We start from the raw sequence: 57671 nt of genomic DNA on the forward strand, positions 1-57671 counted from the left end.
TCTTATTTGAATTTTTATTTGACTATCTTTGGTTTGGTATATTAGGATATTTGAGTTAACTTTCATAGTTTCTCTTTTATAAGTATCATTTTTTCCCAAAATTTATATTTCATTTTCTATATTTTAAATTTAAAAAACTAAGTTTCTCATATTGTATGTTTTTATTTATATGACAATAATAAGCTTGATAAAATTCAAAATCATCTCTATTATTTTCTTTACATTTTTGCTGTATTATATTGACTATTTTTATTTTATCTTGCATAGAAGTTTTTATGCCAAAGATTAAACCTTTTAGATTTTGAAAATCATATTGTAATTTTCTATATTCTCTATCAATTTTCCCATCTATACCACTATTTAAAATTAAACGAAATTCTTTTTCATATTGCCAGTCTTTTGTTTTTGTTAGATTATTTTTTTGAAATGTATCCCAATATTTTTTTTTCCATATATCTTGATTATCTAATACTTCATGCTTGATATCACTAAAATTATTATCTTTATCATAATACCACTTTATTAAATTAGAAGTAGTTAATCTTCCTAGGCTTCTAAAAAAGTCTATTTCTACAAAACTGTCAGAATAATCAATTTGATAAAAATTTATATCTTCTTTACCTAAAATTACACCATTTGAACCATAACCTATTTTTGCATTTGAAAAAGATAAGGTTTCATTTTCATTTGATTCAAATATTAAGCATACACCTTGATGACTATCTCCATAATGTCCCCATACAGAAGAGTTATGTGTTGCTTCTTTTGCAGAAAAACAAGCAATATACGAAGATGGAAAAGTTAATTTTTCGATACTCTTTAAATACTCATTTACAAAATTTTCAACAATAAAATATCTGTTCGGAGTGCTCTTATATAGTTTGTTGTTTATTGCATTTACCAATTTCATCTCATTTTGAATCTCCCTTTGAATCATTATAAGTGAATCTAGTTTATCTAAAGTATCTTTCTCCTCTTTAATTAGTTTCTCAATAGCATCTATTAGTTTTGCTATTGGATCTAAATGCAGTCTATCTATTTTTGGTCTTTTTTTATCTCCTTGAATAAAATTACTTTTTTCATAATGTTTTTGAATAATTTGCAAAGCAATAAAATGCACACTATTTAAATAAATACTCAGTTCATCTTTTCGTATAGCTGTTGTTCGTGTAGCAATCTTTTTTATAAGTTCACCACAACTATCAAAAAAATCTTTTGCTATTTTTTCAAACAATTCTCTATATATAGGTGTAGGAAAATCGTTAAAACTATTATAGATAGGGATATCATCTATAGTTATTTTGTGATGAGCTTCTCCTGTGATAAGGTATAAAGAATTAACTCTTTCTATGCACATCAAATAATGTCTAAAAAAATTTTTCCAAACTATCTCATCACCATTAAAAACAAAATCATAAAATCCTTCCATTGGATCATTTAAGTTTTCATAAGCAGCAAAATAGATTTCTGAATTTTCTAGCTCTTTATCATTAAAAAGACGATCAAGACTTCTAAAACGATAAAAAACTCTACTCATACCTTCACCCTCACTTCCCCACTCATCAATTTAGGTAAAAGTGTATCTCTCATATTTTCAAGAGTTTTGATTTGTTGCTGGTTTGCAAATATTTTATTAAATTGTGGTTCAACTAAATTATGAAAATCATTTAATATATCTTCATCAGGTTTTAAAACTTCCATTTTTTTAAAATCTCCAGTATTTAGATTTAGTGTTGCTGTTCCTCCACTCGCCATAGCTTGTAATAAATCATAAGATGATTTCATAAATAAATATAAAAAATATCTATAGTTTTCTTGTTTTGGAATTATTGAATTTATTTGTTGATTTGTTTGACTTTCAATTATATTCATCGAAACCAATCCAACAGTTGCAATACAACTTACACATATTGATTTTGCAGGTAATAGCTTATTTTTTTGAGAACTACTACCTTCTTCTGTTAATGTATCCGTTGTATTAAAAATAAATGTGTTACCGTGCATATCAGGAATTTTTATAAATGGTACAGTCCCATTATAATATTCTGCTTTTTTCTTAGATGGTGTTTTACCACAAATTACATCTCCAAACTCACTTAGTGGTTTTTCTTCCCACTCATCCCCAGCCTCTTCAATAAACCACTGTCTAAAAAGTGTTTGTGCTAACGCTTCAAGGGTTTTATTTTGGCGGTGGAGTAGGTCTATCTTGTCATCAAGACTACTTAGCACCTCTGCTATTGCTTTTTGTTCTTTATATAAAGGCATTACAATAGGCATTTCTTTAAGAACGGAAGCCTTAATACCAAATACTGTTGTTCCTGAAGCTCTTGAATCTAACCGATATTGTCCTTCTTCTGATTGTAGAAAATATTTCAAATAGCCATTATCTAATATATTTTCTTTCCCTCGAAGTAAAATTATTCTTTGGGCAAGAGCTACACTATCATCTTTTAGTAAAGCTACCTCTCCTAGTGGTGCTTCGGTCGTTAATACTACATCATTTACTTTTGGAAACCCTCTTGTCATAAAACTATCATAAGTTTCTCGTGTAACAAATTCATTTGGCTGTAAAATCCTTCCATACTTAACAATTTTAGCTGTTACTAGAGGAATTCCACTTGTAGATTTTTGAGGTGTTTTCCCTCTATAGTCAATAAATTTTTCTACTACATCTTGTAGAACTACTTCTCTCCACTCACTCATCATAAAATTGCACCACCTATAGTGGTATGTGCAAAAATGGAACACACCACTTTTCCAAACTCCACATTTCTATTTTCATAAATTACAATATCACTCATAAACAACCTTTGCCAAGTTCTCACTAATTCTCTGATTAAGTGCCTGCTCCTCTTCCATCTGCATTTTTAACTCTTTTTGAAGCTCAGTAAACCTCTCTTTAAAGTCAAACTCATCATCTACCTCTTCAAGCCCAACATATCGCCCAGGAGTGAGTACATAGTTTAGCTTTCTTACTTCATCCAAAGAAGCAGATTTGCAGAACCCTTTTATATCCTCATAGGACGGGACTGAAGTCCCGTTTCCAGTTGGAGGTGGGACTTCAGTCCCACAGTGAATTGCTTTCCAACTATGATACACACTTGCTATATAGTCAGTATCATTAGAACTGAACTCTTTGGTTCGTCTGTTGATGAGTTCACCCATATTTCTGGCATCGATGAACAAAATATCTTTGGTCGTTCTGCCGCGTTTCATAAACCATATAGAAGCAGGGATCTGTGTATTGAGGAAGAGCTTGGCAGGCAGGTTGACAATGCAGTCTACCCGATTGGCTTCTATAAGTGCTTTTCTTATCTCACCCTCATTTGAAGTGTTAGAAGTGAGGCTTCCTTTTGCCAGTACAAACCCCGCTGTTCCTGTAGGTGCCAAGTGGTAAAGAAAGTGCTGTATCCAGGCATAGTTGGCATTTCCCTCCGGAGGAGTTCCATACTTCCATCTTCCGTCATTTCGTAGTAAATCACCACTCCAGTCGCTCACATTAAAAGGTGGATTGGCGATGATGAAGTCAGCTTTGAGGTCTTTATGGGCATCATTTAAAAATGAGCCTTCATTGTTCCATTTTACCTGTGAGCTGTCTATCCCACGGATGGCAAGGTTCATCTTTGCCAGTCGCCATGTGGTTTGGTTTGACTCTTGACCATAGATAGAGATATCGTTTATTTTTCCTTGGTGTTCTGTCACAAACTTTTCAGACTGCACAAACATACCACCAGACCCACAACAAGGGTCAAAGACTCTGCCTTTGTATGGCTCTAACATCTTTACAAGAAGTTCAACGACACTTTTAGGCGTATAAAACTGCCCGCCCTGTTTCCCCTCGGCAAGTGCAAACTCACCTAAAAAGTATTCAAACACATGACCAAGTACATCAGCACTTCTAGCTTTCGCATCTCCAAAGGCTATGTTTCCTATGAGGTCTATCAACCCGCCAAGAGATTTACTGTCAAGGTTATCTCGTGCAAAGACTTTTGGAAGCACACCTTTAAGCGAATTGTTCTCTTTCTCTATGGCATCCATAGCCTCATCAACGATCTTCCCGATGTTTGGAAGTTTGGCATTGGAAAGCAGAAACGACCATCTGGCAGTAGGAGGCACAAAAAAGACATTCTCAGCTTTATACTCATCTCTATCTTCAGGATCAGCCCCCACATACTCACCCTCACCAGCTTTGAGCTTGTTATACAGCTCCTCAAAACTGTCAGAGATATACTTCAAAAACACAAGCCCCATCACCACATGTTTATACTCCGCGGCATCAATGTTTTTTCGTAATTTATCTGCGGCTTTCCATAATTGCTTCTCTATCGACTCTTCCTGTTTCTTTTGCTTTGCCATCTCTATACTGTCCCAAATTTATAATGGATATATTTTAGCGTAAGTTTATAAGGAGTAACTTCTTTTACTAACTGATGTTACGTAGTAAAAGATAATCTATTATTAAATCACACAGAGTGTGCATTGTCGTTATGAACGACCTTGTAAGCGAAGCGATTCGAGAATAACGACGCTTTTTTGACAAACCTGAAAAATAATATTTTCTTAAGAAATCTTGCACTATAATTTAATTGACCGACGGTCAGTCATAAAAAGGAACGGTATGGCAATTATTGTAAATAAAGAAGAAAAACGAAGAAATATCGCACTTTCATGCAGAGAACTGCTTTTGGAACACGGCATAGACAATCTGACCATTTCCCAGATAGCACGGACAGCCGGGGTAGGGAAAGGGACGATCTATGAGTATTTTGAGAACAAAGAAGATATTGTCTTTGAGATCATCACGACATTCATTTCCGAACATGAGAAGAGACTCGAAGAGATCAGCCGGGCAGAGATACCGACCAGAGAAAAACTCTTCCATTTCTTTTACCTGCTCTTTGAAAATGAAACAGCAAAAAGACACCTGAACATCTATAAGGAATTTCTTGCTATTTCACTGACCCATGAAGCAAAAGAGATGCTGGAATTCAGTGAACAGTGCAGAGAAAAGTTCATCATGGTCCTGAACTGGATACTGGAAACAGGTATAACATCAGGAGAGCTGGACAGACAGATGCATATCTCTGCAAGTTCCCTGGTCCTGTTCGGAACAGGTCTGGTAGTAGATTCCCGCTTAAGTACCTGTGATGTAGAAAAAGAGATAGAGCTTTTCTTAAATATACTGTTTGGAACAAAGGAGAAGAGATGAGGATTTTACTGTTAATGATCCCGTTATTTGTATGTGCAGGGGAGTATGGCCTGCGTACACTGATCGACCATGCCGGCAGTCATAATGCCCTGATAGAAGCCAGATCCATGAATATTAAAGCCAAAGCGGAAGAGATGGATGCCGCAAAGCGTGCGTACTGGCCTACACTGGATATGGGTGTGAGCCACAGTGTACTCAGTCCGAAGTATCTTGTTAGCCCTGGGCAGGTGAGTTCTGCCTTTGCCCAGGTGAGTATGGAACTTTATGACGGAGGAAGAAAAAGATCACTTTTACAGGCAAAGACCTTTGAGCATGAAGCCTCTCTTTTTGAGAAAAAAGCCTTTGAAAAAAGTGTTACACTTGAGATCGTGAACCATTATTATACGATCATGAAACTCAGATCGACCCTTCATGCACTGGGGGAGCAGGATAAAGAGCTTAAAGCACAGATACACAGAGTCAAAAAATTCCTCCAGTCAGGACTGGCAACATCCGAAGAGGTAGCTAAACTGCAGGCAGTGTACGAAAACAACCGTTATATGATAGAAAATGCCAGACTGGCTTTGCAGAACAGTGAAGAGAACCTGCAGCTGCGCAGCGGTCTTAAAGTGGAACATTTGAGATACAGCCGTTTCAGGGAGCCGGACCATATACGTTTTGAACCTTTTGAAACAGTGAAGATACTGGCTGCAAATGCCAAAGTCATGCATGAAAACACCAATGCGGTCAACTCAGGCTACAAACCGCAGGTCATTCTTTCCGATACGTACAGCAGGACCCATTATGATGATATGTTTCCGGCAGGTCCCGGTTTTGACCCGGGTTCATTTTTGATCGACCATCAGAACAATCTGACACTTTCGGTCAGTATGCGGCTTTTTGACAACGGAAAAATGAAAAAAGAGGCTGAAGCACTCAAATACCGGAGACTTGCTCTGCTTTCTGAGAGCAGTTACCGCCTTAAAGAACAGAAAATGAACTTCTCCCTGGCAAAAAAAACCCTTAAAACTGTGCGGGCCAAACGCCGAAGTGCAGCCAGTGAACTCAAAGCGGCAAAGAGTACTTACCACTCGGTCAGGAAGAAATTTGAAGCAGGGGTAGCAGACAATATTGCCTATCTGGATGCCTTGACTCAAATGACCCTGGCGGAATCACAGTACAAAGAGACACTTTATGACTATGAGATCGCCAAATCGATCTACTATTATTATGCAGGGAAAGATCCCAAGGAGTTTATAAAATGAAGAAATTAGTTTTTTTTGTGCTGTTCCTGTTCACAGGACTGCAAGCTGGGGAAGTATATGCCACATTTAATGTTGAAGCGGAGAAAAGTGCCGATCTGGCATTCAGCAGCAGCGGTATAGTGGACAGGGTTCTTGTGGATGTAGGAAGTGAAGTCAAAAAAGGTGATATCCTGGCAACCTTGCAGAATGATGATCTTAAAGCCATGCTTCATGTGGCACAGACCGCTTTGAAATATGCAAAAAAAGAGTATGAGAGACAAGAGAAGGTCAAAAATATCATAGACAGATCAAAATTCGACCAATATGCCTTTAAATATGAAAATGCAAAAGCACAATTGCAATATCAACAGGCACTTCTGGATAAAACCGTCCTGAAAGCACCGTTCGACGGTGTGGTCTTTGCCAAAAGTGTAGAAGAAGGTGATGTTGTCAGCAGTGCGATGATACGCACTATTATCAGGATGCAAAGTCTGCATCAGAGAAAACTGGTTCTGGAATTTGACCAGAAGTACTGGAATGATGTCAGAGTGGGTGACCGCTTCACCTATAAGATCGACGGAAGCAGCAAAGTACATCAGGGAACTATTTCCAAGATCTATCCTTCTGTAGACAGCAGCAAGCGAAAGATGAAAGCTGAGGTGGTAACGGAAGATGTGATCGTCGGACTTTTCGGTGACGGTACCATAGTCACTACAGATACAAAGTAGGCGAGAGATGTATAAACTAGCTATAAACAGACCCATCACGACACTGATGTATGTGATCACACTGGTGATATTCGGATTTCTGAGTTTCAGATCCATGCCTTCGGCACTCTATCCGAATATTGATTTTCCTATTGTAACGATCGAGACTATCTATCCCGGAGCAGAGGCAAGTACGGTCGAATCACAGGTCACCGACAAGATAGAAGAAGCCATCTCCAGGATCGGCGGTGTGGACAGTATCATCTCTACGAGCAGTGAGGGAGCCAGTGTCGTGACCGTGAAATTTTTTCTGGAGAGAGATATCAATGAAGCCACCAATGATGTCAGAGACAAGGTAGCCGCTGTCCTTTTACCCATGAATGCCAAAACACCGCTGGTGAGCAAGCTGGACATTGGCGGGGCTTCGGTGATCAATGTCTTTTTGACGGCAGAGCATGATACGGTTCAGAACCTGATGGTGTTCGCCGACGAAAAAGTAAAACCGAAACTGCAAAAGATCAATGGTGTAGGTGCCATCAATATCATAGGATACAAAGAGCGGGAGATCAAGATCTATCCGGATATCAGGCTTTTGAACAAATACGGTATCAGTGTCAGAGAGCTGAATGATATTGTTGCAGATGAGAATGTGAAGATCGGCGGTGGAAAACTGATCACTTCTACCGAAGAATTCACCCTGAAGACCAGAGCGGATGCACTGGATGTGGAAGAGCTTGAGAATATCATGGTGAAAGACAATATACGGCTTAAAGATATCGCAAAGGTGAAAGATACACTCAGTGATGCTGACAGTTATGCTTCGTTCAACGGGACAGAAGGGGTCATGCTGGAAGTCCAAAAGATATCAGGTACCAACACTGTCGATATCATAGACCGTGTCAAAGCGGTTATTCCGGAACTCCAGACCCTTGCAGGTGACAAATACGGTGTACAAACCCTTCAGGATACTTCGCCTTTCATACTGCATTCACTGGAAGATGTGGAATTTGACCTTATTTACGGTGCCTTCCTTGCCGTGATCATCATCTTCGGATTTTTGAGAAATATAACGATCACCGCAGTGTCCGCATTGTCCATTCCTATCTCGATTCTGGGGACCATTGCTCTGATGGACTACATGGGCTACAATCTCAATAAAATGACACTGATCGGGCTGACACTTTCCATCGGTATCATCATCGATGATGCCATTGTAGTACTGGAGAACATCTATAAGAAGATGGAGGAAGGAATGGGGAAATTCGAGGCGGCAGTGGAAGGGACAAAAGAGATGGCATTTGCCATTCTGGCTATTTCGGCTATGCTTCTTGCCGTATTTGTACCTGTAGCGAATATGAGCGGGATCGTCGGGAAATTCTTTGAATCTTTTGCAATGACGGTCGGTTTTGCCGTGGTTATCTCTTTCACCGTTGTCATGACCTTTATACCGAGCCTCAGTGCAAGGGTCCTGCAGAAGGGGCAGAGTTGGTTCTATGATATGACTGAACCGTTCTTCAGGTTCATGGAGAAGATCTATGATATTACCCTGAAGTCCGTTCTTCGTTTCAAGGTGATCACTCTGATCCTTGTGTTTGCAGGATTTGTCGGTTCTCTGACACTTTTCCCGAAGATCGGTATGGATTTCATTCCCAAAGAGGATAAATCCGAATTTGAGATCAAGATGAGGGCACATGCCGGTATCTCACTTGAAGAGATGATCAGAGAGTCAAAGCAGATTGAAGATCTGGTACGAAAAAATAAAAATGTAAAGTTCACTACCTTGAGTGTGGGATATAACAATGTCAAAGAGAAGAACAAGGCATTGATCTATGTGAAACTGGTAGAAAAGGATCAGAGGGATATCGGACAGGAACAGATCATACAGAACTTCAGAGATGCACTCAAACCCTATCAGAAAAAAATGTTCATTACTGCAGCTGCGATCCCTGCTATCAAAGGGGCAGGGGTGAGTGTGCCGTATCAGATCGTTCTGAAGTCCGATTCTTTTGAAGATCTGCAGATCGCCGAGAAGAAACTGACCGAATATCTGGCAAAGAAAAAGGGTTTTGTGGATATCGATACGAATCTGGATGAGGGAAAACCACAGATCGATATTAATATCCTGAGAGAAAATGCCAACAGGTTCGGTATTTCTGCGTCACAGATATCAGAAGCGATCGCCACAGCATTTTCAAGTGATCTTGAGATCTCCTATTTTGAAGAAAAAGGGAAACAGTACAATATTACGTTACGGTTCGATGATGCACACAGAGCAAGCATAGAGGAGATCAAAAAGATCCAGCTTAGAGCCAAAAACGGTGAATTGGTCTACCTTGATGGTCTGGTTACCTTCAGCAAAACAAAATCTCTGGCTTCCATTTACCACTATGACAGACAGAGACAGGTCAGCATTTATGCCGATCTGTTCGGGCTGGATCTCGGAGGTGCAGTGAATTATACCAAAGAGGGTATTGATGCACTGCTTCCCGAAAGTGTGAGCTACAAATTTACAGGATTTGCAGAAGAGATGGTCAAAACAGGCAAAGCGTTTGCTGCGGCTATCGGACTTTCTGTGATCCTGATGTTCATCATTCTGGCTATTTTGTATGAGTCACTTATTCAGCCTGTGATCATCATGATGGCATTACCTTTAAGTATTATCGGTGTGATGGTGGCTCTCTATTTAACAGGATTGCAGTTCAGCCTTTTTGTGATGATCGGATTTATGCTTCTTATGGGAATGGTCGGTAAGAATGCCGTTTTGCTGGTTGATTTTGCCAACGAAGCCATTGCGCACGGCAAAAATGCCGATGATGCTTTGCTGGAGGCTGGAGAGAAGCGTTTACGGCCTATTTTAATGACTACGATCGCAATGATCTTTGCCATGCTGCCTCTGGCGCTCAGTACAGGTCTGGGAAGTGAGACCAAAGCACCGATGGCGATCTCTATCATCGGTGGTCTGCTCAGTTCCATGGTCCTGACGCTTCTGGTCGTTCCTGTCATTTACAGAATGATCAGTCCTCTGGACAGATGGATGCGTAAATGGTATGAAGGAAAAGTGAGTGGGTAGGAAGGTTCAGTATGTTCGTGACGATAGCAGCCATCATAGGATCTGTTGCCTCTATGGTATTGGTTCCGTGGATCATTGTACAGATACCGTCAGACTATTTTAGCCATCCGAAACGCCAACATTATTTATGGGAAGAGCAGCCACCGATTATTCGATGGATATTTATATTTTTGAAAAATATACTTGGGATGCTTTTTATCATAGCCGGGATCGTGATGCTGTTTTTGCCGGGGCAGGGTATACTGACGATCATCGTAGGATTAATGCTTACAGACTTTCCGTACAAGTATAAGATAGAGATCTGGATCATCAGGCATCCGTCGATATTGAGATCCATCAATTGGCTGCGAAAAAAAGCAAAACGGGATCCGTTGAAAATATGATAGAATAAAACCATGATTATGTCATAAAGATTACCAATATTCTGCAAGTTCTTGCAGAATATTTAGAAAATCTGCCGCGTAATTCGGGTTAAAAAAGAATGAGGAGCTGGAATGCAGATCATAAAAAAATATTGGCTCGGGTCAATGATGATTATTTTGGTATTGACAGCAGGGATGATGATCTATGTTAAACTGCATCCCAAGCATCTTCCCGAAAATCTGGTGCAGGGGACGGGACGTATAGACGGTGATCTTATCAACCTCAATACCAAATATCCCGGCAGAATACTTGAGATCACTGTTGATGACGGTATCTTGGTAAAAAGAGGAATGACCGTTGCACAGCTTGACAGCAGAGAGCAGGAAGCCCGAAAAGTGCAAATCGAGGCAGAGATCGAAGCAGAGAGAAAAATGCTCAAAGCCAGAAAAATCGAAGCAGAGATAACAGAGGTGACCCTTCCTCTGGCAGTAAAAAAGGCAGAGGCACAACTCAGTTCCGTACAGGCCATGATCCAGGCGTTGAAAAAAAGTATCAGTGCACAAAAAAGTCTGTTTGAACAGGCAGAGAGAGACTATGAACGTTCACATTTTCTTTTTGAGAATAAATCGATAGATAAACAGACACTGGAACTTTCCAAACTGAAGAAAGATATGGAAGGTGATAAACTGGATATGCTCAAGGCACAGCTTTCTGAAGCCAATGAGAAGATCAAGATCGTACAGGCAGAATTGAAAGAGGCAGAGATATCACAAAAAAAACTTCTTTCTGTCCAGGCGGAGATCGCCGGGTTTGAAGCAGGGATCAAAGCACTGGAAGCCTCCAAAGTACAGGTGGAAGAAATGCTCAGGGAATTGACTATCAGATCGCCTATTGACGGCTATACTGTAGAAAAGATTGCCAATAAGGGCGAGGTGGTCAGTGCAGGGATGTCAGTGGCAACATTGATGGATCCGCACTCTCTCTATTTGAAGATCTTTGTAGATACGATGCAGAACGGCAAGATCAAACTGGGAGACAAAGCAGTGATCTTTCTGGATGCCTATCCTGACAGACCGATGGAAGCCAGAGTCGTCAGTATCGCACAAAAAGCGGAGTTCACCCCTAAAGAAGTAAGTGTCAGAAGTGACCGTATACAGCGTGTTTATGCCGTACATCTCAAACCGATGAAGGTAGATCCCCTGCTAAAGCTGGGTATTCCTGCGATCGGTGTTATTTCTATGGATGGAAAAGATCTGCCTAATACATTGAATGCGTTGCCTGTGTTATGAAAAGTACCGAAAACAATACACTAACAGTAGAACAGGCAGACTTTTTTACCGATAATGCCCAATCCTTTACTGTATTAGATGAAATCATAGAACCTTTATGGCTTGTATTTACAGTATTTGGAATGAAGAGAAAAAAAGATGTCCGGTCTTGAACTTAAAGATGTCACTGTACGATACAAAGATCTGACTGCTATCAGGGATGCTTCCCTAAAAGCAAAGTATGGTGAGATCATCGGTTTTATCGGTGCTGACGGTGCAGGAAAAAGTTCACTGATGCATGCTATTGCCGGTGTCGGATGTTTTGAAGGTGAGATCATTTATGAAGGAACAGACTATCACTCCCCCAAAGAGGCTGAAAAGCTTAAAGAAAATATCGGTCTGATGCCCCAGGGAATAGGACTGGTACTTTATGAAACACTTACAGTAGGTGAACATCTCGATTTTTTTGCAGCCATTCGAAACCTTGAGAAGAATGATGATTTTCTCAGCTACAGAAAGAAGCTGCTGCATATGGCAGGGCTTTCACATTTTGTAGACCGTGAAGCAGGTAAGCTCAGTGGAGGGATGATGCAGAAACTTTCACTTATATGTACACTTCTGCACCGTCCCAAACTCTTGATCCTGGATGAGCCGACTACGGGTGTTGACCCGCTCAGCCGCCAGGAGCTCTGGGAGATCCTCGATGATATTCGCAGCAGTGAAGGTACGATCATTCTGGTAAGTACGGCATATATGCAGGAGGCGGCAAAGATGGACCGGATCCTCCTTTTTGATGAGGGGGAGATCATTGCGGCAGGGAGCAGTTCAGAGCTGATTGATTCTGTGAGAAAGTATACTTATGAAGAGGTCTCCTGTGAGGATGACAAAGCATGTTTTTCCTTTGACAGACGGAGTTATGCTTTGCATCCTCTTTCTTCAGTATCTGCCGAACCGACACTGGAAGCACTTTTCTTTGTCAATGCACTTCAAAAAAAGCAGACTTTTTCTACTATGGAAATAGGGGAGCGCCAGAGCCCTGTTACGATCCCAAAAGTTGTGATGGAGGCAAAAGCACTGACCAAACAGTTTGGTGAATTTGTTGCCAATGACCACATTGATATGCAGCTCCACAGCGCCCAGATCGTAGGTTTATTGGGTGCGAACGGAGCAGGGAAGACGACTTTCATCAAAATGCTGTTGGGACTCTACCCCATTGATGAGGGAGAGCTCTATCTTCTTGGAAAACCGATCCTCAGCGGAAATGACAGGCGTGAACTCAAAGCACAGATAGGCTATGTCAGTCAGCATTTTGCACTTTACAAAGAGATGACGGTGCGGGAAAACCTGCTCTATTTTGCACGTATGCATGCGATAAGGACAGACACAGCACTCAGGCGTATTGAAAAATATGCTTCTGCATTGGGGTACCTCCAATATATGGATGCTCTTCCCGGAGAATTGCCTTTGGGAATTAATCAGCGTTTTTCCATTACTGCTGCACTGCTGCATGAACCTGTCATTCTTTTCCTGGATGAACCTACCTCCGGGGTTGATACAATAGCTAGAGCCCAATTCTGGCAGATACTGGAGATGCTGAAAGTGAAATGGGGGATATCCATTCTGATCACCACACATTACATGAGCGAAGCAGAGTACTGTGACAGGGTCGTACTGCTGAAAGAAGGAGTGAAAGTAGCAGATGAATATATAGATGAGCTTTATAGACAGCATCCCCATGCAAAGAATTTTGAAGAGATATTTTTGGAGTATTACCAATGAGAGCAGGAGTGATCAAAGCGTATATACTCAAAGAGCTTACAGAACTTTTCCGTACCCGTCTCATTATCATGGTCTATCTTATGCCTTCAATGATACTTCTGCTTTTCGGTTATGGTATCCGTATGGAAGTTTCACATGCAAGAATCGTTATTCTGGACTATGACCAGAGTCATTACTCACAGATACTGACTTCCAAATTTGAGGACTCCAAATATTTTGATCCGATGATGGTACAGATGGAAGAGTCCGAAGCAATGCACCTGATCAAACAGGCTGAAGCTGATATGATCCTTATCATTCCTTCCTCCTTTGAAAAAAGACTGATACATGGCCAAAAGACTGAGATCGGGCTCTTTGTGGATGCAGCATTCCCGACACGGGCTACGACAATGGAGAGTTATGTCCAAGGTGTTATTTTACAGGCTTCAACCGAGGTGGGAGAAGGAAAAGTGCCTAAAGGAATGATCACACTCAACAGCCGAAATCTTTTCAATCAGGCGATGCGGGATGAGAATGCAATGGTACCCGGACTTATCGGACTGGTACTTTTGGTTGCACCGGCAATCCTTTCTGCTCTGCTGATTGTGAAAGAGAAGGAGAAAGGAACGATCTTTAATTTCTATGCCTCCCCGATCAGGAAACATGAGTTCATCCTTGCAAAGCTGACACCGGCCTTTCTTCTGCATTCTCTGAATATCTTTATTCTTTTTCTATGGGCGACTTATCTGTTCGAGGTACCTTTTCGGGGAAGTTTTGCACTCTATTGGTTTGCCGGAGAGCTTTATATACTGATCAGTCTGGGGATCGGGATGCTTATTTCCATCATTACCCGCTCACAGATCGCTGCAGTAGTACTGACTGTTATTGTTACGTTGTTGCCCGGATTTCTCTATTCCGGGATCATCCTTCCTATCTCTGCAATGGACCATGAGTCCTATATTATGGCACATCTGTTCCCTGTGATGTACTATAACCACATTCTTTATGATACCTTTCTCATAGGTGAAGGGCTGGATTCTGCGACCAATCAGCTCTATTTGGGAATACTTCTCCTCTATGCGTTCATATTGTTGATGCTGGGAACACTCTTTTTGAAAAAGGAGCTGGGATGATGCGTGTTTTCTGGACGATCGTTGCCAAAGAACTTATCAGTTTTTTACGCTCCTGGGGACTGCTTGCAGTGGTACTTTACGCCCTTACTCTGGATGTCTACATTGCCGGTGCGGGAATGCAGATCAAACCGCGTAATGTGGCTATAGGGTATGTGGATCATACAGGGGGAGGGATCAGCCGGAAGATCCTTTCACGCTTGCATGGTCCCGAGTTCGTCCCTCCGCAGCGTTTTCTTTCCCAAAAAGCATTGAGTGATGCGATCTTCAATAAAAAGATCCTGGTGGGAATACTTTTTGATGAAGATTTTGAAAAGGACTACAGACAGGGCAATACTGCTGTAATGAATGTGTTGCTTGATGCGACAGCAGCAAGTCAGAGTTTCACAACACTGGGGTATTTGCAGAGTATCATTATGGATTTCAGCAAGATCGATTTCCCTGTTACGGTTAAATCACACAAACTTTTTAATGAAAATGCAGACAACCATACCTTTATGGCACTGAGTGAAATGCTCTCGGTCATCACGATGCTTTCGATCCTGCTTCCGGCGATGGTCTTTGTCAAAGAGAAGGAGGAGGGGACCTGGGATATCATGCTTCTGATGCCTATTGATGCCAAACTGACCATTCTTGCCAAGAGTTTCTCTCAGGTGATCATCATCATGGTCGGGACGATCATTTGTGTGGGATTTGTACTCTTTGGAAGTTTTGATATACCGATGAATGGTTCCTTCTGGGCATTTGTACTACTGACATTCTTTTATATTTTCACAACGGCGGGTATAGGACTTTTTGTGGCAGCGGTCTCCAAGAGTATTTTGCAGGTGGCACAGCTCTCTATGATCATCATGATGCCGCTTATTTTTCTCAGTGGTGCCTGGACACCGGTCTATGCAATGCATCCGGTACTGGAAAAACTTTCTTTGATCTCACCGCTTCGCTATTATATAGAAGGATGTGAGAGTATCTTTTACCGGGGTACGGCATTTGTCGATCTTTGGCCCTATTTTGCCGGAGTGCTTGTATTGGGAAGTCTACTCTACTGGTATGGGTTCAGGAAGATCGGAAAGTTGTTCTGATCCTTATCTATGATAAAGATAAATACGTAAAGGAGAGAGAAGATGAAGCAAAATAAAAAAAGTATTTCATTGGTACTTGGCAGCGGAGGTGCAAGAGGGTATGCACATATCGGTGTCATTGAAGAACTTGAGGAACAAGGCTATGAGATCGTTTCTATCAGCGGTGCTTCCATGGGAGCATTGGTAGGCGGATTGTATGCCTGCGGTAAGCTTCAAATGTACAAGGAATGGGTATTGGGGCTTAGTGCACTAGATGTTGCTTCCTTGCTTGATCTCTCCTGGGACAAAAGAGGGTTTGTGAAAGGGGTAAAGATCTTTGGAAAGCTTGCGGAAATGATCGGTGATATAAAGATCGAAGCTTTACCCATACGCTATACGGCAGTGGCAACAGACCTTAAACGCAATAAGGAAGTATGGTTTCAGGAAGGCAGTCTTTTGGAAGCGATCAGAGCCTCCATTTCCATTCCGAGTTTTTTTACACCGGTTGAGAAAGAGGGGATGCTTCTTGTAGATGGCGGAGTACTTAATCCGTTACCTGTGGCACCGACTATGTCAGATCATTCAGAGATGACCATTGCAGTTAATCTCTATGGTGATACCCGTCTGCCGCAGATCGCAGTACCGGAGGTACAGTTGCAAAGAGAATTAAGTATCCAAACTGTATTCGGAGAGATCGTAAGTAAAGCAGAAGATTGGCTGAGTAGGGACAATGACCATTCCTACCATCTGTTTGATGTGGTAGATATGACACTTGATTCCATGCAGAAGACACTTATAGGATATCGCCTGGGAGGATATCCTCCTGATGTGATGATAGATATCCCTGCTGAGGTATGCGGAACATATGATTTTCATAAAGCTTACCTGAGTATAGAAACCGGCCGTATGGCGGTAAAAACACAACTTAAATTATGAGGTGTGTTATAATAAAATATGAAAAGTATAGATAAAAATGTGCTAATGTTGGGGTGGGTAAGTTTTTTTACCGATATGGCATCGGCCATGATCAACCCGATCCTTCCCCTTTTTATTGTCATAGTACTGCATGAGGGAATGGATAAACTGGGAATCATTGTAGCGATCGCTACCTTTGTCTCTTATGCTTTGCGTCTGTTCTCCGGTTATATTGCCGATCATTACGGCTTGGTCAAACCGATGGTGGTGGGCGGATATGCTTTTTCTGCACTGAGCAAGCCTTTGATAGGTTTTACACAGGGGTATGAAAGTGTTGCTGCTCTGAAAGCTGCAGAACGTCTCGGTAAAGGATTGCGGTCAGCTCCCAAGGATCTTATGATAGCCCGATACAGTAAGGAAAATGAATCAGGCAAGACTTTCGGATTTCATAAAACATTGGATATTGCAGGGGAATTGAGTGGTACGCTGATCCTTTTTGGCCTATTGTGGATTTTTGGCCAGAGTGAAACAGTGATGAGAAATATCTTTTATGCAACTCTGATCCCAGGGATCATCGGTTTGATGATTGCGGCTTTTTTTGTATATGATATTCCCCGTCCGAAATATTCTCCAAATACTTCATTTGCCTTGACGGCACGAGATAAAAAGGTGGTCAGATCACTTTTTTTCTATTTTCTTTTCATACTTTTCCTTTTTAATGATGCTTTCTTTACAATGCAGGCAAAAGGAGTAGGTATTGCAACAGCATTGATACCGCTGCTTTTTATGGTCTCTGCTGGAATGCAGACATTGACAAGTTATCTTCTGGGATCCCTGACCGATAAGATCGGAGTGAAACGTATTATGGTATTTGCATACTTCTGTGCAGTGACGGCGCAGGCACTTTTATATATGAAAAGTCCACTCTATACCTGGTTTGCATATGCCTTTTTAGGCCTTTTTACAGTTGCCTCTCTCAATGCAAATCGTGCTTTTATCGCCCAGAAAGCAGATAACAGAGGATCGGTATACGGCATTTTTTATGCCGGTGTGGCGCTTTTTGGTGCGGCAGGTGCCTATATTTCCGGATTGATCTGGGAATCTTTCGGTATGAAAATTGCTTTGGAATTCTCTCTGGGAGGAACAGTACTGCTGTTCATTGTTTTTGTACTTACAAGGTTCGGACATGAAAAATAGAGTGATCCGGTTTATCAAAAAGCATCCTTTACTTATTATGTTCAATATATTAGGTCTTTATCTTTTTGCTAAAATGGCGGAAGATGTGATGGACAAAGAGTTCATTATTACTGTGGACCAATGGATCAGTATCCATATCAATGTGGTAAGAACACCGCTGTTAAATGAAGTGATGATATTTATTACCAACTTGAATGGCGGTATGGGTATCCTTCTTTTTTCACTGGTAGTTATGGTGGTTTTAGCCTATCTGAAATGGTATAAGGATCTGTTGTTCTATACTATGTCAATCGGTGGGGCAGCCTTTGTATTTACAATGGTTAAAGTGATCGTTCAGCGTATCCGGCCCAGTTCGGAACTGATGGATGTTACAGGGTATGCATTTCCTTCCGGTCATGCTACTATGGCAACAGCTATGGCAGTTGCACTCTATTTTATACTTGTCAAAAGAATATATTCCCGGGAATTGCGTATTCTGCTTTTTTTTTCTTCTATCGCATGGCCTCTGATCATAGCAGCTTCACGTGTTTATTTAGAGGTACATTGGCTGAGCGATGTGATTGCAGGGTTGGGGTTGGGACTTTTTTGGGTTACTTTTGTTGTATTGGTCATGGAGGGGAAAAAAGATAACAGACCCTGAAGATTGCATTACAGTATATAGGTAGAGGCAGCAGAGTGGAGGGATATCTAAACGTTTAGATATCTCTCTAGAATGATCTTTGCAGCTATAGAGTCCAGTCTTCCGTCTTTTTTATGCTTAAAACTGCCCATTGTCAGTTCTTTTGCTTCAAAGCTGGAGCCTTGTTCATCCTGGTAGGCCACTTCGATATCAAGTTCCAGGAGTGAGACAAAATGTTTGATGCGTCTTTCCATCTCTTCTGAGCTTGCACCGTCCTTGGGAAGCCCTACAATGAGTTTGTCTATTTCCCATTCGTCTAAAAAAGAGTGTACATCTCTGGCTGCCTGATTACGGTTTTTTCTGAGAATGGCATTTTGGGGGATCACTGTACTTTCATCAAGGCAGATTGCTACACCGATACGTTTGAGTCCTACGTCTATACTGGCTAATTTCATAATGCCATTATATCCAGTTTCCCGGTATTTTTCGGTTTCTGTAAAAAAACCGGAATAGTTTTGAAATTTTTTTGGAAATGAATGTGACAGCAGAGAGAAATTTCGTATTATAGATGTAAGTTTATAAGGATTTTTTATATTAAAATAGTAAAATTGAGCAGGAGTTTAATCATGAGAAAAACGATATGGATATTTTTAGCAGGTCTTGTTTCATTCCTGTATGCAGGTATGTTGACAGATGTAAAAGAAATTGAGACATTTTGGATATGGGTAGCTTTATTTACGTTGGGGATTATTGGGATCATTATTCTGTATTTATCTTCAAAACAGATGATGAAAATACAAAAACTGCATAAAAAAATGTTTGATAAACAACTTGAGATGGAACAGGCACAGAATCTATTTCTTGCAAGTATGAGTGAGAATATCCATGAAATAGTAGAACAGACATTCATAGAAATACCGGAAAACGTAAAAAAAAACCTGCCTGAAACTGTTGTAAAAGAGGAACACAGGCTTTTAGATGTGACCAATGCATTGATTGAATTTTTACGGTTAAAATCCAAAAAAGTAGAGATCATCAGTGAAAAATTCAATTTAAACAATGTACTGAATGAAGTTGCCGGTTCAACGTGTTCTACATTCAAAGGAAGTAATGTTGAACTTATTTTCGATATTGATAACAATATCCCACGTTATCTTGCAGGGGATCCTCTTAATCTGGAAAAAGTACTGAATAATCTGCTTGAATATACGATGAACCAGCTTTCTGAGGGGGAAGTAAAGCTGGAGATCACAATGTTCAGCAAGCAGGAGAAGAAAATAGAACTTCAGTTCAAGCTTACAGATACCGGGGTAGGCTTAAGTCCTGAAGAGATTGAAACACTTTTTATTCCCTATTATGATGAACAGAATAATGAATATACAGGATTAGGTCTTTTCGTTGCCAAAGAACTGATATCTATGATGAATGGAGAGCTGGTTGTACAGAGTATGCCGGGGAAAAGAACTACATTTACACTCTCTTTACCGTTTGAAATGATAGATGCAACCGATAAAAGAAATTATAGATTGCCTGAAAAAATCTTAACGGCGAAAAAAGTCTTCATTGTAGACAAGAATTACAATTCAGCATTGGCTATTAAAAAAATGTTCTCTTACTTTAAGCACGATGTAAAGGTCGTTGCCAAAGAAGAGTTTACTAAAAATATGTACAACCTTGTCCCATATGATATGATTATCTTGGAGGAAAGTCTGTTAAATATCAGAACAGTTGATTATCTGAACAGGATCAAAAAAGACAAAGAGATCAAAGTGATCGTATTGAACTCTCTGCTGCATAAGAATGAGAACAGTCCATTGAATCCGATAGCAGACAGAGCCTTGGTAAAACCGCTAAACCAAGAAAGAATTTTTGAATTGATCGTTGATATGTATGCGATCAAGATATCAGACCTCTCAAATGAGAATGCAGAAGAAATACTATCTAAAGGTGCTCTGACACACCGGACCTCTATTGTAGAAACACCGCATATCATACAGGAAAGTTTCAGTGACTTTAACGGAATGTATCTGCTTATTGTGGAAGATAATATTATTAATCAAAAGGTGCTTACCAATATATTGAAACCTTCCGGTATCCAGATACAGATCGCCAATAATGGTCAGGAAGCAGTTGATATGGTAACAGGAGGGAAAGAGAAGTTCGATCTTGTATTGATGGATATCAATATGCCGGTTATGGACGGGTATATGGCAACACAAAAAATACGGTTGGGAAATGGGTTTGACACACTACCGATCGTTGCATTCACTGCTTTGGCTTTAGAGAGTGAAAAACAAAAGATATTCAAGAGCGGAATGAATGCATTTTTAACCAAACCGTTGAATATAGGAAAGCTTTATTCTGTATTTAAAATGTTCGTTATTGATATGAAGAATGAGGGGCGTAAAGTCCAACATCATAAAATAGTAAAACAGATAGATGCATTGGATATTGAGGCAGGTATCCGGTATTCAAATCATAATCAGGCATTTTATATAGAGATACTCAAAGAGTTCATGGATGCCTATGGCCAAAGCAGTGAGCTTTTTTCCAAACTGGTCAGGGAACACCGTTATGAACAGATTAAAATGCTGTGTTTGGATATGAAAGGATTAACAGGGACAATAGGAGCAAAAGAGATGCATCGGACTATCAATGAGATCACGCAATGCATGCTCTACAATAAACAGGAATTACTTGGAAATTATACAGATATATATCAAAATGAACTCGATAAACTTAATGAATCCATTAAGCGTTATATTGCATTACAATGATGGAAACTCAACCTCTCCATCCATATATACCCACTGGCCATTGTGTTTTAAAAAGCGGCTTTTTTCCTTTAGATCGCCTGAGGAGAGGTGTGCAATGAAAGTCACAAACGCCTCTTCTTCCCCTTTTGTAAAATCAATGATCTCCAACCCCAGAAAGTGTGTCTGCCTGCTGAAATTCAGAATAGATTCCTCCCAGTTTTTTATATCGGCGGTATAGTCGGAATTATCCGGATGTGTGGTCTTTATAATATAACGGCTGTCTCCTACAGCATAAGCACAATAGCGTGATCTCATCAGGGACAATGCATCGGGTGCAAAAGTCCCCTGATGATACTTGGAACAACATTTTTTATATTTGTGACCAGAGCCGCAAGGGCAGAGCATATTAGGAGAGGGTTTCATGTTTAACGTATCTCTGCAATAAAAGCATCTTTTTGTATCTGTTCTCTGACTTTGGCCAAGATACTGCGTGCTTCACTTTTTGTAATATAAGGCCCTATGAGTAGTTTAGATATGGATCTTCTTTCTCTTGGAAACTGAATGAGTTTATAGTGAAAGCCTTTATGTGTGATGGTATGCAGCAGGGCACGGTTTGGTTTACCTAAAAAAGATCCGACCTGTACATAGAAGTTGCCTTGAGAGGACATCTGTTCTATGTCTTTCATCGGGGATTTAATGACAATCGCTTTGTGTGAAGTGGTCATTTTAGCTTTTTTCTTGGAAATGGCAGTTGATTTTTCTATAAGTCTGGGTAGTGCTTCTTTGTTTTTCCATGGGGTTGCCACAGCTACTTTGGTTGTAGTGGTTGGTAAATATCTGCGGCAGATACGAAGTCTTTTTTGATAGTAGGATGAGGTAAAAAGGTTTGAATACACAACTTCATTTTTTACTGTACTTGCATGGGTAAACCATCCGTCTCCCAAATACATTCCTACATGTGTGATTTTTTTATGGTTGTTTTTACTGGTAGCAAAGAAAATAAGATCTCCATATTCCAGCTCTTTAATATCGATACGCTTACCAACTTTTGCCTGTTCTCTTGCAACACGGGGAATGCTAATACCCATACTTCCGTACATGTAATAGGTAAAACCGGAACAATCAAAATTATTAGGTCCTTCTTCTGCCCAGACATAGGGACTGCCCTGTAGTTTTTTAACCATTTTATCCAAACTTTTTCTGCTTGGAGTATAGATTACTTTGGGTTTTTTAATACTATAATCAGGATGTTTCGGATAGGCTGAAGGTTTACAGGCATTAAGCAGGAAGAGTAAAAAAATAGATGAAAACAGGTAGATAATTTTTTTAAAATAGAACATGTTGTATCTCGCTATATTGTATTTTTAGTATTTGAAATAATAGATGAATGTATTTAGGATTATCTACATTCATGGTACAGCTTTTTTAGGTAAACCCATACTCGTCTCCCAGGGTGTCGTATAGCTGCTGCTTGTGATCTTCATGGTTTTGAGGGGAGCATCACAAGTCATATACCGTGCCCGTTCATCAATACTGAGATAACGCTTACAGAGTTTCATACGTTTCAGATAACGTGGCTCTTTTTCGAAATGACTTATAGTGACTTTTCTGTCTTTACTGCTTGCATGTGCAAACCATCCGTCACCCAGATAGATACCTACATGGTTGATACGTTTGCTTCTTTTATTGGTTGATCCAAAGAAAATGAGATCACCATATTCAAGATTGTTAAATGCAATACGCTTACCCATTTTAGCCTGTTCTCTTGCCACACGTGGTATTTCTATACCCATGGAACCATAGATATTGTATGTCAGCCCGGAACAATCAAAGGCATTGGGTCCTTCTTCCGCCCAGACATAAGGTTTTCCCAGGTAGGAAAGCAGCAGTTCCTGAATGTTCTTTCGGTTAGGTTTACATGTGGTTTCAGGTTTGATAATATCGTAGTTCGGATAGTGGTAAGGTTTTTTTTGTGCACACCCTGTAAAAAGGATCATGCTTAGGGACAGGGCTAAAAGCAAGGACAGGACAGTTTTCATTTCAGCTCCTTCAGAGTATCAGCATTGCATCCCCGTAAGAGAAGAACCGGTACTTTTTTTCTACAGCCTCTTTATATAATTGTAACGTTTTTTCTCTTCCAATGAAAGCGCTTACCAGCATAATAAGTGTACTTTTGGGCAAATGGAAATTAGTGAGTAAATGGGTGACTCTTTTAGGCGGGTTGTGCGGGTTTAAAAAGAGATCACACTCTCCTTCGGTTTTAGCAGTCCTTATATAATATTCCAATGTTCTTGTTACTGTTGTTCCTATGGCCAGTATCGGTGTGTCCTTATCAAGGATATTGGCAGCTTCTTTAGAGATATGGAAGTATTCCGAATGCATAGGGTGATCCAGTATCTCTTCGACCTCTACAGGTTTAAATGTACCTGCACCGACATGGAGGGTGATTCTATGTGTCTGATGTCTCTGTTCCAATGCGGAAAAAAGTTCAGGAGTAAAATGCAAAGAAGCTGTAGGGGCGGCAACAGCTCCTGCATTTTTGGCAAAAAGAGTCTGGTAATCCGTTTCATCTTCTTTGTTATCTTCTCTTTGCATATAGGGAGGCAGGGGTATATGCCCGATTTTATCCAAGATGAGTACCAGGTCCTCAAAACGTATCTCTTTGTTTTTATAGGTGAAGGTAACGACTCTGGAACCATCTTCATTAAGGGCCGTTACAGTCGCGACAAGTGTGTCCTCAAAAAAGAGTTTTGTACCTATTCTGACTTTGCCTCGGATGAGGGCAAGGTAATGATGTGCATCCAGTGGTTTGTTGAAAAGAAGTTCCACTTTTCCCCCACTCTCTTTTTCTCCGAAGATACGTGCTTTGATCACACGGGTGTCATTAAGGAATACATCACAGGCTTCAGGTATGAATTCCAGAAGATGTTTAAAAGTCGTATGGGTGATCGTATCGCTTTTTCTGTCATAGACGAGGAGTTTCGCATGGTCTCTTGGGTGGACTGGTGCAGTAGCGATGAACCCCTCAGGGAGTTCATAGTCGTAATTTTCAGTGAGCAGTTCAGGCGTTATCATTGTTTTCTGTTTCATCATCCTCACTGTCATCCTCTTCTTCTTTCGGGGCAGGGTTCACCATACGTACAATAAGAATAGAGATACCATACAGGATGACCAATGGTGCTGCCATAAGCAGCTGAGTGAGGATGTCAGGTGGTGTCAAGAGTGCAGCAAGTACAAAGATAATGACAACGGCATATTTAAAGAAATCGATCAGTGTACGGTCTGTAACAAGTCCAAGCAGTGCCAGGAAATAGGCAAAGACCGGAAGTTCAAATGCAAGTCCGAAGCCCAACATGATCTTGGTGAAGAATCCGACATAATCTTCAATATTGATCAATGGCGTATAGAGGAATGATCCAAAAGTGATCAGGAACTGGAATCCAAACGGTGTAACGATATAATAAGCAAAAATAACACCGATGAAGAACATGACTGAACCACCCACCACAAAAGGTATGATCATCTTTTTTTCATTGCTGTAAAGTCCGGGGGCAACAAAAAGCCAAAGTTGATAAAGAATGAAAGGAAGGGCTCCCAAGAGTCCTGCAAAGAAAGAGACTTTAAGGGCTACGAAAAATGCACCACCTACCTGGTGTGTTGTGATCTGCCCGATAAAAGTGTTATTTTTTGCTGCGGTTTGACTTGCATTCGTATCAAGTTTCTGCAGTGTCTGGCTAAGTTCTTTGGCAGCAGATGCTGCTTCTTTAAGTAAAATACCCAGTTTGCTGTCTGCGAGTTCAGAGGCTTCTTCCAAACGGTTCTGCAGCTTTTCTGCAGCGATAGATGAGGTACTTTGTGCAACCTGTACAGTAGTGTTCTTCTCAGTACTCTGCATGTGCCATGTAGCTTTGTCCTGAGACTCTACAATACGTCCCACTTCAGTCAGTGCATCGTTAAGCGGCTGTGTGATCCAGGTCAGGATAGCATTGTGAAAAATAAAGGCAATGATAAATGCAATAAAAACAGAAAGTACGGAAAGCCCCAGTCTTTTTCGTAACTCGGCAAGGTGAGGTCGTAGATCATCAAACATTATGCATCACCTTCTGTTTTATCTGTTTTTGTACTTTTTCCTTCTGTATGGTCATCTGTCTGTATCTCTTTTCCCTTTTTAGGTTTTTTCTTGAATGTTACAGTGTCACTTTTAGATTCGACCTGTGTTACCGGTTTAGTCTCTGCATAAGGGCTCTCTTTCGGAGAGACTTCATTATCGTACGTGATATCTTCAAGATCGTCAAAATCTATATTTTTAAAACTTTTGAGTTCATTGGTCGCACTATCCAGCTGTTTTTTATAATTGAGTGCTTCTTCTTTAAGATCTGAGATTTTCATCTCTTCTTCAAGTGAGCTTTTTGCTTCGCCCACAGTTTTTTTAACCCCTTTGATGAATTTTGCGATCTGTATCATCGCTTCAGGAAGTTTATCCGGACCTAAAAAGAGTATTGCAATAATAGAAATAAGAAGTATTTCGGTAAAGCCGATGCCAAACATAGTCTGCCTTGTAATTTAAATTGATGTATTTTAACAAATTAATCTAAAATGTAGAGTGCTAATGCATCACTAAGAAAGAAATTGCGATTGTAATAGTGCGTATCATCACATTCAAGTTTATTCTCTTCAAGCAGTATTTGCATTTTTCTGGTCATTTTTTCTGATAAAATAGATTTTTGGATACCTGTATTGCTGCGTAAGCCTAAAAATATCTTTTCTGTAAGCAATTCATTTTTACTGAGTTGTTCTTTTTTAATCTTCAGAGGATCTGAGAGATAGGATTCAATATCTGTCTGAGAATAAAATCTGCTCTCTTTCAAAAAGCCTACGGCACCGGCACCGGCACCTATATAATCTTTCAGTTCCCAGTACCCTTTGTTATGTTTGCTTTGGTAAGTACCGAAATTAGAGATTTCGTAGTGGTTAAATCCTTTTTTCTTTATTTCATCAGCTACAAAAAAGGCAAGATCTTCATTTTCCTGGCATACATCAGGGGTAGAAGAGAATCGGGTACCATCCTCTATCGTGAGTTCATAGGCAGAAATATGGTCTATAGGGAGTTCAAAAGCCTGTTTTATATCATTTAAAAGCAGTGCTTTTGTATCACCTTTGTAGTTATAGATAAGGTCAAGCGACAGATGTTCAAATCCGAGATCCTGTGCATCTATTATGGCTTTTTTAGCCTGTTCCGGAGTATGTGCACGGTTGAGTGCTTTAAGTTTGTCAGTATTAAAACTCTGTACCCCGAAACTTACACGGTTTACGCCGAGATCTTTCATTCCGCCTAACCATGCTTTTGTAGCAGAGTTCGGATTGGCTTCAGTAGTGATCTCTGCATGGTCCTGCAAATAGGGTTTCAAGAGTTCAAAAACAGGGGTATAGAGTTCTGGTGCAACGGTAGAGGGAGTTCCCCCGCCTATAAAAAGTGTCTCGATCTGTTTTTCTTTTGTTTGAAAACGTTTAAGTTCAAAAGAGAGTTGTTTGTAAAGTGCTTTCATGTAATCAGAACGTGTATCAAATTTATCGACATAAGAGTTAAAACTGCAGTAGTGACATTTTGAATCACAGTAGGGGATATGAATATAGAGTAGCAAATTTTCTTTCTTTCAAATGGTTATAACCGCATTTTAGATAGAATTTTACCAGAAAAAATATATATTGCGGCATGAACTGAATATCTAAAAATATTATAATGTCGTAATTGTTAGTGAAATGAGTAAAGTATGCAAAACAAAAAGCGTTACCGCCCAAATGTTGCTGCAGTGATACTCTCTTCCAAATATCCTGATAAGTGTGAGTTCTTTGTGGCACACCGGAATGATATCAGAAATGCATGGCAGTTTCCCCAGGGGGGTATCGATGAAGGAGAAACTCCTCAAGATGCACTGTATAGGGAATTGTTAGAAGAAATAGGTTGTAATGATGTGGAAGTTTTGGGAGAGTTCCCGGAATGGATCACGTATGATTTTCCTAAAGTAGCAAGAGGAAAAGTGTATCCTTTTGACGGGCAGACCCAAAAGTATTTTTTGGTACGTCTGAAAGAGGAAGCACAGATCGATCTTCAGGCATATGATATTCCAGAATTTAAAGAGTATGAGTTTGTAGCGTATGAAGACCTGTTTAAAAAGGTAACTTATTTTAAACGGAGAGTGTATCGCAGGGTGATTGATTATTTTATACAAGAGGGTCTGCTCTGAAATACGGCTTTATCCGTATGAGTCAGAGGCTCAATGGACAGAATATATTTTGTGATACAGGTAAGTATCAGTATGATTTTTATTGGTTTGGGCTTTGTTCCTACGTATTATTATAGATGAAAGGGTTTTATTTAAAATGTTGATCGTACAGAAGTATGGTGGTACCAGTGTAGGTGGTTTGGACCGCATTGAAAATGTGGCTAACCGTGTAAGTAAGGCAAGAGAAGAAGGACATGATATCGTAGTTGTGGTTTCTGCAATGAGCGGTGAGACGAATAAGCTTATAGAGTATGCAAATCATTTCTCTTCGAATCCTGCAAAAAAAGAGATGGATATGCTTTTGAGTTCGGGTGAAAGAGTGACTGCAGCACTGCTTTCTATTGCATTACAGGCTAAAGGCTTTGATGCTGTTGCAATGACGGGACGTCAGGCAGGGATCATCACAGATGATACACATACCTATGCACGTATCGAGTCCATAGATCCTACAGCGATGCAAAATGCCATTAAAGAGGGCAAGATCGTGATCGTTGCCGGTTTTCAGGGCATCAATAAAAATGGCTCAGTGACAACACTCGGACGCGGGGGTTCAGATCTTTCAGCTGTAGCATTGGCAGGAGCCTTGCATGCAGACCAGTGTGAGATATATTCGGATGTAGACGGTATCTATACAACAGACCCTCGTATAGAGCCGAATGCAAAGAAATTGGATACAATCTCTTATGATGAGATGCTTGAACTCTCTTCTCTGGGAGCGAAAGTATTGCAGAACCGTTCGGTAGAGTTGGCAAAGAAATTGAATGTAAAACTTTATGCAAAAAGCAGTTTTAGTGACAATGAAGGTACATTGATAACAAAGGAGAGCAATAATATGGAAGCAGTTTTAGTAAGTGGTGTTGTCCTTGACAAGAACCAGGCAAGAGTAACTCTCAGAGGCGTTGCAGACAGACCGGGGATCGCAGCAGAGATCTTTACAAAGCTGGCAGATGTAAATATCAACGTAGATATGATCATCCAGAATGTAGGTACGGATGGTTTGACGAATCTTGGATTCACTGTACCTCAGAGTGAACATGAAAATGCAAAAAAACTGATGGAAAGTTTCGATCATGATATTGAAAGTATGGATTTTGATGAACATGTCTGTAAGGTTTCTGTCGTAGGCGTAGGGATGAAATCACATTCCGGTGTGGCAGCAACAGCATTTACTGTATTGGCTGAAAATAATATCAATATTCAAATGATCTCAACATCCGAAATCAAAGTTTCTATGGTGATCGATGAAAAATATGGAGAGCTTGCTATCCGTACACTTCATGAAGCATACGAATTGGATAAATAAGAAGTATTATGCAGAAGCTCTTAAAATGGACACTCGATACTATACGGGAGGAAGAATCATGCTTCTCATGGATGGAAGAGTACCGTTATGAGTGGGCACCTTTAGTTAAAAGTGCTGTTTCCCAGGTTGTAGAAGGCAAGACAGTACTTGTGATCACAGATGAATCACATAAATGGTTTGGTACCTATATTTTAAACGGTATCAACGATCTGCGCAAGAACAGACCGCTTTTGCCTTTTTATCAACTTGCAGAATGTTTTCCGAATTTACAGAATATTCATGCGGCACAGGATATACAGCTTCTTGAAGATATGTTGGATATCTCTTATCCGAACGGATATTATATCTGGTATATCGGCAGAGGTGATCATCCCTATACCAAACTGGCTTACAGGAATCATGATAACTTTTTATGGGTACTGGATGAAGAGGTACAGAACAGTTTTGCATTGCGTAGTTCGGATCCTCTTTTGGATCTTAAGCTTCTGCAACTCTATAAACTTTTTGATATGACCATCTCAGAAGCACTTTTTGGTGATCTAGACCTGGAATCATGAAATTAACCAGCCAAGTTATTATCACCGCAAATATAGATGATACGATTTCCAAACTTGAAGCATTGCAGCAAAATGAACGTTTTGTTAAAATCATCAAAGAAGATACTTTTCTGGTCGAAGATGCCAAGCTTGCCATAGAAAAAGCCTATATGGCAAGTGAAGAGACCACAGTGATCATCCTTGCGGCAAAAACATTTTCTCCGGTCGTACAGAATAAACTGCTTAAAGTCATAGAAGAACCGCCTAAAAATAAAGAGTTTATTATCCTTGCACAAAGTAAAGCAACCATTCTTGATACTATCCGCTCACGTTTGCCTATTAGAGTTTTTTCTGAAGAAAAAGAAGAAGAAGCGTTGGGTCTGGATATAGCGCATCTCTCACTTTCTGGCGTCTATGAATTTATTCAGACACATAAACGTACCGATGCAAAAGTGATGAAACTACTTGTAGAACGCATAAGTAAAGAGGCTATGAATTCAGGAAATTACGACTTGGATGAAAAGACACTTACACTTTTTTCTAATGCATTTGTGGCACTTGATATGGGGTCCCCTCCTGCTTTCGTGTTGAATACTTTGCTTTTGAAACTTTTGGCAAGAAAAAAACGATAAAATAATTGTAGGGTGCGTTTTTAACGCACCATGTAATAAAATATTGTATAAAATATAACTTTCGCCGTAAGGGCTAACATCTCAAAGGTGCGTTAGCAAGCGCACCCTACAAGGGTTGATATGCATATCTATAAACTTGGAAACATCACAGATAAAAAAGAAGCGCTTAAAGCACTGGGTGTAGAGAGTGGCGGTGTGGGTATCATGGCGAAGAAGATGGAGTTACTTTACTTCTTCATCAAGGACCTTAAAACACCTGCTGCAAACATACTTAAGCAAGATGCTCTTAGTATCGGTGCAGAGCTTGCTGTTCCCGGTGGAGTGATTTTGTGCGAAAAACCTATGTATGATTGTATCCTTATAGGGACTAAAAAACATATGGAATTACTCTCTCGAAAAGAGTTAGCCCAACCTTTTGGACTGAAAACCGTTGCTGCTGAACTTAAGAAGTTTCTTTCTGTAAAAACATACTCCACGCAGATCATGGGTGTCCTCAATGCCAACGACGATAGCTTTTTTGAAGGCAGCAGGTTTGTAGCAGAGGATGCCATAGTCCAAATAGAAAAGATGATAAACGATGGTGCACACATCATTGACATCGGTGCAGTCTCTTCCCGTCCAGGTGCGGATGTAGTCAGTGAAGCGGAAGAGTTAGACCGTATGAAGAGTGTCTGTGACATTATCAAAGAGCAAAAACTTTATGAAAAAGCTACCTTTAGTATAGACAGTTATACGCCTTTGGTCGTAGAGTATGCGCTAAGAAGCGGATTTACCCTTATTAACGATATTACAGGTGCAAAGGAAGACGCTATCATCGAATTAGCTGTCAGGTATGATGCCAAACTTTGCATCATGCACATGCAGGGTACTCCACAGACCATGCAGAAAAACCCTACGTATGATGATGTGATGGTTGAAGTGAGTGAGTTCTTTGAAGAGCGTATAGAAAAATGTGAAACTCTGGGACTCTCAAGAGAAAACATCATTTTGGATGTAGGTATAGGCTTTGGTAAAACCTTAGAGCATAATCTTACACTTATTAAAAACATGGCACATTTCAATGTCTTTGGCTGCGAAATACTTGTGGGAGCGAGTAGAAAGTCTATGATAGACAAGATCATCTCTACCCCAACAGAAGAACGCTTACCTGGAACTTTGGCTATTCATCTGAAAGCAGTGGAAAACGGGGCAAGTATTGTAAGATGCCATGATGTGAAAGAACATGTACAGGCTTTGGCTGTGTTGAAAGCTTTAGCGTAAGGTAAATATGCATTATATAAAATGGATATATGTGTGTCTGCTTTTTGCTGCCGTAGGATTGATCTCTATTGATATGTATATTTCAGAACAAGCTGCATCTCTTCTCTATACGGATATCAGACAAATTCCTCCAAAAAATACAGCGCTTCTTTTGGGTACAAGCAAATATATTGCAAAAGGAAAGCAAAACTATTTTTATATATACCGTATCCGTGCTGCTGTGGCGCTTTGGAAAGCAGGAAAAGTGAAAGCCATCGTTGTTTCCGGTGATAATGGCACAAAATACTATGATGAAACTACAACGATGTATAAAGATCTGGTAAAAGCAGGTGTTCCAGCCAAATATATTACTAAAGACTATGCAGGGTTTAGAACGCTTGATTCTGTGGTGAGAGCTGAAGCGATTTTTGATTTAAAAGACTATATAATCATCTCTCAGAAATTTCACCTTGAAAGAGCGTTGTTCATTGCAAAAGCCAAAGGACAAAAAGCCATAGGTTTTGTGGCGAAAGACATCCCGGGTACAGCAGCTGCGTATAGGATGAAAGCAAGAGAATATTTGGCTAGAGCCAAGGCTTTTTTAGATGTGTATATTTTACATACAGAGCCGAAATTTTATGGAAAAAAAGTGAAAGTAAATTATAAAAAATGACAAATGAACAATATCTGGAAAAAGTACAAATCCTTAAAAAATGGGCACATGCTTATTATGTTGAAGACAACCCTGTCGCTGCAGATGAAGAGTATGACAAACTCTATCATGAAGTGCTTGACTATGAAACTGCTCACCCTGATGAAGTAGCAGAAGATTCACCTACCAAACGTGTAGGTGGTGTAGTACGTGATGAATTTTCCAAAGCGAAGCATATAAAACGTATGTGGAGTATGGAAGATGTGTTCAGTACAGAGGAAGTACGGGGATGGTTGAACAGAGTAGAGAAAAACGTAGGGAAGTGTGAGTATTTTTGCGAGCCAAAGTTTGATGGTGCAAGTATGAATCTTCTTTATGAAAACGGGAGGCTTGTTCGTGCTATTACACGCGGAGACGGTGTCGTAGGTGAAGAAGTAACGGATAATGTAAAAACGATCCGTTCTGTTCCGCTTGTCATAGACTATAAAGGACTCATAGAGATACGCGGTGAAGTGGTCATTCGTAAAGACGATTTTGAAGCCATAAATAAAGAGCGTCTGGATGAGGGAGAACAGCCTTTTGCCAACCCCAGAAATGCAGCAGCCGGAAGTTTGAGACAGTTGGATTCCTCTGTCACAGCAAAGAGAAGACTGGTATTTTATCCCTGGGGTATAGGAGAGAACAGTTTGCAACAGAACAGACTTTCTGAAAAAATAAACTTTATCTATGATCAGGGCTTTTTAAAACCTCCATACTCACAAGAGTGCAATACGATAGAGGAGATAGAAGCTTTTTACAGGTTCCTTATCTCAAAGCGGGATGAGATCCCTATGATGATGGATGGGATGGTCATTAAAGTAGATGACATCAGCAAAGAAGAAGAACTTGGATACACCGTAAAATTTCCCAAATGGATGTGTGCCTACAAGTTCCCGGCCATAGAGAAAGTCACGAAAATAGAAGCTATTACTCTGCAGGTAGGACGTACAGGGGTCATTACCCCTGTAGCAGAAATAGAACCGGTGAATATAGAAGGGGCAATGGTCAGCCGTGCAACCCTGCATAATTTTGATGAGATAGAGCGAAAAGATATCCGTATAGGAGACAGTGTCATCATTATACGAAGCGGAGATGTGATACCAAAGATCATTAAAGTGCTTACAGACAGACGTACAGGGGATGAACAGCCTATAGAACGGCCGGTAAAGTGTCCGACATGCGGAAGTGAATTGCTGGATGAGGGTGCACTTATCAAATGTCAAAATCTTAAATGCCCGGACAGAGTGATCAACTCTATCATACATTTTGCCAAAAAAGGGTGTATGAATATTGATGGACTTGGCTCCAGGATCGTTGAATTGCTGGTGAAAGAACATATCATAGACAATGTATTGGATCTTTACAGACTGGAAGCCGAAGATCTGGCCTGTCTGGAAGGATTTAAAGAAAAACGTATCAACAATCTTCTTAAGGCTATCTCAGATACCAAAGGAGCACCTCTGCATAGACTCATTAATGCTATGGGTATAGAACACATAGGGGAGGTGGCGAGCAAAGCTTTGGCTCTTGAGTTCGGACTGGGTATTGTGGATGCCAAATTCGAAGAGGTAGTCGCTATAGACGGTATAGGTGAAGAGATGGCAAATTCACTTTTGGAGTTCATGAGAGTCAACCGTGAGCTTGTCTTAAAGCTTTTTGAGGTAGTGCAGCCGACGGTAGAACAGAAAGTAGAAGCTCGAGATAATCCCTTTAAAGGCAAAACGGTAGTGCTTACCGGTACAATGAGTGTCAGCCGCGGGGTCATTAAAGAGATGCTTGAGAAGCTTGGGGCTAAAGTAAGTGGCTCTGTAAGTAAGAAGACGGATTTTGTGGTGTATGGAGAGGATGCCGGGTCTAAGCTAACTAAGGCTGAAAGTTTAAGTGTGAGTACTTTGACTGAAGATGAGATGAGGAGGATGATTTAAGAGCTAACATTAAGGAAAACTATTGTTTCTTTGACAATATTTTAATTTTGTATTATAATAGCGCAAAAATATAAAATTGCGTTAAAGGAGAATAAATGGCAAATAGTTCTATAGAAAAAGCACCATTTGAATTTTCTCATTCATTATATGATTTTCAAGAAAATTATGATTATTTGACAAAATACAAAGAGGTTGATAGTCAAGGAAGATATTTATACTGGGATAAGTTCAAATATCGAATAGATAAAGATGATGATGCAAAAATTGCTTGGTGGGCAACTAAATGGTCACGATTTACTAAAATGAAATTTATTGAGTATGAAGATAAAAATAATAAAATGTTTTCATTTTGTATGCCTGATAGTTTACAAGCAAAACTACATAAAATTTCAAAGTTATCTGCACAAGGTATTGTTCCACATAATTCAATTAAAAGAAACTATTTGATTTCATCACTATTGATGGAAGAAGCTATTAGTAGTTCTCAGTTAGAAGGGGCATCAACAACAAGAAGAGTTGCCAAAGAAATGTTATCAACAGGTAGAAAACCTAGAAATGAAGACGAAGAGATGATTGTGAATAATTATCTATTAATGCAAGAAGTAAAAAGAACAAAAGAAGAAGATTTAACGATAGATATGATACTTGAATACCATAAAATTGCAACAAGAGGCAATAGTAATAATGGAAATATTCCAGGTAAATTTAGAGAGAATAATGAAATTGTAATTAAAGATAGTTATGAGGAAGTTGTACATGAACCACCTTGTTTTACTGAAATCGAAATAAGACTTAAGGGTATTTGTGAATTTGCTAATAAGGAACATTTGGGTGAAAATGGAACAATTTTTATTCATCCAATCGTTAAAGCAATTATTTTACATTTTATGATAGGTTATGAACATCCTTTTTCTGATGGTAATGGGCGTACTGCAAGAGCTATTTTTTATTGGTTTATGTTAAAGAATGGATTTGATTATTTTGAATATGTATCTATTAGTAAATTACTTAAAGAAGCACCAGCAAAATATGGTAAATCTTTTCTATACAGTGAAATAGATGATAATGATTTGACTTATTTTATTTTTTATCAGATAGAAATTATTATCCGTGCTATTGATGAACTATTGAATTATCTTCAAGAAAAAAGTAGAGAATTTGAAGAAGTATCACAATTGCTAAGTGTATCAAAGTTGGGTAAATTATTAAACTTTATTCAAAAAGATATTGTTAAAAAAGCAATTAAAAATCCAGGTAGAATTTTTACAAGTAGAGAAATTATGGTAGATTATGATAAAACAGCAAATACAGCTAGAAAATATCTTAATGAATTAGTAGATTATGGTATCTTGGTTACAATTAAAAATGGACAAACAAAAGGATATATTGCACCTGCAAATATTCGTGATGTTTTAGAAAGAAACTAAATGAGATTAGATAAATACCTGGTAGAAGAGGGTTACTTTGAGAGCCGTAATCGTGCGTTAGATGCCATAAAAGCCGGGCATGTGATAGTAGATGGCAGGAAGCCTAAAGCCTCTGCGAAGATAGATGAGAATTCTGTAGTGGAAGTGGCTGATGAGAAGTTTTATGTGAGTCGTGCTGCACGGAAATTGGAAAATTTTCTGGCTGAGTATGCTATGGATTTCAAGGGTAAAAAGGCGTTGGACATTGGTTCAAGTACAGGGGGATTTGCTCAGATAGTGCTTGAACATGGTGTGGCATCACTTGACTGTGTAGATGTAGGAAGAGACCAGCTTCATATTTCTCTGCGTAATGAAAAACGACTCTCTTTGCACGAAGAGACAGACATCCGTGACTTTAAGAGTGATGAGGCTTTTGATCTGGTGACTTGCGATGTCTCCTTTATTTCTATAATGCAGATAACAGATGATATAGACAGACTTAGTAAAAGTGGAACAGATATCGTAATCCTTTACAAGCCTCAGTTTGAAGTGGGCAAAGATGTGAAGCGGGACAGCAAAGGTGTAGTGCAGGATGCAGATGCCATAGCCAGAAGGAAAGAAGCATTTGAAGCAGAAGCATTGAGCTTAGGCTGGGAACTTAAACATCAGGCACTCTCAAAAGTGGCAGGTAAAGAGGGTAACCGGGAATATCTGTATCATTTTGTTAAAGTGTAGGGTGCGTGGTGCCCAAAGGAAATGCCCTTGGGGTACTAACGCACCATGTGATAAAATTTGAATAAAATAAAAGGTTCGCAGAAAGGCTTATATCAAGGTGCGTTGGCAAACGCACCCTACGGAGAAACGATTGAAATTAAATAATAACATAAAATCCATTGCCATAGGTTCTTTTGACGGCATGCATATTGCCCATCAGACACTCATAGGACAGGTAGATGCCATTGTTATTATAGAACGGAACAGCGGATATTTAACCCCCGGATACAAACGTTCCTTTTATACATCCAAATTATGCTGTTTTTATCATTTTGAGAAGATCAAGTCCCTGACCCCTGAGGAATTTGTCAATCAATTAAAAGAAGATTTTCCTCAGTTAAAGAAGATTGTTGTAGGGTATGATTTTGCTTTCGGTAGGGAAAAAGCAGGTAATGCAGAGCACTTGGATGAACTTTTTAGCGGAGAGGTCTGTATTGTTAAAGAGGTAAGTATAGAAGGGGTTCCTATACATTCCCGTACGATCAAAGCCTATCTTAGAGAGGGAAATATAAAGATGGCGAATACCCTTTTGGGCAGAGAATATGTTATAGACGGAGAAGTGGTTAAAGGCCAGGGACTTGGCAGAAAAGAACTGGTCCCTACACTTAATCTTGATGTCGATCATTATCAACTTCCTTTAGAAGGTGTTTATGCAACACGAACAAAGATAGAAGATGAATGGCTGGATTCTGTAAGCTTTTTTGGACATCGTGTAAGTACTGACGGTTCCTATGCTGTAGAGACATATGTATTGGATAAAGAGATAGGCAAAGTGGAAGGGAAAGTTGAACTGAAATTTATGGATTTTATACGTGTAAATCAAAAATTTGAAAGTCTGGATGATCTAAAAAAACAGATTCAAGACGATATAGAGAGAGCTAAAAAGATACTGGAATAAAGTAGATCAAATCACAAAATCATTATGCAGATAATTGATACTCTGCTTTTTCAGACAGTATACATTAATGTCGGGTTGAGAATACTCTATACGGTTCTTTCCATGATTCTTTGCTTTGTACATGGCAGTATCTGCAGCCTGTATCAGCTCTTCCGGAGTATTCCCGTCATCAGGATAGATAGAAGCACCGATACTCATACCTATAGTGATGATATTGTCATTTATGATACAGGGTGTATTGCAGAGATTATTGATCCTCCGTAAAATATTGTCAAGGTAGTCAAAACTGTTCAAGTCTTCAACAAGTATGACAAATTCATCTCCACCGAAACGACAGATGGTATCTTCTTTTCTTAAGATCTCTTTGAGATAACTTCCTACTTTCTTAAGGATCTCATCTCCACTTGTATGCCCATAGGTGTCATTGATCGGTTTAAAATTATCCAAGTCACAAAATATGAGACTGATACATTTGTTGAACCTTTCTGCATGATCGATGGCATGTGCTAATCTATCATTTAATAAAAGTCTATTGGAAAGACCTGTAAGAGGATCATGTGTTGCCAGGTAAGCATGGTCATGGGCATCCTGTCTCTGATGTGTGACATCTGAAAAGATACCTATGAAATTTTCTATTTGACCCTGGGAATTTTTGATAGTATTGATGCTTAACCATTCAATATAGATCTCCCCGTTCTTCTTACGATTTGTGATCTCTCCCTGCCAGTAGCCATCCGTAGTTAATTTATCCCATATCTTTTGATAAAAATGTTTCGTATGTTTTCCGGATTTCAGGATCTTTGGGTTTTTTCCTATAACAGATTCCGGAGGATATCCCGTGATATTGAGAAAGGCATCATTGACATGTATGATATTATTATGGGCATCTGTGATCAGAACACCATCCATCGTATGTTCAAATACGGCAGAAGACATTTCAAGCGACTGAAGATTGTATGTATTGTTGATAGCAGATCCAATGATGGAGGCTGCCGTACTGAGCATTTCAACATGGGTTGTTTTCAGTATCTGGTTGTGTTCATCTCCAATACCGAGAAAACCCCACCATTTTTTTTGTACGAATATAGGTAATATAAGGAGGGAATTGATCTTGAAAAGATCCAAAAGTTTCTTTTTTGATTTATCATAATCATCTCTGCTTCCGTTTACAGGCAGATTTTTCTCCAATTTATTTTTCCAGCGCATAAGACAATGCTTGCGGTAATGGATACGTTTTTTACTTTTTGCTTCAGAATTATCATTGATATATAAAAGCTCATGTGCCAGAAGATCATTTGTATGCTGTTCATTTTCATTCTGATATATAAAGATCGATGACATTTCGGAAGCCTGCTTAAGATTCATCATCTCCTGCCGGAGTGCTTCCCTCCAATCAGATTTCTGTAAAAAATTATGAGCCATTTCATTGATGGCATGAAGTATATTCTGCTGTCTTTGGACTTCATGGTTGATATGTCGTTTTTCAAGTACTTCATTGCAAAGATGCTGTATGATCTTTGTAAAACTTTTACTGTCAAAAGGTTTTGAGAAGAATTGGTTGACACCAAGGTGGATCGCTTTGAGAAGAATATCTCTTTTTTCAAAGTTGGTAAAGATGGCTATTTTTACATCTTCATCTGTTTTTCTTATCTGTTCAACCATTTCCAGCCCATTCAAACGGGGCATATTAATATCTGAAAGGATGATATCCGGACGATATTGTTGATAAAGGTCAAATCCTTCCAGGCCGTCAGATGCCGTAAGTATAGTGTCTGCATATGGGGTTAACATGTGATTCAGTATAGAAGTAGTGATTTTATCATCATCTACGATAAGTACAGTGAGTTGTTCCATTCTTATATTCTAATATAAAAAACTTTGATCTTCCATGAAATTATTATATATGTGAAAAATTGTTAAGATTTACTTCTTCAACTGATTGGAATAGACTTCTAATATAATTATATAAATAAAACATAAAGAAAGCATAATGAGAGATAAAGTATTCACCAAAAAAATAGAAAAGAAATTTGAATTTGATGTGAAAAGCGTTAGCAGGCAACAACTGCTTGTAGTCTGCAGCTTTGGAACCGGAATGGTCGGAACGAAGTGTAGCCATGCAGGGCTTCTGTCGAATGACGGGAATTTGATATAAGGACTGAGCTGTGAAAGAAGATAAAGTATTTGCTAAAAAAATAGAGAAGAAATTTGAATTTGATGTGAAAAGCGTCAGCAGGCAACAACTGCTTGTAGTCTGCAGCTTTGGAACCGGAATGGTCGGAACGAAGTGTAGCCATGCAGGGCTTCTGTCGAATGACGGGAATTTGATATAAGGACTGAGCTGTGAAAGAAGATAAAGTATTTGCTAAAAAAATAGAGAAGAAATTTGAATTTGACGAAGCAGTGGCTTCTGTATTTGACGATATGCTGAGCCGTTCAGTACCTTTTTATGATGAGGTACGGAAATTGGTCATAGCACTGATCCTGGCAGAGCAGGAAGAGGGGAGAAAAGTGCTGGATCTTGGCTCTTCTACGGCAAAGTTCTTACTGGACCTGCATAGTAAAATGCATACAAAAATGCAACTTAAAGGTTTAGATAATTCTCAGGCTATGCTGAACAGAGCTTTACAGAAGTGTCAGGCATTTGGTGCCGATATTGAATTGGAACTTGCGGATATGCTGACCTATGAGTACAAAGATGAAGATGTGATCGTAGCGAACTATACCCTGCAGTTCATCCGTCCTATGCAGCGTATGGAGCTTATGAAAAGACTTTATACCGGGTTGAAGGATAAGGGGGTATTCATTTTTTCCGAAAAAGTAGTTTTCAATGATAAAAAACTGGATAAAGAACTCATAGATATCTATTATGAGTATAAAAAAGAGCAGGGTTATACTGAATATGAGATTGCACAAAAAAGAGAAGCATTGGAAAATGTATTGATCCCATTCACGATAGAAGAGAACATGCAGATGTGTAAAGATGCAGGATTCAAACAAGTAGATACCGTTTTTCAGTGGGCGAATTTTGTAACATTCATAGCAAAAAAATAATGTGAATAATACAATATTGTCACATGAATAAATCAGAGTTATTCACTCCTTTTTTATATTATTTAATAAGAGTTATTCACCTCCTATTCACGGGGGTGAATAAGTTATTTCTTATTAAAAGATAAAAATTATCTATAAAATTGAGCTTTTTTTTAAATCATAGTCATTTTTCATATTTTTTAAGCTATAATCATCCAATTAATTTCGGGTGATCAGAAATAGCCCCTAGAGAAGGATAACTTATGAGTTGGACACCAGAGAGCTGGAGAAATTTTCCTATAAAACAGCAACCAACATATCAAGATGAAGAGCAGCTTAAAAAAGTAGAAGAAGAATTGAGTTCCTATCCCCCACTTATTTTTGCCGGTGAGGCAAGAAGGCTTAAAGAAAAATTAGCCAAAGCCGGACGCGGTGAAGCATTTTTACTTCAAGGAGGAGACTGTGCAGAAAGCTTTTCCGACTTTAATGCGCAAAGCATAAAGAACCTTTTTAAACTGATGCTCCAAATGAATATGGTATTGATGTATTCAACCGGTAAGCCAGTGGTTAAAGTAGGGCGTATAGCAGGACAGTTCGCCAAGCCGAGATCTTCGGATTTTGAAGAAGTGAATGGTGTAAAGCTTCCCAGTTACCGCGGTGATATTATCAACGGTATTGAATTTACAGAGGAGGCCAGAGTACCCAATCCTGCCAACATGATCAAAGCATATAACCAATCGGCAGCAACATTGAACCTCTTGCGTGCCTTCTCAAGAGGCGGATTGGCTGATCTGAACAAAGTACACCAGTGGAATCTTGACTTTATTAAAGATAATCCTCTGGGTAAACGATATGATGAGTTGAGTGATAAGATAGACCATGCTATGAATTTTATGGCAGCATGCGGACTGAACAGTGACACAATGCCTCAACTTCATCAGACAACGCTTTATACTTCACATGAAGCACTGCTTTTGAATTATGAAGAAGCATTGACAAGGAAAGATACCGAAACAGGTGAATGGTATGACTGTTCAGCGCACATGTTATGGATAGGGGACAGAACAAGAGATCTCAAGGAAGCTCATATTGAATACTTCAGAGGAATACAGAATCCTATTGGCTGCAAAGTAGGGCCAAGTATGGAAGAAGATGAGCTTATTAAACTGATTGATGCCCTTAACCCGGACAATGAAGAAGGAAGGCTCAATCTGATCGTTCGTATGGGTGCAGGAAAAATAGGTGAATATTTCCCTAAGCTTCTTAAGCGTGTAAGAGATGAGGGAAAAAATGTGGTTTGGTCCTGTGATCCTATGCATGGAAATGTAGAGAAAAGTTCCACAGGCTTTAAAACAAGAGATTTTGACAATATCCTCTCAGAAGTGGAACAGTTCTTTGCTATTCATAAAGAGATGGGTACTGTTGGGGCCGGCATACATCTTGAAATGACAGGTAATGATGTAACAGAGTGTACGGGCAGCACATCCTGTGCTATCACGGATGAAGGACTTGCAAGCCGTTATCATACACAATGTGATCCAAGACTGAATGCTTCACAGGCATTGGAACTTGCATTCATGCTTTCTGATACGATAACGGATTCAGACAAGTAAAGAGATAGCTCCTTTCCTCTGATCATTGAATTCAGCGGATCAGGATCTACTCTACAATAAAGATATTTTCACCCTTTTCATGTCGATATTTCAGTGTCATATGATGAATATCCAAAATACTTTTGACAATATATATCCCCAAACCTAAGCCGCTTTTTGAGGAATGGAATGGTTTAAAGTAGTTTTCCAAAGGTTCTTTCAGGGCTTTTGCTTTGTTGGCGATCTCTATTTTATTTTCATTGATGACCACAGTGACATGCTTATTCGTACTATACTTGATCGCATTATCGAGCATGTTCTTGATGACGAGGGTAAAGAGTTCAAAGTCTGCTTTGACGATATAGTCTTTTTGTATCTTTACTGTGATAAGCCGCGCAGGGTTCTCTATCATCAACATATCTATACTTGCTTCGAGAAGATCACTCATTTTATAAGGTTTTATATTAAGTTTGAAATTCTTGGAAGTGATCTTTTCTATTTTGGCAAATTCATCAATGAGCAGGTTCAAACGTTCAAAAATACTGTGCATACGTGCTTTGTTCTTTTCATCGGGAAGCATTTCACTCATGAGCCGGCCTTTTGCAATAGGTGTTTTAAGTTCATGCATGATAGCACGCAAGAAGAGCTGGCGTGACTGCAGAAGTTCCCGTATCATAGTGACAGCATGATCGAACTCATTGGCAACTTCCGCTATTTCATCATTTTTATCACTGGTGCATTGTATGTCTAGGTTCCCTTCCGAAAATGTTTTGATCTTCTTTTTAAGTACGGAGAGGGGTTTAAGACTTTTGACTATCCACAGATAGAGTGAAATGATCAAAAGGAATACTATAGAAAAAAAAGCAATACGTTTAATGGGGTATTTAGGTCTGTTCTTGTTCTCTAAAAAAAGTTTAAATCGATCATTATTGATAAGGATGATACGTTGCAGATGATAGGTATCGACGGCATAACGTTTGTATTTCCCTTTTTCTTTAAAAGAGCGTTCTATCTGTATGATCTGTCCCTTGTCTTTAATAAGAGAAACATTCTGAGATTCAAGATATGCTTCGTCTATCTTACCTGTTTTGAGATAATAGTTATAAAGATAATGTGAAATTGCTCTCTCCTGTGCTTCATTGCGTTCTTCAAATTTGGCATGGTCATATTTGATTGATCCTACGAAAAGAATAGCAAGAAGCAGCAGGGTGATTGAAAAAACAAGATTGATCTTGCTTCGTAATGAGCTGAAACCTTTAAACAAGTTTATATCCTATACCACGTACGGCCTGTATCCGTTTATTGTCTCCGATCTTTGTACGTATCTTGGAGATGATCACATCAAGACTTTTCCCTTGGGAATCAATACTCATCGTAGCTGAAGTGTTAATGATCTGTTCCCGGGATTGGGTGATGCCCTGATGTTTTACAAGCAAGGAGAGTACTTCAAATTCTGCAGGGGTAAGTGAAAGTGCTTTGCCTTTAAAATAAATGGTATCACCTTTGATCTCAAAATCACTTTTCGGCAGTGTGCTTTGGCTGTCTTGTGTTTTATTGACCCGGTTTAGAATCGCCATGATACGTGCATACATTTCTTTCGGATCATAAGGTTTTGGAAGATAGTCATATGCTCCCAGTTCAAAGCTTTGTACTTTGTCATTGATATCGCTTCTTGCAGAGGAAATGATCACAGGGATGTCATATTTTCGTACGACTTCCTCACACACTTCCAATCCATCCATACCGGGCAGGGTAAGATCCAGTATCATCAGATCATATTTTTTTACACCGGCACTCAGTCCAAGGTAAGGGTCTTCAAAGTTTGTTATTTTAATATCAAATTGTGAAAGATATTCACTTAAAAGTTCTGCAAACTCCGGATCATCTTCTATCATAAGGATATTGATCATGATATGGACTCCTTTTTATTTAATTATACTAGCCAAAGGTTAATTAAAGTCAAATAGCTATTTAGCCCTTATCTGTGGAGCTCGAGTTTTCACCATACCAGTTTTCCCCACTCTTTGTGATTATCCTACAGGTCATCCAGGCTTTTATCTTTATGACATGCATAACACAGGCATCCTTGCCTTCAGGTTTTTAGGCAGTATTGGTCAGTTTATGTTGATTATGACAATTAATACAGGTAATACCGTGCTTGTGTATATGGTCGTGGATATATCCATTCCCTTCTGTTCTGTTTTTCTTTGCCGCCCTCTTCTCCCAAAACTCTTTTATCTCTTTTAGCCAATGCAAAAGGTGCTGGAAGTTTATAGCTGCTAAGTGGCCTGAGTGGTTCATATCCGTCAGAGTAGTTCTCTTTATGATATTTTTTGTACTTTTGGAAGCCGACAAAGCAGGCCGTTTTTTGTGCTTCCGGTTGCAGATCCGGGTTCAGTCCTACACGAGGTTTTGTAAGCTGGGGGTAGTAGGGAGTGATCTAGGGTAAGCTGAACCAGATAAGCAGTGAAAAGCAGAAGCAGAAAGACAATAAAAGAGCGTTAAAACCTTTTTCATAATACGAAAGCTTTTTGCATATGATATTTGATCTCATCAAAAGTGAATTGGTGATCTGTAAAATATTCAAAAGCAATGATCCCCTGATAGAGTAGCATATCAGACCCGTCTTTGGTTTGTTTATCATAGGACTTCACCAGTCTTAAAAAAGGTGTCTCTTTTCCATAGATCACATCGACACAGGCTTTGGCCTGGGGAATCACACGCTCAAGTATCTCTTCCGGAGCAGGGAGAGAGTCATCTTCAAGACCTGCAGATGTCATATTGATGACTAAGTCATATGACTGTGGAATAAAATCCTCAAAGGTGTAGGTTTGAAATCCCTCTTTAATATAGCGTTCCAGTCTTCCTTCACTTCGGTTCAGAATAGTTACTTCATATCCCGCATCACGCAAGATGCTGCTTGTAGACTGAGCGGTACCTCCAGCACCTAAGAAGAGTACGGTTTTAGACCCTTTAAACTCAGAGATGGCTTTTAGAAACCCTGGTGCATCGGTATTGTATCCATAGAGTTTTCCCTCTTTTTCAACAATGGTATTGACTGCACCCACTTTTTTGGCAAATGGGTCAAGTACATCACAGGCATTGTAAGCATGTTCTTTATGCGGTACTGTAATGTTGATGCCTTTAAGCCCTAACTTAAAAAAAGTCTCTTTGAGCTTTTCTCCATCTTCTAACAAATAACGGGTATAACATGCATCATAATCCAAGCTTTGAAAAGAGAGATTGTGCATAAGAGGTGATTTGGAATGGGAGACAGGGTTTCCGAAGATAGCAAATAGTTCTTTTGCCATCTTTTAAAGTGTTTCCATTTCTTTAAGGGTGGAGAGCAGAGCACCAAGTTTATTTTTTACTTCAAGGTACTCCAGTTCAGGAATAGAGTCAGCAACCACTCCGGCACCTGCCTGCAGAGTGATACTGTCGGGTTTGATAAGTGAAGTACGTATGGCTATGGCAGAGTCCATATTGCCGTTAAAAGAGAAATATCCCACAGATCCGGAGTAGAAACCGCGCTTAAGTCCTTCGAACTGGGCGATGAGTTCCATCGCTTTGATCTTGGGTGCACCGGTCATGGTCCCGGCTGTGAATGTGGCAGCAAAAAGATCGAACATATCTTTGTCTTCCAGTATCTGTGCTTCCACATCAGAGACCATATGCATCACATGAGAGTATTTTTCAACACGCATCATATCGGTTACTTTGACCGTGCCTGTCTGTGCTACCCGGCCTACATCATTACGTCCAAGATCGATAAGCATCAGGTGTTCTGCACACTCTTTGGGATCATTGAGCATTTCAAGCTCGAGCTCTTTATCTCTTTTGGCATTCTTCCCCCGTTTTCTTGTACCTGCAATAGGACGCAGAAGTATCTCGCCTTCTGTTAATCTTACCATGACTTCCGGAGAAGAACCGCAGATGGAGAAATCCTCATAGTCAAGCAGGAAAAGATAGGGAGAAGGATTTTTGGAACGCAGTACTCTATAGAAACTCAGAGGATCTATCTTTCCCTTTTGTGTATATCTGTTTGAGAGAAGTATCTGAAAGATATCACCGGAACGTATACTCTCTTTAGACTCATTCACAAGAGTTTTAAAACGTTCTTCATCGATACTAAAACTTCCTTCACCCTCCAATTCTACAGCTTTTAGCGGCATCGGGGTACAGGTATTGTGTAGAATGTCCTCTATGCTTTCAAGCCCCTTCTGCATTGAGCTGTCATTTAGGATTAGTGTAAGTTTTGCACTTTTATGTGAGTAGGCAATGATGATCTTTGGACGTACCAGGTCCAGATCCGGAGTATTCAGCGGGTCAAGCAGGTGGTCCATACTCTCTTCAAGCACAGGTTCAAATACTTTTACCATATCATAAGCGATGAAACCTATGAAGCCATCAACAAAAGAGAAGCCGACTTCCAATGCTTTTTCTTTATAGGCAGCCTTGTCCAGGGAAGCATAATAGGTCTTTAAAAAACTAAAGGGGTTTTCATCCAGTATTTTTTCGGTACCGGTCTGATCTATATATGTGGTGGTCTTGTCTTTATAAATGAGACGTTCCTGTGCCCCTATGGTAATGAATGAGAAGTTCCCGTCACTGGTATTGACGACACTTTCAAAAAGCATGGTGATCTCATTTGGAAAAATATCTTTGATCTTCCCATAGAGGGCAACAGGTGTAAGTTGGTCAAAAAGAATTGTTTTATGCATCATATCTACTTTTTAATCACAAAAGCACTTTTATTTATACGGTCTTTAACCTGGGCTAAAGCAGTATCGGCACTTGCTCTGTCCCTGTATGGACCGATAAGCAGTTTTTTGGTCCCGTTCGCTGTGGGAGAGGTGATCTTATAGTTGAAACCGCTGTTCTTAATAATACCCAGGAAACGTGTACTGGGTGTTTTTTGAAATGAACCGACCTGGATATAATATATCTGTCCCGCAGCAGGTTTTGTGCTACTTTCAGGTTTGACAGGTTTTACTGCCGGATGCTTGCTGGCTTTTTCCATATTTTTTTTGGGGAGGGGTACTGTCTCTTTTACGATCTCTTTTTTAGCTTCTTTTTGCACGATTGTCCCTTTTTTTTCAGGAACTTTAGCTACAGCTACTTCTTTTATATGCTTTTTAATTTCAGTAGCTACGATGGGTTTTTGAGGTGTCTGAACCGCTTTTTTCGTATTCTCTATGATCTCTTTTTGAACTTTTTCTGCTTGGGCAGGTGCTTTGGGTTCAGCTTCCATAATATTGGAAAGTGTTGGCTCTTCTTTTGCTGGTTTTGGCTCAGTAACACTCTGCAATGTCAGTTCCGGACTGATGAATTCACTGTTGTTCTCTTCAAAAGCAAGTTTGTCTGCATTCGGGTCTTTAAGTATGATCTTTGTAAGAATAATAGCTACGATCAAAACAACAATGAATAGAGCAACGATCGTCAGAAAACTCTTTGCTTTACTGTTTTTTGGTTCTATATTATCGATGATAAGGTCATCTAGATTATGATCATTCATAAAGGGGGGATCTCCGGATATAATTTTGGATCAATTATATCATATTAATCTATATAAATCTTTATGGCTTATTGAAATAGGGGTAATTCCAAATGAGCACTGTCAGAGGGGAAGCAGTTTTATAAAATCTGCATAGTATTGAATTAGAATTGGCTTTCACTTGCTCGTATCTTCTTTTAATCGATATTTTTTTTGTTGTTACCAAATCCAAAGATAATGTTCTTTATGAATTAGATGGACAACCTGCACTTGATCTTTATAAGAATTATCTTGGTGACAAAGCCGACGAACTTCCTGCAACCGGACTTCTGTTTCCTTTAGAGTTAAAAGTGGATTCCTATACTACAGATAGGTTTTTACTCTTATGGTGAAATATCACCATTGCCGTCCGGAACATGTGATCTGCATAATCAAACAATGACATTAATTCTGATCTGGGAAGATGATGCATCATTTACTTAAACGACAGCTAAAAAAAATCGCCTACCAAAAAGATAAGTGCTCTCAAGAGCAAATTGAAAAACTTATCACTCTTGTAGACCAAGCATATATTGATGCCGATGATGATCGTAAATTATTGGAAAATACTTTAAATGTTTCATCTAAAGAGATGCAAGGTTTATATAAAGAACTAGAAACAAGAGCTAAAAAAGAGTTTGAAATAAGTGAAAAAAGTATGAGTAGCTTGTTGAAAATCTTAAAGGTAACTATTTCTTTTATACATACGATACAGATAGAGTTTTTACATACTTAAGTGATTCAATCACCGATATTTTGGGATACAGTAAAGAGGAGTTTTTAATTCATCACGTTAAGTATCTGAGTGATGATCTTATCAATAAAAAAGCAATAAGATATTCCCAAAAAAGTATTGCTGGAAAAACACAGCCACTTTAATAAGATCAGTGTCCATCATAAAGATGGTACGATCCGTTATCTTGAGATCACTTAATTTCCTATTTTTGATGATAAGGGAAGAGTAAAAGAGGTTGAAGGAATCGTAAGAGATATTAGAGAACAGATCAAATACTCAACCCAACTGCAAAAGCTGCTTGACCTGCAGCAAAATATTGTTTTTTTATCGGATGGAAGAAAGATAAAGTTTGTCAATAAAGCTTTTTTGGACTTTTTTGATTATAAAACCATTGAAGATTTTTTCAAACAATATAGCTGTATTTTTGAAAAGTTTATTCATGATGAGAATTATTTTTATATAGACAAAGTTCCTGAAGATATGCATTGGATAGAGTATATACAAACCATAGAACCATCACATAACAGAATAGTTTTAATGCTGGATAAAAATGCGATCCCTCATGCATTTACCGTGTCTGTCAAGAAGTTTAATAAAGAAGAGTATATTGTCTCTTTTTCAGATATCAGTTCAACAATGAGTAGACAGATCAATTTGAAAAAAAAAGTATTGTATGATAATTTGACAAGAGCATACACTAAAAAATCTGGTTACTTTGGTAAAAAAAGTTCTATTCTTGTACAGGATTCACTTATAAGGTGGGGCGGAGATGAGTTTATACTGCTGATTTTGGTCAACAGTATAGATAATTTGTATACTGGCAGAAAATATAAGAAAACGTGTTGAAGGAGCTTATTTTAAACAAATTCAACATATTACTATCAGTGTCGGTATGATTTCTATTATGGAAGTGAAGAGGTCAGGGAGACGATACAGCATGTAGATGATGTATTGTACAGGGCAAAGAACGGAGGGAGAAACAGGGTTGAAGCCAATTTCTGAAAATAGAGCAGAACTGTTTTGCAAAAAAGCAAAAGCTGACTAGATAGTAGTATCTATCTTTTTGTAAGGCAGGGTAATAATATTATATGCCTCCGGTAAAGAGGAGGATGGCAGACATTTCCATCTCTTTGTCAATTTCTGTTTCAGTGCATTGGAGATATCTAAAAGTCTGCTATCGGCAACTTCAAGTGTAAGATGATCCACTTCTATAAACACCTGTATCTTTTCTTCATCTTTCCCCTGATAGATATGATACTTTTTTATTTCCAACGTATTAAAAAGATGTTTGACCAGATAATAGAATCTTTGATACTCTTCCCCTTTATATTCAAGTACCAGGTAATTCGTACACCCTTCTTTAAGTAACGGAGCTGCGATTGTATATTGCCTGTTAAGATGCTGCTGCAGCAGAAGAGGAGAAAGGGGTTCATCTATACGTTCAAATTTCGCATAGAAGGTACGATTGTCGAACTGTATCTGTTCAACGATCGTACTTCGTTTAATATAGTAGTGGCTGTCAAAAAGCTCTAGATCGAAGACTTTCACTTTGTTAACTCTAAATGTGGCTAGCCGTATGAGTCAACTGCTGAAATTGACTCAGTTTCAGCGTAGTTTTTTGGATTTTCTTCAAAAAGCGTCCTGTTTAATATATTGGTTTTTCGTAAATTACAAAGTTTTGAGCAAGCTCTTTCATCTCATCTTTGATCTTTGCATGAAGATCACTGTCATTAATGTTGTCAAGTACATCTGCAATTTTGTTAGCAATAATTTCAAACTCTGCTTCTTTCATACCACGGCTGGTAAGTGCAGGAGAACCAATACGCACACCGGATGTTACAAATGGACTTCGGGTTTCTCCCGGTACAGTGTTTTTGTTTACAGTGATACCTGCTGCCCCCAATGCTGCATCTGCATCTTTACCTGAGAAATCTTGGTTAAGAAATGAAACAAGTACAAGGTGGTTATCTGTACCGCCGGATACTACATCATAGCCACGGCTTACAAGTACTTCAGCCAGTTTGGAAGCATTTGCTTTTACCTGTTTGGCATAGACTTTCCACTCATCACTTAGGTTATATTTGAAACCTACTGCTTTAGCGGCAACAACATGTACAAGCGGTCCGCCTTGAAGGCCAGGGAAGATCGCTGAGTTGATCTTCTTGGCAATATCTTCATCATTCGTCATGATCATACCGCCGCGAGGTCCTGCAAGTGTTTTATGTGTGGTTGTTGTTACAACATCTGCATATGGGAATGGGCTAGGATGTTCACCTGCACATACCAGTCCTGCAATGTGAGCGATGTCAGCAAATAAAATAGCACCTACTTCATCTGCGATCTCTCTGAATTTTTTGAAGTCGATCTCTCTGGCATATGCAGAAGCACCACACACGATGATTTTAGGCTGAACGATTTTTGCGATATCCATCACTCTGTCATAATTGATACGGCCGTCAAGTTCAACACCATAGGTAAAGCTTGAGTAGTTCTTTCCTGAGAAGCTTGGTTTGCTCCCATGAGTCAAGTGCCCGCCATGAGAAAGATCCATACCTAGAATCTTCTCTCCGGCTTTAAGCAGTGCTGCATAGACTGCCCCGTTTGCCTGAGAACCTGAGTGAGGTTGTACATTTGCATAGTTACAGTCAAAAAGCTCACAAGCCCTGTCTATAGCGAGTTGCTCAACTACGTCAGCATACTCACATCCGCCGTAATATCTTTTATAGGGGTAACCTTCTGCATATTTGTTAGTAAATACAGACCCCATGGCTTCCATTACTGCCGGAATAGTAAAGTTCTCAGATGCGATCATCTCCAGATGATCTGTTTGTCTCTCACGCTCATTTTCAATCGCTTGAAAAATTTCCGGGTCAAAAGTTTCTATTGCATAACTCATAGGTTTCCTTTATTAGGTTTGTTGTTGGATTTATATCCAAATTTTACTTTTATTCAAAAGAGAATAGGGCTATTTGCCCTCCTGGAGCCTCTTTTTACAAGCAGCTACATCTATACAGAACATCCCTTTGCCTTTTTTTGCAGGTTTAAGTTCTTCGGGGTTCTCATTTCCGCATTTTTTACATTTGTTTTCAGCTGAGACCACTTCAGGCATTGGTGCTTCAGGTTTCATTGCCGGGAATAGAAGTACATCACGGATACTGTGCTGGTCGGTAAGCATCATGACAAGTCTGTCTATACCTATTCCTTCACCGGCTGTCGGTGTCATACCGTAGCTGAGTGCTTTGACGTAATCCGTATCCATATGCATTGCTTCATCATCACCTGTAGCCTCTTTGGCATCGACTTGCCCTTTGAATCTGTTATATTGGTCAATAGGGTCATTAAGCTCGGAGAAACCGTTCGCTATCTCTTTACCAGCCATGAAAAGTTCAAAACGTTCTGCAATATCCGGGTTTTCATCAGATCTTCTTGCAAGCGGAGAGATATCCACAGGGAAATCGGTGATGAAAGTAGGATTGATGAGTTTCCCTTCTACAAATTCATCAAAGAGTTCAGCTTGCAGGTAACCCAATGTCAAGTTACTGTCTACTTTGACATTATGCTCTGCAAGGTAAGCCAATGCTTTCTCTTTATCTGCTGCTACATCTGCAGGTACACCGCCGATACTTGTAAGTGACTCAATATACGGTACTTTTGCAAATGGTGTAGAGAAGTCTATCTCCAAGTCTCCATATGGAAGTTTTCTTTCAAGACCAAGGTTATCGAACAGGTAGTCAAAAAGTTCTTCAGTGATTTCCATAAGATGGATATAGGTTTTATATGCCCAGTAGAACTCTATCATCGTGAATTCAGGATTATGAGTATGGTCCATCCCCTCATTTCTAAAGTTTCTGTTGATCTCAAAAACCGCTTCCATCCCCCCGACAATAAGACGTTTAAGGTAGAGTTCCGGAGCAATTCTAAGATATCTGTCTACGCCTAGAGCATTATGATGTGTTATGAATGGTTTTGCATTCGCACCACCGGGGATCGGATGCATCATTGGTGTTTCTACTTCCAGAAAAGTTTTCTCCTCAAAGAATCTTCGTATAAGTGAAACGATCCTGCTTCTCATGACAAAGTTCTCTTTGACCTCTGGGTTCATGATCATATCAAGGTAACGCTGTCTGTATCTGAGTTCATGATCTTGCAGTCCGTGGAACTTCTCCGGAAGAGGAGAAATAGCTTTGGAGACAATTCTCATCTCTTTACAGTGAAGGGTCAGTTCTCCCGTTTGTGTGACAAAAGGGTATCCGGTTGCTTCAATAATATCACCTACTTCAAAAAGTTTCTTAGCCACATTGTTGTAAAAACCTTCAGGCAGTTCATCTCTGTTGTAGTAGATCTGGACCAAACCGTCAGCATCTTCTATTTTGGCGAATGCAGCTTTTCCCATGATACGGATAAATTTGAGTCTGCCTGTGAGAGTGTAACTCCTGCTTTCATCTTTTTTCTCATCTGCATCCTGCTCTTTGATGTAGGCACACTCTTTTAAAAATACTTTGGATGGTGTTCCTTTCTCTATCTGATTCGGGTAGGGGTTGATCCCCTCTTCTCTTAGTTTTTCCGTTTTTTTAATACGTTCTTGAATATATTGATTTTCAAATATCAAGGTTTCTCCTGTTTTTTTTCTGTTCGTCATTCTGGACTTGATTCAGGATCTATATTGAGTAGTTACTGAATATGGTGGATACTGAAGCAAGTTCAGAATGGCTGATATGGTATTTATATATCTTTTTCTTGACACTCTTCACAGAGACCTACGATCTTCATTGTATGGTCAGTCATTTGAAAATTGAATTTTTCAGCGATCTTTTCCTGCTGCTCTTCAATTGTTTCATCAAAAAATTCAATGATCTTCCCGCATGAAGTACAGATAAGATGGTCATGATGCTTTTTGAGGCCAAGTTCATACTTTTTGCCTTGTGCACCAAATGAAATGGAACTTGCGATCCCTGATTCTTCAAGCAGTGTCAAAGTACGGTAGACTGTTGCAATACCGATATTGATATCCGGATACTCTTTCTTTAGAAGCATATAGATGTCTTCCGGGGTAAAGTGACCATTGTTGTCGTAAAGGAACTTTAAGATAAGTTCTCTCTGTTTTGTAAATTTGAGTGTATTGCTTTTAAGCAATGTTTTGAATTTTTCTAAAAGAAGAGGATATGTAATCATCATTTACCTTAGTGCGCGACCATACTGGTATTTGTATCTACGGTTATATTTTTTTCTTTTGTATCCGCTTCAGAATTATTTGTCTCATTAAGGTTCACAACGTTTTTAAGTACTTCTGTAGTAGATGATTTTTTCAGTCCCAGTGCGGTCGTATCAAGGTTAATGATACTTGAACCTACTTTTCTCAAATAAGGATAAAGTACAGAGTCCTGAACATATTTTTCCAAATTGTCTTTTACAAGTGTTACATTTGAAAGGGCGGTAACGATCAATGCAAAAATAAGGAAATATTTCCCTCCTCCGGCAATAAAACCGAAAAGACGATTCAGAAAACCTAAACCACTGGCACTTGTAAGTTTTGAGAAAATTGAACCTAATATAGTAGCACCCAACCAGATGATGATAAGAATAGCAAGGAAACCGAGAAGCTTAAGCAGTGCACTGTTTTCCAAATGAAGGAAATTCTTATCTATGAATGCAGCCGCTGTCGGAGCAAGGCGTGAGGCAAAATAAACACCTCCTATCAGTCCGACAAGTCCGAATACTTCTTTGATAAACCCGTTCATGAAGCCTTTAATACCCAAGATAAGCACGATGGCTCCGATTGTAATATCAAAATAGTTGAAGTCTACCATTGAAAAATTTTCCATATATTTCCTCTTTAAATCTGCTAGTTTTTTCGTATTGTATCTATAAATATCATTAAAAATGCTTTTTTAGTACATGTGTAAGGCTTTTGACAGTTCATCTGCTTTATTTGAATACTGCAGTGCAACATCACGACTGATCTTCCCGTCTTTAAGGAATTTCAGAAGGGCCTGTGTCTGTGTCTGCATACCGGTATTCTCTTGACCTAACTGCATTTGTGAATAGATCTGGTGTACTTTGTCTTCACGAATAAGGTTGGAGATCGCATGATTCGTGATCAGTATCTCTGATGCAGCAACACGTCCTCCGCCTAGCTGGGGAAGAAGTGCCTGGGCAATGACTGCTACAAGTGAAGATGAGAGCATAGCTCTGATCTGCGGTTGTTCCTCTCCGGAGAAGACATCAATAATACGGTTGATAGTACTGGGAGCAGAAGAGGTGTGGAGCGTACCAAAAACAAGGTGTCCTGTTTCAGCAGCTGTAAGTGCAGCTTCAATGGTCTCCTTATCCCTCATCTCACCGATAAGGATGATATCCGGATCCTGACGCATTGCATATTTGAGGGCAATGGCAAAACTTGCAGTATCTTCACCAACACCTCTGTGGGAGAACACACATTTTTTATTTTCGTGGATGAATTCTACCGGATCCTCAACGGTTACAATGTGTTTCTGTTCATGGAGGTTTATCTCATTCAGCATTGCTGCAAGTGTGGTTGATTTACCTGAACCGGTAGGACCTGTTACAAGAATAAGCCCTTTTTCTCTCTTAATGATTTTTTTATACACTTCGGGTGCACCAAGATCATCCAATGAAGGTATTTCTATGGGAATGACCCTGAATGCAGCAGCCGTATCACCTAAAGTACGATAGTAATTTGCTCTAAAACGGCCAATACCCGGGATCAAAAGTGCAAAGTCAAGTTCATCGTATTCTTCAAAATGCTGTTTCTGTTTCTCAGTAATCAATGAATAGCACATCTCTTCGATATCTTCACCTGTAAGCTTGGGAAGGTTTACGGGCTTGAGTGCGCCGTCAAGTCTGATCTGCGGTTCTGTACGACTTACAAGGTGTAGATCGGAAGCACCGTGTGAAACAACACTTTGAAGCAGTTTTTTAATATCAAAAGTAGCCATACTTATCCTTTAGGTTTTTGTAGTTTTTTCAGATATTCTGATTCATTATACCCAACTATGATATTGTTATCAAACTGAATAACCGGACGTTTAATGAGCATATTTTCTTTACTCAACCATATTCTCTTATCTGCATCGTTCAGATCAAGATCTTTGAGTTTAAGTGTTCTGTACGTTGTTCCCCTGGTATTGAACAGTGTTTTAATGTCAGTGGATTTGAGCCATTCATTAATTTTCTGTTCATTAACAGGTGTTTCACGAAAATCTATAAATTCATAAGGTATATTATGAGATTTGAGATATTTGATCGCTTTTCTAACACTATCACAGTTCTTGATCCCATAAATTTTTAACATCTAATGTGTATTACTCAATAATTGCCGGAACTATAAAAAAGTCATCCTGGCTTTCCGGTGCATGTGTAAGAATATCTTTTGCTATATCATCAGGCTGTCGTGCGGTATCTTCTCGTAACGGAGTACCGCCTTCAAGGGTAGAAAAAGAGGCATCAAGTGCAGTGGTATCAAGTTCATTCAGATTGTCTACATAAGAGAGAATACCGGAGAGCTGCTGTATGACCTCTTCTTTTTTTGATTCATCTATACGTAGATGAGAAAGTTTTTCCAATTTGGCTAAGACAGTATTATCTATTTTCATTCTATACCCTGAAAGTGATTTTTCTTATTATATATTAATTTAGTTTAAGATATAACTACAAGATAAAATGTATAAAGGATAATTTATGATGCAACAATTGGATATGAGTTCACCGGAGTTCCTGGAAGAATTGAAGAAAACTAAAGAATTTACGGATAAAGTATGTAAACAATTCGGCTGGGTATACCATCCGATGCAAGATGTCAATGAGGGGGTGACATTGGGACTTGCAAGACATAAATTGCTTTACGGTAAAAGATTCTGTCCCTGTTTCATGGTGGAACCGGATGAGGCTAAACCGGGAAAATATAAAAGTGTAGACAACAGAACATGTCCCTGTAAGCCGGCAATAGAAGAAGAGCTTCCGAATGAGGGGAAATGCCATTGCGGTATCTTCTGTACACCGGAATATGCTGCTGAAAATAGCTGATAAAGTAAATTGGGTATAATATGCGATAATTTATACGTCAAGAGGGGGGGGGACAATGCAGACATTATTAGCGAGAGATAATATCAATTCTGAAGATATTGAAACACTTTTACAGGCAAGAGAAGAGGGGAAAGTAGATTTTCTGTTGGTTGATGTACGGGAAGATATGGAGTATAAGATGGAGCATCTTAAAGGTGTCGATATACTTAAACCTACTTCACATTTTCAGGTATGGGCAGAAGAACTTTTGGAACAGACCAAAGATAAAGCAGTCATTTTTACTTGTCGTACAGGCAGCAGAAGCGGACAAGTTCAAAATATTTTTAGAAGTAACGGGCATCCGCGTGTGATCAACCACTCTGGCGGTATTGTCTCTTATAGTGGTGAGATAGAAAGATAGAAGATGCATGTAATTGACTTATTTTTAAAACTGTTGAGCTTTGAATCTGTAACACCTGATGATGCCGGGTCTTTACAGTTCATAGAAGAGTACCTTGCTGGATATGAAGCCATCTATATCAATAAAGAAGGGGTAAAAAATCTTTTCTTGACTAAAAAGTTCTCCGAGGGTCCACACCTCTGCTTTGCAGGACATGTTGATGTTGTGCCTGCAGGTGATGGTTGGGAAACCGATCCTTTTGTTCCTGTCATCAAAGAGGGTAAAATCTATGCACGTGGTACACAAGACATGAAAAGCGGGGTGGCAGCTTTTGTACAGGCATGTTATAACGCAGATCATTTTGAGGGAAGACTTTCGATCCTGCTTACTTCAGATGAAGAGGGTGATGCAAAGTATGGTACACAAATTATGCTCGAACATCTCAAAGAGATCGATCTTTTACCGGACAGCTGCATCGTGGCAGAGCCGACATGTGAGAAGATCTTTGGTGATGCTATCAAAGTGGGACGGAGAGGCTCAATCAATGGTGTGATAGAAAAACATGGCATGCAGGGGCATGCAGCATATCCTGAGAAAGCAACCAATCCTATTCACAAAGTTGCCCAGGTCCTGCCTTATATGGCAGGTATCAATCTGGATGAAGGTGATGCATATTTCGGGCCGAGCCAATTTGTCATAACAGATATACGTGCGGGGATGGAAGTCACCAATGTGACACCAGGGAAACTGAAAATGATGTTCAATGTACGCAACTCTACCAAGACCTCTCTTCAAGATGTGGAAGATTTTGTCCATAAGTATTTCAGTGGTATGAATTATGATCTTAAACTGAGCCAATCAGCAAAACCTTTTTTGACAGAGACGGACCGTCCTGTGGTACATGCGATAGATGAAAGTATTCAAAAAGTATGTGGTATTACCCCTAAACATTCTACTGCAGGGGGGACAAGTGATGCACGATTCATTGCAGCTTATGGCATAGATGTGATCGAGTTTGGGGTGATCAATGATACGATTCATGCACCCAATGAAAGAACTTCCATTGAAGAAGTAGACAAGCTGTATCAGGTATTCAGTGAATTGATCAAAAATTTTAATCGTTAAAGGATAAAGATGAAAAAATTATTAGGTATATTTTTAGTCGCGGGAACATTTTTTTCTATGAATCTCTTTGCAGGAGAGATGGTATGGATAAAAGATATAGGTACTGCTTTTAAGCAGGCGCAGAAAGAAGAAAAAACGGTAATGGTTATGGTAGAGGGAGAACACTGCAGATGGTGTAAAAAAATGAAACATCGTACTTTGGCTGATGAAAATGTACAAAAAAAACTTGAGTCATACATTACAGTAAAGGTTATGAGAGAAGATGA

The 57671-nt window shown here is 39.4% G+C and carries 60 protein-coding genes and 1 pseudogene (1 of these 61 running past the window's edge); 35 read left to right on the top strand and 26 right to left on the bottom strand.

Annotation, left to right across the window (positions count from 1 at the left end):
• Positions 1–109 precede the first annotated feature (109 nt).
• From ACZ48W_RS09150 to ACZ48W_RS09160, 3 genes are all read right to left on the bottom strand, one after another.
• A complete protein-coding gene (locus ACZ48W_RS09150; RefSeq protein ID WP_464828106.1) occupies positions 110–1537 on the bottom strand; it encodes a DUF2971 domain-containing protein in 1428 nt (475 codons plus the stop codon).
• Positions 1534–2706: a restriction endonuclease subunit S gene (locus ACZ48W_RS09155; RefSeq protein WP_464828108.1), complete on the bottom strand. Its 1173-nt coding sequence runs from the start codon at positions 2704–2706 to the stop codon at positions 1534–1536. The genes ACZ48W_RS09150 and ACZ48W_RS09155 overlap by 4 nt, the downstream gene beginning before the upstream one ends.
• A gap of 87 nt (positions 2707–2793) precedes the next feature.
• A complete protein-coding gene (locus tag ACZ48W_RS09160; protein ID WP_464828110.1) occupies positions 2794–4356 on the bottom strand; it encodes a type I restriction-modification system subunit M in 1563 nt (520 codons plus the stop codon).
• Positions 4357–4618: 262 nt separating this feature from the next.
• On the opposite strand from ACZ48W_RS09160, the gene ACZ48W_RS09165 reads away from it, so the two are divergent.
• The 13 genes from ACZ48W_RS09165 to ACZ48W_RS09225 all read left to right on the top strand — a co-directional run bounded on the left by ACZ48W_RS09165 (position 4619) and on the right by ACZ48W_RS09225 (position 18541).
• Positions 4619–5209 (top strand): TetR/AcrR family transcriptional regulator, encoded by a 591-nt coding sequence (locus ACZ48W_RS09165; RefSeq protein WP_464828111.1) that lies wholly within the window; start codon positions 4619–4621, stop codon positions 5207–5209.
• Complete coding sequence (locus ACZ48W_RS09170; RefSeq protein WP_464828112.1) at positions 5206–6453, top strand: TolC family protein; 1248 nt, start codon at positions 5206–5208, stop codon at positions 6451–6453. The genes ACZ48W_RS09165 and ACZ48W_RS09170 overlap by 4 nt, the downstream gene beginning before the upstream one ends.
• Positions 6450–7160, top strand: coding sequence for an efflux RND transporter periplasmic adaptor subunit (locus ACZ48W_RS09175; RefSeq protein WP_464828113.1), 711 nt, complete (start codon positions 6450–6452; stop codon positions 7158–7160). The genes ACZ48W_RS09170 and ACZ48W_RS09175 overlap by 4 nt, the downstream gene beginning before the upstream one ends.
• Positions 7161–7167: 7 nt before the next feature.
• The gene (locus ACZ48W_RS09180; RefSeq protein WP_464828114.1) at positions 7168–10209 is read left to right on the top strand and encodes an efflux RND transporter permease subunit; all 3042 of its coding nucleotides are present in this window, start codon (positions 7168–7170) and stop codon (positions 10207–10209) included.
• Positions 10210–10220: 11 nt separating this feature from the next.
• Positions 10221–10592 (top strand): PGPGW domain-containing protein, encoded by a 372-nt coding sequence (locus ACZ48W_RS09185; protein ID WP_464828115.1) that lies wholly within the window; start codon positions 10221–10223, stop codon positions 10590–10592.
• A gap of 111 nt (positions 10593–10703) precedes the next feature.
• On the top strand, positions 10704–11861 hold the full coding sequence (locus ACZ48W_RS09190; protein WP_464828116.1) for an HlyD family secretion protein: 1158 nt from the start codon (positions 10704–10706) through the stop codon (positions 11859–11861).
• Positions 11858–12013, top strand: coding sequence for a hypothetical protein (locus tag ACZ48W_RS09195; RefSeq protein ID WP_464828117.1), 156 nt, complete (start codon positions 11858–11860; stop codon positions 12011–12013). The genes ACZ48W_RS09190 and ACZ48W_RS09195 overlap by 4 nt, the downstream gene beginning before the upstream one ends.
• Entirely contained in the window at positions 12000–13619 is a 1620-nt protein-coding gene (locus ACZ48W_RS09200) for an ATP-binding cassette domain-containing protein (RefSeq protein WP_464828118.1), read from the top strand. The genes ACZ48W_RS09195 and ACZ48W_RS09200 overlap by 14 nt, the downstream gene beginning before the upstream one ends.
• Positions 13616–14731 carry an ABC transporter permease gene (locus ACZ48W_RS09205; protein ID WP_464828119.1) on the top strand — a complete coding sequence of 372 codons (1116 nt, stop codon included), beginning with the start codon at positions 13616–13618 and terminating at the stop codon, positions 14729–14731. Before ACZ48W_RS09200 ends, ACZ48W_RS09205 begins: the two co-directional genes overlap by 4 nt.
• Positions 14728–15810, top strand: a complete 1083-nt coding sequence (locus ACZ48W_RS09210; protein ID WP_464828120.1) for an ABC transporter permease — start codon at positions 14728–14730, stop codon at positions 15808–15810. Before ACZ48W_RS09205 ends, ACZ48W_RS09210 begins: the two co-directional genes overlap by 4 nt.
• Before the next feature lie 42 nt (positions 15811–15852).
• The gene (locus ACZ48W_RS09215) at positions 15853–16725 is read left to right on the top strand and encodes a patatin-like phospholipase family protein (protein WP_464828121.1); all 873 of its coding nucleotides are present in this window, start codon (positions 15853–15855) and stop codon (positions 16723–16725) included.
• Positions 16726–16743: 18 nt separating this feature from the next.
• Complete coding sequence (locus ACZ48W_RS09220) at positions 16744–17901, top strand: MFS transporter (RefSeq protein ID WP_464828122.1); 1158 nt, start codon at positions 16744–16746, stop codon at positions 17899–17901.
• Positions 17891–18541 (top strand): phosphatase PAP2 family protein, encoded by a 651-nt coding sequence (locus ACZ48W_RS09225; RefSeq protein ID WP_464828123.1) that lies wholly within the window; start codon positions 17891–17893, stop codon positions 18539–18541. Before ACZ48W_RS09220 ends, ACZ48W_RS09225 begins: the two co-directional genes overlap by 11 nt.
• A 47-nt stretch (positions 18542–18588) precedes the next feature.
• Here the strand turns inward: ACZ48W_RS09225 and ruvX are convergent, their stop codons facing one another.
• On the bottom strand, positions 18589–18975 hold the full coding sequence (gene ruvX / locus ACZ48W_RS09230) for a Holliday junction resolvase RuvX (protein WP_464828124.1): 387 nt from the start codon (positions 18973–18975) through the stop codon (positions 18589–18591).
• A gap of 171 nt (positions 18976–19146) precedes the next feature.
• Between ruvX and ACZ48W_RS09235 the strand changes: the two genes are divergently transcribed.
• Positions 19147–21297 carry a response regulator gene (locus ACZ48W_RS09235; protein ID WP_464828125.1) on the top strand — a complete coding sequence of 717 codons (2151 nt, stop codon included), beginning with the start codon at positions 19147–19149 and terminating at the stop codon, positions 21295–21297.
• Here the strand turns inward: ACZ48W_RS09235 and ACZ48W_RS09240 are convergent.
• The 8 genes and pseudogenes from ACZ48W_RS09240 to hemW all read right to left on the bottom strand — a co-directional run bounded on the left by ACZ48W_RS09240 (position 21289) and on the right by hemW (position 26918).
• Positions 21289–21591 (bottom strand): YchJ family protein, encoded by a 303-nt coding sequence (locus ACZ48W_RS09240; protein ID WP_464830488.1) that lies wholly within the window; start codon positions 21589–21591, stop codon positions 21289–21291. The two genes, ACZ48W_RS09235 and ACZ48W_RS09240, sit on opposite strands and share 9 nt — an antisense overlap.
• Before the next feature lie 42 nt (positions 21592–21633).
• A pseudogene (locus ACZ48W_RS09245) lies at positions 21634–21699 on the bottom strand (SEC-C metal-binding domain-containing protein); the annotation flags it as partial.
• A gap of 2 nt (positions 21700–21701) precedes the next feature.
• A complete protein-coding gene (locus ACZ48W_RS09250; protein ID WP_464828126.1) occupies positions 21702–22616 on the bottom strand; it encodes an NlpC/P60 family protein in 915 nt (304 codons plus the stop codon).
• Positions 22617–22685: 69 nt separating this feature from the next.
• Positions 22686–23315 carry a C40 family peptidase gene (locus ACZ48W_RS09255; RefSeq protein WP_464828127.1) on the bottom strand — a complete coding sequence of 210 codons (630 nt, stop codon included), beginning with the start codon at positions 23313–23315 and terminating at the stop codon, positions 22686–22688.
• Between the two features lie 10 nt (positions 23316–23325).
• Entirely contained in the window at positions 23326–24351 is a 1026-nt protein-coding gene (gene queA, locus ACZ48W_RS09260) for a tRNA preQ1(34) S-adenosylmethionine ribosyltransferase-isomerase QueA (RefSeq protein WP_464830490.1), read from the bottom strand.
• Positions 24338–25366, bottom strand: coding sequence for a twin-arginine translocase subunit TatC (tatC, locus tag ACZ48W_RS09265; RefSeq protein WP_464828128.1), 1029 nt, complete (start codon positions 25364–25366; stop codon positions 24338–24340). The genes queA and tatC overlap by 14 nt, the downstream gene beginning before the upstream one ends.
• On the bottom strand, positions 25366–25824 hold the full coding sequence (gene tatB, locus ACZ48W_RS09270; RefSeq protein WP_464828129.1) for a Sec-independent protein translocase protein TatB: 459 nt from the start codon (positions 25822–25824) through the stop codon (positions 25366–25368). Before tatB ends, tatC begins: the two co-directional genes overlap by 1 nt.
• A gap of 38 nt (positions 25825–25862) precedes the next feature.
• Positions 25863–26918: a radical SAM family heme chaperone HemW gene (hemW, locus tag ACZ48W_RS09275; protein ID WP_464828130.1), complete on the bottom strand. Its 1056-nt coding sequence runs from the start codon at positions 26916–26918 to the stop codon at positions 25863–25865.
• Positions 26919–27047: 129 nt separating this feature from the next.
• Here hemW and ACZ48W_RS09280 point away from each other — a divergent pair, with 129 nt between their 5' ends.
• The 10 genes from ACZ48W_RS09280 to ACZ48W_RS09325 all read left to right on the top strand — a co-directional run bounded on the left by ACZ48W_RS09280 (position 27048) and on the right by ACZ48W_RS09325 (position 36964).
• Complete coding sequence (locus ACZ48W_RS09280; RefSeq protein ID WP_464828131.1) at positions 27048–27521, top strand: RNA pyrophosphohydrolase; 474 nt, start codon at positions 27048–27050, stop codon at positions 27519–27521.
• A 136-nt stretch (positions 27522–27657) separates the two neighbouring features.
• Positions 27658–28863 (top strand): aspartate kinase, encoded by a 1206-nt coding sequence (locus tag ACZ48W_RS09285; RefSeq protein ID WP_464828132.1) that lies wholly within the window; start codon positions 27658–27660, stop codon positions 28861–28863.
• Between the two features lie 8 nt (positions 28864–28871).
• A complete protein-coding gene (locus tag ACZ48W_RS09290; RefSeq protein ID WP_464828133.1) occupies positions 28872–29420 on the top strand; it encodes a HobA family DNA replication regulator in 549 nt (182 codons plus the stop codon).
• A complete protein-coding gene (locus ACZ48W_RS09295) occupies positions 29417–30031 on the top strand; it encodes a DNA polymerase III subunit delta' (protein ID WP_464828134.1) in 615 nt (204 codons plus the stop codon). The genes ACZ48W_RS09290 and ACZ48W_RS09295 overlap by 4 nt, the downstream gene beginning before the upstream one ends.
• 120 nt (positions 30032–30151) lie before the next feature.
• Positions 30152–31291, top strand: a complete 1140-nt coding sequence (gene folP / locus ACZ48W_RS09300; protein WP_464828135.1) for a dihydropteroate synthase — start codon at positions 30152–30154, stop codon at positions 31289–31291.
• A 7-nt stretch (positions 31292–31298) separates the two neighbouring features.
• Positions 31299–31943 (top strand): SanA/YdcF family protein, encoded by a 645-nt coding sequence (locus ACZ48W_RS09305; RefSeq protein ID WP_464828136.1) that lies wholly within the window; start codon positions 31299–31301, stop codon positions 31941–31943.
• Positions 31940–33886, top strand: coding sequence for an NAD-dependent DNA ligase LigA (gene ligA, locus ACZ48W_RS09310; RefSeq protein ID WP_464828137.1), 1947 nt, complete (start codon positions 31940–31942; stop codon positions 33884–33886). The genes ACZ48W_RS09305 and ligA overlap by 4 nt, the downstream gene beginning before the upstream one ends.
• 95 nt (positions 33887–33981) lie before the next feature.
• On the top strand, positions 33982–35313 hold the full coding sequence (locus ACZ48W_RS09315; RefSeq protein WP_464828138.1) for a Fic family protein: 1332 nt from the start codon (positions 33982–33984) through the stop codon (positions 35311–35313).
• Complete coding sequence (tlyA, locus tag ACZ48W_RS09320; RefSeq protein WP_464828139.1) at positions 35314–36027, top strand: 23S rRNA (cytidine-2'-O)-methyltransferase TlyA; 714 nt, start codon at positions 35314–35316, stop codon at positions 36025–36027. It abuts the gene before it with no gap.
• Positions 36028–36157: 130 nt separating this feature from the next.
• Positions 36158–36964, top strand: a complete 807-nt coding sequence (locus ACZ48W_RS09325) for a bifunctional riboflavin kinase/FAD synthetase (protein WP_464828140.1) — start codon at positions 36158–36160, stop codon at positions 36962–36964.
• Positions 36965–36970: 6 nt separating this feature from the next.
• On the opposite strand, the gene ACZ48W_RS09330 is transcribed toward ACZ48W_RS09325, so the two are convergent.
• Positions 36971–38818, bottom strand: coding sequence for a diguanylate cyclase domain-containing protein (locus ACZ48W_RS09330; protein ID WP_464828141.1), 1848 nt, complete (start codon positions 38816–38818; stop codon positions 36971–36973).
• Positions 38819–38954: 136 nt separating this feature from the next.
• On the opposite strand from ACZ48W_RS09330, the gene ACZ48W_RS09335 reads away from it, so the two are divergent.
• The 4 genes from ACZ48W_RS09335 to ACZ48W_RS09350 all read left to right on the top strand — a co-directional run bounded on the left by ACZ48W_RS09335 (position 38955) and on the right by ACZ48W_RS09350 (position 41610).
• Positions 38955–39119: a hypothetical protein gene (locus ACZ48W_RS09335; protein WP_464828142.1), complete on the top strand. Its 165-nt coding sequence runs from the start codon at positions 38955–38957 to the stop codon at positions 39117–39119.
• A 10-nt stretch (positions 39120–39129) separates the two neighbouring features.
• Positions 39130–39297, top strand: coding sequence for a hypothetical protein (locus ACZ48W_RS09340; RefSeq protein WP_464828143.1), 168 nt, complete (start codon positions 39130–39132; stop codon positions 39295–39297).
• 10 nt (positions 39298–39307) lie between these two features.
• Positions 39308–40018 (top strand): carboxy-S-adenosyl-L-methionine synthase CmoA, encoded by a 711-nt coding sequence (cmoA, locus tag ACZ48W_RS09345; RefSeq protein WP_464828144.1) that lies wholly within the window; start codon positions 39308–39310, stop codon positions 40016–40018.
• Positions 40019–40260: 242 nt separating this feature from the next.
• The gene (locus ACZ48W_RS09350) at positions 40261–41610 is read left to right on the top strand and encodes a class II 3-deoxy-7-phosphoheptulonate synthase (RefSeq protein WP_464828145.1); all 1350 of its coding nucleotides are present in this window, start codon (positions 40261–40263) and stop codon (positions 41608–41610) included.
• A 46-nt stretch (positions 41611–41656) separates the two neighbouring features.
• On the opposite strand, the gene ACZ48W_RS09355 is transcribed toward ACZ48W_RS09350, so the two are convergent.
• From ACZ48W_RS09355 to ACZ48W_RS09375, 5 genes are all read right to left on the bottom strand, one after another.
• Positions 41657–42853 carry an ArsS family sensor histidine kinase gene (locus ACZ48W_RS09355; protein WP_464828146.1) on the bottom strand — a complete coding sequence of 399 codons (1197 nt, stop codon included), beginning with the start codon at positions 42851–42853 and terminating at the stop codon, positions 41657–41659.
• Complete coding sequence (locus ACZ48W_RS09360) at positions 42846–43499, bottom strand: response regulator transcription factor (RefSeq protein ID WP_464828147.1); 654 nt, start codon at positions 43497–43499, stop codon at positions 42846–42848. Before ACZ48W_RS09360 ends, ACZ48W_RS09355 begins: the two co-directional genes overlap by 8 nt.
• 603 nt (positions 43500–44102) lie before the next feature.
• Positions 44103–44900 carry a shikimate dehydrogenase gene (locus tag ACZ48W_RS09365; RefSeq protein ID WP_464828148.1) on the bottom strand — a complete coding sequence of 266 codons (798 nt, stop codon included), beginning with the start codon at positions 44898–44900 and terminating at the stop codon, positions 44103–44105.
• Between the two features lie 3 nt (positions 44901–44903).
• Complete coding sequence (locus tag ACZ48W_RS09370) at positions 44904–46310, bottom strand: anthranilate synthase component I family protein (protein WP_464830492.1); 1407 nt, start codon at positions 46308–46310, stop codon at positions 44904–44906.
• A 5-nt stretch (positions 46311–46315) separates the two neighbouring features.
• A complete protein-coding gene (locus tag ACZ48W_RS09375; protein ID WP_464828149.1) occupies positions 46316–47104 on the bottom strand; it encodes an SPOR domain-containing protein in 789 nt (262 codons plus the stop codon).
• A 149-nt stretch (positions 47105–47253) separates the two neighbouring features.
• Here ACZ48W_RS09375 and ACZ48W_RS09380 point away from each other — a divergent pair, with 149 nt between their 5' ends.
• The 3 genes from ACZ48W_RS09380 to ACZ48W_RS09390 all read left to right on the top strand — a co-directional run bounded on the left by ACZ48W_RS09380 (position 47254) and on the right by ACZ48W_RS09390 (position 48704).
• Positions 47254–47475: a hypothetical protein gene (locus ACZ48W_RS09380; protein WP_464828150.1), complete on the top strand. Its 222-nt coding sequence runs from the start codon at positions 47254–47256 to the stop codon at positions 47473–47475.
• A 74-nt stretch (positions 47476–47549) separates the two neighbouring features.
• A complete protein-coding gene (locus ACZ48W_RS09385; protein ID WP_464828151.1) occupies positions 47550–47858 on the top strand; it encodes a hypothetical protein in 309 nt (102 codons plus the stop codon).
• Between the two features lie 294 nt (positions 47859–48152).
• Positions 48153–48704 (top strand): hypothetical protein, encoded by a 552-nt coding sequence (locus tag ACZ48W_RS09390; protein WP_464830494.1) that lies wholly within the window; start codon positions 48153–48155, stop codon positions 48702–48704.
• A gap of 195 nt (positions 48705–48899) precedes the next feature.
• On the opposite strand, the gene ACZ48W_RS09395 is transcribed toward ACZ48W_RS09390, so the two are convergent.
• The 8 genes from ACZ48W_RS09395 to gatC all read right to left on the bottom strand — a co-directional run bounded on the left by ACZ48W_RS09395 (position 48900) and on the right by gatC (position 55471).
• Positions 48900–49406, bottom strand: coding sequence for a DUF1882 domain-containing protein (locus ACZ48W_RS09395; RefSeq protein ID WP_464828152.1), 507 nt, complete (start codon positions 49404–49406; stop codon positions 48900–48902).
• A gap of 97 nt (positions 49407–49503) precedes the next feature.
• A complete protein-coding gene (locus tag ACZ48W_RS09400) occupies positions 49504–50754 on the bottom strand; it encodes a serine hydroxymethyltransferase (protein WP_464828153.1) in 1251 nt (416 codons plus the stop codon).
• Positions 50755–50823: 69 nt separating this feature from the next.
• A complete protein-coding gene (lysS, locus tag ACZ48W_RS09405) occupies positions 50824–52497 on the bottom strand; it encodes a lysine--tRNA ligase (RefSeq protein WP_464828154.1) in 1674 nt (557 codons plus the stop codon).
• Positions 52498–52580: 83 nt separating this feature from the next.
• Complete coding sequence (locus tag ACZ48W_RS09410) at positions 52581–53030, bottom strand: Fur family transcriptional regulator (protein WP_464830495.1); 450 nt, start codon at positions 53028–53030, stop codon at positions 52581–52583.
• An 8-nt stretch (positions 53031–53038) separates the two neighbouring features.
• Positions 53039–53680, bottom strand: coding sequence for a CvpA family protein (locus ACZ48W_RS09415; RefSeq protein WP_464828155.1), 642 nt, complete (start codon positions 53678–53680; stop codon positions 53039–53041).
• A 66-nt stretch (positions 53681–53746) separates the two neighbouring features.
• Positions 53747–54814, bottom strand: coding sequence for a type IV pilus twitching motility protein PilT (locus tag ACZ48W_RS09420; RefSeq protein ID WP_464828156.1), 1068 nt, complete (start codon positions 54812–54814; stop codon positions 53747–53749).
• 2 nt (positions 54815–54816) lie between these two features.
• Positions 54817–55170: an arsenate reductase family protein gene (locus ACZ48W_RS09425; RefSeq protein ID WP_464828157.1), complete on the bottom strand. Its 354-nt coding sequence runs from the start codon at positions 55168–55170 to the stop codon at positions 54817–54819.
• A gap of 10 nt (positions 55171–55180) precedes the next feature.
• On the bottom strand, positions 55181–55471 hold the full coding sequence (gene gatC / locus ACZ48W_RS09430; protein ID WP_464828158.1) for an Asp-tRNA(Asn)/Glu-tRNA(Gln) amidotransferase subunit GatC: 291 nt from the start codon (positions 55469–55471) through the stop codon (positions 55181–55183).
• Between the two features lie 85 nt (positions 55472–55556).
• Here gatC and ACZ48W_RS09435 point away from each other — a divergent pair, with 85 nt between their 5' ends.
• The 4 genes in view from ACZ48W_RS09435 to ACZ48W_RS09450 are tightly spaced (at most 55 nt apart) and all read left to right on the top strand, a layout consistent with a single transcriptional unit that may run on beyond the window.
• Positions 55557–55901 (top strand): ferredoxin-thioredoxin reductase catalytic domain-containing protein, encoded by a 345-nt coding sequence (locus tag ACZ48W_RS09435; protein ID WP_464828159.1) that lies wholly within the window; start codon positions 55557–55559, stop codon positions 55899–55901.
• A gap of 55 nt (positions 55902–55956) precedes the next feature.
• A complete protein-coding gene (locus ACZ48W_RS09440; protein ID WP_464828160.1) occupies positions 55957–56301 on the top strand; it encodes a rhodanese-like domain-containing protein in 345 nt (114 codons plus the stop codon).
• 3 nt (positions 56302–56304) lie between these two features.
• Positions 56305–57405 carry a succinyl-diaminopimelate desuccinylase gene (gene dapE, locus ACZ48W_RS09445; protein WP_464828161.1) on the top strand — a complete coding sequence of 367 codons (1101 nt, stop codon included), beginning with the start codon at positions 56305–56307 and terminating at the stop codon, positions 57403–57405.
• Between the two features lie 9 nt (positions 57406–57414).
• Positions 57415–57671, top strand: the 5' portion of a protein-coding gene (locus ACZ48W_RS09450; protein WP_464828162.1) for a thioredoxin family protein. It continues 163 nt past the right edge of the window; the window shows 257 of its 420 coding nt (coding positions 1–257); it begins with the start codon at positions 57415–57417; the stop codon falls past the right edge of the window.

The organism is Sulfurovum aggregans (assembly GCF_055385215.1).

Coding starts and splice junctions, on each gene's coding strand:
- ACZ48W_RS09150 (WP_464828106.1), bottom strand. CDS start 1,537: ATGAGTAGAGTTTTTTATCGTTTTAGAAGTCTTGATCGTCTTTTTAAT.
- ACZ48W_RS09155 (WP_464828108.1), bottom strand. CDS start 2,706: ATGATGAGTGAGTGGAGAGAAGTAGTTCTACAAGATGTAGTAGAAAAA.
- ACZ48W_RS09160 (WP_464828110.1), bottom strand. CDS start 4,356: ATGGCAAAGCAAAAGAAACAGGAAGAGTCGATAGAGAAGCAATTATGG.
- ACZ48W_RS09165 (WP_464828111.1), top strand. CDS start 4,619: ATGGCAATTATTGTAAATAAAGAAGAAAAACGAAGAAATATCGCACTT.
- ACZ48W_RS09170 (WP_464828112.1), top strand. CDS start 5,206: ATGAGGATTTTACTGTTAATGATCCCGTTATTTGTATGTGCAGGGGAG.
- ACZ48W_RS09175 (WP_464828113.1), top strand. CDS start 6,450: ATGAAGAAATTAGTTTTTTTTGTGCTGTTCCTGTTCACAGGACTGCAA.
- ACZ48W_RS09180 (WP_464828114.1), top strand. CDS start 7,168: ATGTATAAACTAGCTATAAACAGACCCATCACGACACTGATGTATGTG.
- ACZ48W_RS09185 (WP_464828115.1), top strand. CDS start 10,221: ATGTTCGTGACGATAGCAGCCATCATAGGATCTGTTGCCTCTATGGTA.
- ACZ48W_RS09190 (WP_464828116.1), top strand. CDS start 10,704: ATGCAGATCATAAAAAAATATTGGCTCGGGTCAATGATGATTATTTTG.
- ACZ48W_RS09195 (WP_464828117.1), top strand. CDS start 11,858: ATGAAAAGTACCGAAAACAATACACTAACAGTAGAACAGGCAGACTTT.
- ACZ48W_RS09200 (WP_464828118.1), top strand. CDS start 12,000: ATGTCCGGTCTTGAACTTAAAGATGTCACTGTACGATACAAAGATCTG.
- ACZ48W_RS09205 (WP_464828119.1), top strand. CDS start 13,616: ATGAGAGCAGGAGTGATCAAAGCGTATATACTCAAAGAGCTTACAGAA.
- ACZ48W_RS09210 (WP_464828120.1), top strand. CDS start 14,728: ATGATGCGTGTTTTCTGGACGATCGTTGCCAAAGAACTTATCAGTTTT.
- ACZ48W_RS09215 (WP_464828121.1), top strand. CDS start 15,853: ATGAAGCAAAATAAAAAAAGTATTTCATTGGTACTTGGCAGCGGAGGT.
- ACZ48W_RS09220 (WP_464828122.1), top strand. CDS start 16,744: ATGAAAAGTATAGATAAAAATGTGCTAATGTTGGGGTGGGTAAGTTTT.
- ACZ48W_RS09225 (WP_464828123.1), top strand. CDS start 17,891: ATGAAAAATAGAGTGATCCGGTTTATCAAAAAGCATCCTTTACTTATT.
- ruvX (WP_464828124.1), bottom strand. CDS start 18,975: ATGAAATTAGCCAGTATAGACGTAGGACTCAAACGTATCGGTGTAGCA.
- ACZ48W_RS09235 (WP_464828125.1), top strand. CDS start 19,147: ATGAGAAAAACGATATGGATATTTTTAGCAGGTCTTGTTTCATTCCTG.
- ACZ48W_RS09240 (WP_464830488.1), bottom strand. CDS start 21,591: ATGAGATCACGCTATTGTGCTTATGCTGTAGGAGACAGCCGTTATATT.
- ACZ48W_RS09250 (WP_464828126.1), bottom strand. CDS start 22,616: ATGTTCTATTTTAAAAAAATTATCTACCTGTTTTCATCTATTTTTTTA.
- ACZ48W_RS09255 (WP_464828127.1), bottom strand. CDS start 23,315: ATGAAAACTGTCCTGTCCTTGCTTTTAGCCCTGTCCCTAAGCATGATC.
- queA (WP_464830490.1), bottom strand. CDS start 24,351: ATGATAACGCCTGAACTGCTCACTGAAAATTACGACTATGAACTCCCT.
- tatC (WP_464828128.1), bottom strand. CDS start 25,366: ATGTTTGATGATCTACGACCTCACCTTGCCGAGTTACGAAAAAGACTG.
- tatB (WP_464828129.1), bottom strand. CDS start 25,824: ATGTTTGGCATCGGCTTTACCGAAATACTTCTTATTTCTATTATTGCA.
- ACZ48W_RS09280 (WP_464828131.1), top strand. CDS start 27,048: ATGCAAAACAAAAAGCGTTACCGCCCAAATGTTGCTGCAGTGATACTC.
- ACZ48W_RS09285 (WP_464828132.1), top strand. CDS start 27,658: ATGTTGATCGTACAGAAGTATGGTGGTACCAGTGTAGGTGGTTTGGAC.
- ACZ48W_RS09290 (WP_464828133.1), top strand. CDS start 28,872: ATGCAGAAGCTCTTAAAATGGACACTCGATACTATACGGGAGGAAGAA.
- ACZ48W_RS09295 (WP_464828134.1), top strand. CDS start 29,417: ATGAAATTAACCAGCCAAGTTATTATCACCGCAAATATAGATGATACG.
- folP (WP_464828135.1), top strand. CDS start 30,152: ATGCATATCTATAAACTTGGAAACATCACAGATAAAAAAGAAGCGCTT.
- ACZ48W_RS09305 (WP_464828136.1), top strand. CDS start 31,299: ATGCATTATATAAAATGGATATATGTGTGTCTGCTTTTTGCTGCCGTA.
- ligA (WP_464828137.1), top strand. CDS start 31,940: ATGACAAATGAACAATATCTGGAAAAAGTACAAATCCTTAAAAAATGG.
- ACZ48W_RS09315 (WP_464828138.1), top strand. CDS start 33,982: ATGGCAAATAGTTCTATAGAAAAAGCACCATTTGAATTTTCTCATTCA.
- tlyA (WP_464828139.1), top strand. CDS start 35,314: ATGAGATTAGATAAATACCTGGTAGAAGAGGGTTACTTTGAGAGCCGT.
- ACZ48W_RS09330 (WP_464828141.1), bottom strand. CDS start 38,818: ATGGAACAACTCACTGTACTTATCGTAGATGATGATAAAATCACTACT.
- ACZ48W_RS09335 (WP_464828142.1), top strand. CDS start 38,955: ATGAGAGATAAAGTATTCACCAAAAAAATAGAAAAGAAATTTGAATTT.
- ACZ48W_RS09350 (WP_464828145.1), top strand. CDS start 40,261: ATGAGTTGGACACCAGAGAGCTGGAGAAATTTTCCTATAAAACAGCAA.
- ACZ48W_RS09360 (WP_464828147.1), bottom strand. CDS start 43,499: ATGATCAATATCCTTATGATAGAAGATGATCCGGAGTTTGCAGAACTT.
- ACZ48W_RS09365 (WP_464828148.1), bottom strand. CDS start 44,900: ATGGCAAAAGAACTATTTGCTATCTTCGGAAACCCTGTCTCCCATTCC.
- ACZ48W_RS09370 (WP_464830492.1), bottom strand. CDS start 46,310: ATGCATAAAACAATTCTTTTTGACCAACTTACACCTGTTGCCCTCTAT.
- ACZ48W_RS09375 (WP_464828149.1), bottom strand. CDS start 47,104: ATGAATGATCATAATCTAGATGACCTTATCATCGATAATATAGAACCA.
- ACZ48W_RS09385 (WP_464828151.1), top strand. CDS start 47,550: ATGCATCATTTACTTAAACGACAGCTAAAAAAAATCGCCTACCAAAAA.
- ACZ48W_RS09400 (WP_464828153.1), bottom strand. CDS start 50,754: ATGAGTTATGCAATAGAAACTTTTGACCCGGAAATTTTTCAAGCGATT.
- lysS (WP_464828154.1), bottom strand. CDS start 52,497: ATGACGAACAGAAAAAAAACAGGAGAAACCTTGATATTTGAAAATCAA.
- ACZ48W_RS09410 (WP_464830495.1), bottom strand. CDS start 53,030: ATGATTACATATCCTCTTCTTTTAGAAAAATTCAAAACATTGCTTAAA.
- ACZ48W_RS09415 (WP_464828155.1), bottom strand. CDS start 53,680: ATGGAAAATTTTTCAATGGTAGACTTCAACTATTTTGATATTACAATC.
- ACZ48W_RS09420 (WP_464828156.1), bottom strand. CDS start 54,814: ATGGCTACTTTTGATATTAAAAAACTGCTTCAAAGTGTTGTTTCACAC.
- ACZ48W_RS09425 (WP_464828157.1), bottom strand. CDS start 55,170: ATGTTAAAAATTTATGGGATCAAGAACTGTGATAGTGTTAGAAAAGCG.
- gatC (WP_464828158.1), bottom strand. CDS start 55,471: ATGAAAATAGATAATACTGTCTTAGCCAAATTGGAAAAACTTTCTCAT.
- ACZ48W_RS09435 (WP_464828159.1), top strand. CDS start 55,557: ATGATGCAACAATTGGATATGAGTTCACCGGAGTTCCTGGAAGAATTG.
- ACZ48W_RS09440 (WP_464828160.1), top strand. CDS start 55,957: ATGCAGACATTATTAGCGAGAGATAATATCAATTCTGAAGATATTGAA.
- dapE (WP_464828161.1), top strand. CDS start 56,305: ATGCATGTAATTGACTTATTTTTAAAACTGTTGAGCTTTGAATCTGTA.